The following is a 57,671-nucleotide window of genomic DNA, read 5'->3' as shown; positions in this document are numbered from 1 at the left end:
CCGAAGCCCAGGGTCACGATCGCCAGGTAGTCGCCGCGCAGGCGCAGTACCGGGAAGCCCAGCAGGAAGCCGAACGTGGCCGCCGCCATGCCCGCCAGCGGCAGGCAGATCCAGAAGCTCCAGCCCAGGTAGTGCGAGAGCAGCGCATAGGTGTAGGCACCCACGGCATAGAAACCCACATAACCCAGGTCAAGCAGGCCTGCCAGACCCACCACGATGTTCAGGCCCAGGCCCAGCAACACGTAGATGAGGATCAGGGTGGCGATGTCGACGGCGCCGCGCGAGCCGAAGAACGGCCAGATCAGCGCGGCCACGATCAGGCCGATGATGATGTAGCGCTGGGTACGCGGCAGGGTCAGGAATTGGCTGACCTTGGGCGACACCAACGGCGCGCGGTTGCCCTTGAACAAGGCACCGACCTGCTGGGTGAACAGCACACGCAGGAACATCAGCACCGAGCACAGGGCAATGATGGTCAAGGTCACGGGACCTGTGCCATGCACTTCAAGGTTGATGCCGACAATGCTCAGCTTGAGGCCGAGTACCGGAAAGGCCACGGCCCATACCAGCAAGGCGCTGAAAAACGCCGATTTAAGATATCTGCTCATACTTTCTCAACCTCCGGACGGCCCAGGATGCCGGTCGGACGGAACAACAGCACCAGAACCAAGAGGCCGAACGCCACGACGTCCTTGTACTGGTCGCCGAAGATATCGGCGCCAAAGGCCTCGGCCACACCCAGCACCAGGCCGCCGAGCATCGCGCCCGGAATGCTGCCGATGCCGCCCAATACCGCCGCGGTAAAGGCTTTGAGGCCCACCAGGAAACCGGCGTTGGGGTTGATCACGCCGTACTGCATGCTCAGCAGTACCGCCGCGACGGCTGCCAGCGCGGCACCGATCACGAAGGTCAGCGCAATGATGTTGTTGGTGTTGATGCCCAGCAGGTTGGCCATCTTGATGTCTTCAGCGCACGCCCGGCAGGCGCGGCCCAGACGGGAGCGGGAGATGAACAGGGTCAGGCCCAGCATGGCCACCAGGGTGACGACGAAGACCAGGATTTGCATGTAGGAAATCAGGACTTCTTCCGCGCCACCCGGACCGAAGGAGAAGCTCCCCGGAATCAGGTTGGGGATGGATTTATCCTTGGAGTCCTGGGACAGCAATACGGTGTTCTGCAGGAAAATCGACATGCCGATGGCGGAAATCAGCGGGATCAAACGGTTGCTGCCACGCAGGGGGCGGTAGGCAACGCGCTCGATACTGTAGCCATAGGCACTGGTTACGACGATCGACGCAAGGAACGCGGCGGTCATCAACAGCGGCAGGGAGTGGATACCCATCATGGCCAGCCCGGCAAGGGCGATAAAAGCCACGTAGGAACCAATCATGTAGACCTCGCCATGGGCGAAGTTGATCATTCCAATGATGCCGTAAACCATTGTGTAGCCAATGGCTATCAAGGCATAGGTGCTGCCAATGGTCAGGCCATTAACCAGCTGTTGGAAAAAATGATAGATGTCAGACATTACAAGATCCTCTACCCCAGGCTGTCAGAAAAGAAAAAAGCCATGGAAACCTCATTGAACGTCACGTGGGTTTTGCCACGTTTGATGAGTTTTATTTTTTGTGGATGCCTTGTCAGAGACACTTAAGTAACGCGGTCTCTCAGCACTGGATAGATTAAGCGAGGGGAGGATTGCGAGCGCACGGATAGGGAACTTCATGTTTGACTCCAACTACTATTTATATTCAGACGATGCGCATTGCCGAGCGGCATGTCAGGCGCGGTCTATGATTGTTGTGGGCAGTTGTGGCGTGCCGAGAGAAAATGCAAAAAAGCAATGAATTACGAATTTTTTAATTGAGTGTCGCATGAGATTAGGGTGGGTGGCGAGTCCGGTCCAGTATTAAAAACGCATCAGTGCGCCGAATGTCCTCGCTATACAAAAAATGGCAGTTTTATACCAGTGGACAACTATGAAATTTCATGGGGACAGTGTTCACTGTCTGGGCGCAGAGCGCCATCATCTAGTTTTAGTTGATGAGCTTTCTACGGGTCGCCAGGCGATTGGCCGATGCGATTAATTATAAAAAATTCGAGACCAATTATGAAAAGAAAAGCAGTTTTTCGATGGCTTAAATCTGTTTGCATGAAAGGTATTTTGGCATTGTCGAAGTTGCCGGCCTACGCATAACCAGAATTAAAACCACATGCTGACTTCATCTGTGATGAGGTCAGCTTTTTTACCGTTGTCTTATGTTGCAGTTACCGAACAATACCGTCGCGATACAGCCCGTTTATAGTGTTTTCATCGAGTCCAAGTGTGCAAAGGGTTTCTCGGGTGTGCTCACCAAGGCGAGGCGCCCGGCGCAGGACTTCGCCTGGGGTCAAGCTCATCTTGATGGGGATTCCCGCAATGCGCGCGGGAATGCTGGAGTTGGGCTGCTCAACTTCCACGATCATCTCGCGAATAGCGTAGTGAGGGTCTGCATAAATCTCATCGGCGGTATAGACAGGCCCAAAGGGAACCAGGCCGCCCAGGCACGCCTTGATTTGCTCTTTAGTACGAGCGCGAGTGAAAATTTCAATCGCATCAATGACCTTGTCTACGTTTACCAGGCGAGCGGCATTGGTCGCGAAATTCGAGTCAGTGGCCAACTCACGACGATCAATGGCCGTTGCAAGCTTCACCCAGAACTCATCATGGGCGCAGGCAATGGACACCCAACCATCTTTTGCTCTGAACAGCCCGAAAGGGCACAGCAAAGGGTGACGGTTGCCTTCTGGCGCAGGGCTGCGATTTTCGTATGATTTCTGATAAATGATGCGCTCACATACCGACAGAACGGCATCGGTCATCGCTACATCGACAAACTGTCCCTCGCCCGTGCGGCGTGCATAGTGAAGCGCGTTCAACAAACCGATTGTCAGCATCAGGGCAGGAATCGTGTCGCCTACACCAGGACCGATCTTGGTCGGTGTGTTTTCATCGGGTCCGGTAATTCCCATGATGCCGCCCATTGCCTGGGACACCACGTCATATGAAGGCCAGTCACTATAAGGACTGTTGCCGCTACGTGGATCACCGAAGCCGCGTACAGCGCCGTAGACCAACCTGGGATTGAGCTCGCGCAGTGACTCGTATGAGAGGCCCAGCCGGTCGAGGACGCCCGATCGAAAATTCTCCACCACAATGTCTGCAGTTTTGACCAAATCACGAAAAATCGTTTTGCCTTCTTCTGTTTTGAGGTTGATCGCAATCGAGTGCTTGTTGCGATTGACGCTCTGAAAATAGCCGCCGTATTCGCGAACTTTATCGTCTGCCATGTAAGGGCCCAGCTTGCGCGTGCCGTCGCCTTCGAATGCTTCGACCTTGATAACTTTGGCTCCGTGGTCCGCAAGAATCTGAGTGCCGAAAGGGCCTGCAAGCATTTGGGTCAGGTCAATAACAACAATGTCATCCAGGGATTTGGCAAGCATGGTCATTTCTCATTATTAGGGTGCTTTTCAGGCCGGGAAGTGGCTTCCGTCCCTGATCTTTATGTACGTACATTACTATCTGGGTTTTAAAAATAAAACATATTTATTAGATCTGAAAGTTATTAAAATGGGGGTTTTCTGCGGTTTTAGACGCTTGACGTTGATTTTTCGTCAAGGATACTATGTGCGTACATATTGTGTCTGGCTGAGATATCGGTGAGGGTGTGATGAGCAAGGTGCGGCAGGGCAATTTTTTTGAAGACTTTTCTGTTGGGATGCATATCCAGCACCCGACACCTCGTACGCTCACAGAAGGAGATCGCAGTCTCTACATCGGATTAACCGGCAGCCGCGATGCCATTGGCAGTGCCGAAACGGTGAGTGCAGCCTTGGGTTTCGAAAAACGGCCCATGGAGGATTTCCTTGTTTTCAATATCGCGTTCGGAAAGACCGTTCCTGACATTTCTTTGAATGCGATCGCTAACCTCGGCTATGCAGATGTGCGGTTTGTCAGACCTGTCTATGCGCAAGACACACTTCGCGTTAGCAGCGACGTGATCGGTCTGCGGGAAACGTCGAACGGAAAAGCCGGGATTGTTTACACCCAGTCAGTCGCCACTAATCAGCGAAACGAAGAGGTGTTGACTTGGGTGCGTTGGGTGATGATTCATAAAAGAAACAAAGATGAAGTTTCAGGTGTCAACGTTATCCCACCGTTGCCTCAGGAGGTCGCGGTACAGCATTTCCCAGCATTGCAGGTGAACGCTGCCGCCGAGGTCATGTTTGAGGCGACTCGCTCACGTTTTTTTTGGGAAGACTACAGCGCGGGTGAGCGTATCGATCACATGAGTGCAATGACCATCAATGACAGTGATCATAGTCAGGCGACGCGCTTGTACCAGAACACTGCCAAGGCACACTTTGACGCTTATACAATGGCCGCGAGCGGTATGCAGCAAAGGCTGGTATATGGCGGGCATGTGATATCCCTCTGCAAGGCACTTTCGTATGACGGATTGGAAAATGCTATCTGCGTACTGGCGATGAATGGCGGGAATCATGTGTCGCCCACGTTCTCCGGCGATACTCTGGTATGTGCCACGCAAATAAAGGAACAGATAGAACTTGGTCATCCACATATGGGCGCGCTGCGCCTGCGTCTGATCGCCGCCAAAAATATAGGCGCCGCGAGCAAGATAATCTTTACGGAAAAACATCAAGGAAAAATTGAATACCCTCCCGAGGTCGTACTGGATCTCGACTATGTGATCGCAATCCCGAAAAAACCCAATAATAAGGTGTGACGTCATGAGTAATCAGGTACATCCTCGCGAAGCGTTGTTCGATGGCGAAAAAACGTTCCCGGTATTATCCGTGTGCGAACACTTCGCCGGCAGTGAAAAGCTGATTGTCAAGGCGATGGAATTGCAAGCGCAGCTAGGTCCTGTCTTCGATATTACCTGTGACTGCGAAGATGGGGCGGCCGCAGGTGATGAGGAGGATCACGCGCAAATGGTGGCCAGGCTTGTGAACTCTGAAAAGAATCTTCATGGCAAGTTGGGTGTGCGTATCCATGACTATACCCACCCGTTCTGGAAGCGCGATGTCGACGTCATCGTCGGTCAAACGGCGGCGCGTATTGCGTACGTCACGCTGCCTAAGGCAATTACGGCCGCGCAGGTAGTCGAGATGTCGGATTACATTCAGGCCGTTGCGGCGCGCACGGGCGTCGAGCGTAAAATTCCAATCCACGTTCTGGTTGAAACCCATGGCGCGTTGAGAGAAGTCTTTGAAATCGCAGGCCTGCCGGGTGTTGAAGTGCTGGACTTCGGCCAGATGGATTTTGTGAGTGCTCACCAGGGCGCTATTCCAGCGTCGGCGATGCGCAGCCCCGATCAATTTCAGCATCCGCTGATTGTTCGCGCTAAAACCGAAATGGTCGCCGCCGCCATTGCCAATGGTGTGGTGCCTTCGCACAACGTGTGTTTGAGCCTGAAAGACGCTGACGTTATCGGCGGTGATGCTTCAAGGGCCAAGCGTGAATTCGGCTTCTTGCGTATGTGGAGTATCCACCCCGCGCAGATCAGCGCCATTGTCAGCGCCATGCAGCCTGCCTTCGAAGAGATCGAAGACGCCGCTGAAATTCTGTGTGCGGCCCAGGACAAGGATTGGGGCCCGATTCAGTACCAGGGCGAGTTGCACGACAGAGCGACCTACCGTTACTTTTGGAGCATCCTGGAGCAGGCCAAGGCCACAGGTATGAATATTCCCGAGAAAGCCCTCAAACGCTTTTACTAAAGGCTTGCTAAGCTGAATGCCATGGCACCGATGGTGGCATGGCATTTTTTATTTGGCCGCGTTGGTCACTCGCTTGAGATGAGTCGATACGCTGATGCGTTTGGCTGGGTAGACCGTTTCAGTCAATTCAACGAGCTGACCTTGATCGTCTTTATAGTGCCGCAGAATCCGCAACCCCGCGGAACGGTCTTCAACGTTTAAGCGCCGGGCCATATCGCCCTCAATGAGTACTGCAAATACGGTCTGGCGTACTTCAGATATCGTAATTGCGTAGTGCTTTTCGAGGATGTCGCTGATCATCATTTGTGGTTGCTGCCGGATAGTTTCCAGCGCGCCTGCGTATGCAGTATTGATAAAGATATTGGCCCAGCATCCGGCCTGCGTGCTCTTGGCGTCAATTCTTGGGCCTGACATATGAATCCATTCTGAACCGACAGGGGCTTCCAGTTGCCGGGCCAATACTCTGTCGAGTGCTATCGAATGGGTACTTTCGATGCTACGCACTTCCGACATCGCTACCTGGATCAAGTCTTCGATTGTGCTGACGGACTGTGAGTAGGCCACGCTCGGATTGATGCTCTCGACAAGACTACCGACCGCCTTCTTGCGCGTGATGTACCCCCGTTCCTTCATTATCGTTAACGCAGCACGAACGGTCTGTCGGCTGACGGCGAAATGGGTTGCCAGTTCATGCTCGGTAGGGAGTAGCGTGCCCAGGGTATATCGGCCATTCACTATTTCAGCAATCAGCGAATTGGCGACTTCTACATAGCGTTTGATTTTACTTGTGCCTTTGGCCTTGACTACCACTTACTTATACTCCTGGTGTCTCAATATCAACGTCTCCCAATCGGCAACTTTTGGGTCATTGCATCAGGCTTTGCCGTCATCTGGACAGGCTACATGTTCTTGTGGGCAAAGGTAACCGAATGATTAGTGAGTGCCAGGGCCGTGCCTAATGTGCCACTGTCAACGGGTCGGTGAAGGGGAGGACGTTGAGGCGCCGATAATGAACGCCTCAGCGTGGGTGACGGGAGCGGGCAGGTTAGGATCAGAATTGCTCTGGGTCCAACAGATAAAGTGATGTCGAGCCGTTACGTATGCTCGCTTCCAGGCTTAGGGTACGAGGCAGCAGGCGTTGAAAATAGAACGCGCCAGTTGCCAGTTTCGCTCCGTAGAACACCGGGTCGTCGCTGAGTTTTTGCGCGGCCACGATGGCCATGCGTTCCCACATGTAGGCGTAAGCGACGTAACCCAGCAAGTGCAAGTATTCGACCGAAGCGGCGCCTGTCTGACGGGGGTCGGACTTTGCCGCCTGGAGCACCCAGGAGGTGACCGACTCCAGGCGTTCCACGGCACACACCAGCTCATTGCTGTGGGGACTTTTCCGAGTATCCGCAAACGCGCGTATTTCCTCGCAGAAGCGATAAAGGTTCGCCCCCGCGTTCGCGATCACTTTACGCCCCAGCAGATCAAGCGCCTGGATCCCGTTGGTGCCTTCATAAATCTGAGCAATACGCACATCACGGACCAACTGCTCCTGGCCCCATTCACGAATGTAGCCGTGACCACCGAATACTTGTTGCCCGTGAACGCAGCTGTCCAGGCCGGTATCGGTGAAAAATGCCTTAGCCACAGGTGTGAGCAAGGCCACCATCGCCTCGGCGTCATGGCGCTCATCGGCCAGGTCAGAAAACTTTGCCAGGTCCAATTGCTGACCGACGTAACAGGCAAATGCCCGTCCTCCCTCGGTCATGCCCTTCATGCTGAGTAGCATCCGCCTGACATCCGGATGAACGATGATGGGGTCGGCCATCTTGTCGGAGCCGACCACGGAGGTGGTTGACCGACCCTGCAAGCGTTCGCAGGCATAGGCCCGTGCGTTCTGATAGGACGCTTCGGCACAGCCTATGCCTTGGATGCCGATGGAGAGTCGTTCGTAGTTCATCATGGTGAACATTGCCGCCAGTCCTTTGTTGGCTTCCCCGACCAACCAGCCACGGGCCCCATCGAAATTCATCACGCAGGTGGCAGACGCCTTGATGCCCATCTTGTGTTCGATCGAACCGCAACTCACCGCATTGGCTGCCCCCAGGGAGCCATCCGCATTCACCAATATTTTGGGGACCACGAACAGCGAGATACCCTTGGGCCCGGCGGGGGCGTCCGGTAGCTTGGCCAACACCAGGTGAATGATATTTTCGGTCAGGTCCTGATCGCCACCGGTGATGAATATTTTGCTGCCCGTGATGGCATAACTTGCATCGCATTGAGGCTCGGCACGGGTACGAATGATCCCAAGATCTGTGCCCGCATGCGCTTCAGTCAGGCACATGGAACCTGCCCAGCGGCCTTCGTACATTGGTGGTAAATACAGCTTTTTCAGCGCTTCGTCAGCATGGGCATCCAATGCCAGGCAGGCTCCGGAGCTGAGGGTGGAGTACAGCGCAAAACTGGAGTTGGCACCGTAGAGCATCTCTTCGAACTGTACAGCCAACATCTTGGGCATGCCCATACCGCCGAAGGCGGGATTACCACTGAGCCCGACCCAGCCCCCTTCAATGTAAGTGGCGTAGGCTGCTCTGAAACCTGCGGGTGTGCTGACCTGGCCTTGTTGCCACTGTGCGCCTTCTTCGTCTCCACTTCGATTGAGTGGGGCGATCAAGCCGCTTGTCACCTTTGCCGCTTCTTCGAGAACGGCGTCTGCCGTATCGGCATCAACAAACTCCGACAGCGCCGGTAAGCGAGCCCAGAGACGTGGGGCTTGGAAGACTTCATGGAGCACGAAGCGCATGTCGCGCAGGGGGGCAGAATAAAGCGACATCAGAAATCTCTTCTTTTGTATGATTAAGCCATGAGTAACGTGTGAAGTATCAGGCTTGAAAAAAGAATGCCCGCAACAAGTGCGAGCATTCCTTGGCGCTATCAGTTTGCTAACGTTTTGGTGCCGTCCTTGTGCCACGTGTAGACCACGTAACTGAAGTCTTTCAAGTCACCTTTCTGATCGAAAGAGATTAGGCCGATAGGCGTATCAAACGTTTTTTTCTTAAGCGTTTCTGCAACTTTTTCGGTGTCTTCGCTACCGGCTGCCTTAATGCCTTCGGCAATCACTTCAACTGCGGTGTAGGCGGGCATTACAAAGTTGCCGCTGGGGTCTTGGTTTTGTAGTTTGAACGCTTTGACCAACGCCGTATTTTTTGGATCCTGGTCAAATGCCTTGGGTTGAGTGAACAGTAATCCTTCACTGGCGGCTCCGGCAATGGCACTAATTTCGCTATTGCCCGCACCGTCGGTACTGACGAATGTGGGCTTGAAGCCCTTTTCTGCGGACTGACGAAGAATCATGCCCATTTCAGGATGATACCCACCGTAATAAAGCAGATCGACGTTCGCTCTCTTGAGTTTGGTAATCAGTGATGAGAAATCTTTTTCACCGGCGTTAATGCCGTCAAATATAACGACATTCACGCCCTTGGCGTCCAGACGCTTCTTCACTGCGGTAGCTATGCCTTCTCCAAACTGCTGCTTGTCGTGAATGATCGCGACGACATGTGGTTTGAGTTTATCGGCAATGTAGTCGGCGGCGGCGGGTGCCTGAAGGCCATCAAGGCCAATGGTGCGGAACATCATCTTATAGCCACGGTTGGTAATGCCTTCGTGCGTGGCCGAGGGCGTTACCATAAGAATTCTTTCATCTTCGTAGATGTCCGAAGCTGGAAGTGTGGAGCTGGAGCATACGTGACCCACAACAAATTTAATGCCATCGTTGACCACTTTGTTAGCGACCGCCACCGCTTGCTTCGGATCGCACGCGTCATCATAGGTCACCAACTGCAGTTTTTTACCGTTGACGCCGCCAGCGGCATTAATTTGCTCCGCGGCCATTTTTGTTCCCATAAACACCATATCGCCGAACTGGGCGACAGCGCCAGTTGCGGGGCCGACGACAGCAATTTTGATGACATCATCTGCCAGGCTCAGTGGTGTAATAGTTGAGGCTAGCAGGAACACGCTGAGTTTCGCCAGTGCTGGCCATTTAACGGATCTTTTATTGAACTTCATAACACCTCCAATGCGCCTGTTTTTTGACGGCTCAAAGCAAATTACGCAGACGAGCAATCAGTTATTGTTATGCTGTTGGCAGTGAATCAAACGACTATTTGGTTTTTCTGATAGTGGTTTTATAAGGGTGCTATTGCAGCTTACCGACGTGTTCGCGAGAGCGTCCACAGGGCGTGCGCGGTATTTTGTATCGCGCGTCTGTATCGGATAATAAATGGCTGAATAGTGTTATTTGCAGCGCGTGGCCGTCGCTCGCATGCTTGTTGAGTGTTATGACTATTCAGTTGCCCGCCAGCGTCCTGGTGGTTTCCCGACGATGTCTTTAAACACCCGACTGAAGTGACTTTGGTTGGAAAAGCCACACAGATCTGCGATTTGCGCGATATCCATTTCGTTTTTCAGCAAGAGCTCTTTGGCCCGACTGATTCTTTTGAGTGTCAGCCAACGGTGGGGCGTCAGCCCCAGCTCCTCACTGAACGCTCTGGAAAAGTGGCGACCGCTCAGACCACATGCCTCTGCCATACCGAACACATTAATCTCTTCATGGAGATTTTCGTCTACGTAAGCCTCGACTTTCTTTTGTCGCCATACGGGGAGGGCAATGGATTTTTCATCCGCTTGAGTATCACCTCCCATGATGAACAACCCACTTATAATACTGGTGAGTGTGGCATCGGCCAAGATTCTGTGCGCGGGCCCCTCACTGTTTGTTAAGCCCCAAAGGGTAGTAATGGCTGATGCGAAGAAAGTGCCTTCCCAGGTTTTTTCGCCAAGCCTGGAAAATACCTCCGTTATTGTCCGACTGGTAATGGAGTAGAGCACTTTGCTCAACGTTGCCGTAGGCACAGTAATAAGTAACAGTTCTCGCTCACCGCTGACTTTCCAGTGGCTCTGCTTACACGATGGAATAACCATCACTCTTCCGGGTATCGCGAGCTCATTGCGCCAGCCTTCGCCCATATTCCAAGAGTAAGTGCAGTTCTCGGCGACGGAGAGCGGCATTGCAATAACGACTTCAGGTACTGAAGGGTCCACAAAGTCATGGGTATCTTGTTCAACCCGAATCATTTCGAACTGAAGGTTACCCGGCGCGCTGCGATGTTCCTGCGGAAACCTGGAGTAGGTGGACGATTTATAGAAATCTGAGTAGCTTGGCCAACGAAATGCTTGTGTCATCGCTATCGCTCTCCGGTTGTTGCAGGGGCACTGCGAATGAGCGGTCAGCGGATCGCCCATTCGATATCCGCGTCGGTCAAGGCGTCGGACGCATGACTCCAAGGCTGTCGCGTTTGAGCGGGAATTTCTGGGTCGGCAACGGAGCGCCCGGTGATGCGCGCAGCGTCTGTCCTTGCTTCCAGGTCGAAGGGGCAATGGCGATATAGCGTGCATACCCGCCCGTCCCGCCCAGCGGTTTGGCAAAGCCGATAGAAATCAAGGCGCCTGCTTCAGGGACTTTATCCAGGTTGGCTACACCTTCGGCTTGAGCGAAGTTGTTGTGCATCAACCATGCCTCGCCTTCGGCCGTTGGTGTGGTATCGGTATCCAGTGCTTCATGGCCATGGAACAGGATTTTCCGCTCCAGATGCAGGAACTTGAGTGCGTCAAGACTCACGCCAGGGAATGGGGCAGTTCGGAATCGTTCATGTTCAGCCCAGTGTTTGTACCAGTCCGAGCGAACCATCACGACCGAGCCTGCCGGGATTCGGCCATGTTTGGCTTCCCATGCCAGGATGTCTTTGACCTGCAGGTGATAGCCCGGGTCTTTGGCAGCCTGAGGGGCGATGTTGATCACTACAAGTGGACGTACGCTGAACGTCGCGGGCAAGTCGCTGATCGTTGCGCCAAGGGGGTTCCAGTGCGCGGGTGGGTCTAACTGAGTGCCGTACTGGTCTGTAGGCAAGTCGTAGGCCGTCGCGACGAAACCATGTTTCTCGTAGGTGAACTCATCACCTTTATTCACAAAGTCGGGAATCGTCGCGCCAGCGGTCGCAGCTTTGAACGTTGCACCACCGAAACCCGGCCACACGGCCATGTCAGGCTCGAATGCATGGGTCAGGTCGATGTATTTCGCTTCTTTGAAGGATTGCTCGTAGGTTTTCCATAAAGACATGTCGTCCGCGTAGCTCGCGCCGGCCGCGAAAAGCGCGGTTAGAAACAAAGACGCAGTGCTTACTTTGAAGCCTTTCATAACAGTACTCCGCATTTTATTTTTTATGTTTAATTAAAGGCAGATTTCTATTCAGGGTTAGGGCTTTTTATTATGGGAACAACAACTTCAGGCTTTTCGGTGAGGGGGGAATATGCATTCCCCCGCGGCGTCATGAGTTGGAGCGGGCCTCGGCGATTCGCAGGGCTCGGTTCATTTCGTTGAAGACGATGTTGTAGCCCTCATCAAAGCCCATGCCGGGCTTGGCCAGCATTTGGCTTACAGCGGTTGCGATGCCGATATGGGCGGTGACACGGGCGGACTGATCTGTCTCGGCACATGTGCCACCCAGTACCGGGCCGATACCGTATTTCTGGCAATCGATGATGGCGTCAATGGCGTTATGAATAGAACCCAGGTCGGGGGTTTTGATTTGCACCATGTCTGTTGCGCCGGCAACTGCGAAAAGATGCACATCTTCGACGGTGTTGGCCCACTCGTCAGCGATGATTGAGACTCGGCTGCCGCGGGTTTTCAGCATCTGGCGCAAGGCGGCCATTGTTTCAATCTGGGCATCGCGGCTGCCGGCATCGATCGGGTGTTCGAGGCGAAGTTCATGGGCCCCGGCCGCGCGCTCCAAGCGCTGAATGATGTTTGCGGTGTGTTCAAGCGAGCCTTTCGCTTCGGCACCGATCAAGCCATACACGTCCAGGTGGATGATCGGCTGGTAGGTGTCGCAGACGCGCAATTGACTGATTCGCGCGCGAAGCCAGCCGATGTATTCTTCAATGGCGATGCCATCAACGCCCACGAGTTCAGGAGTGTTGATCAGCCCGTGCGGCAGCACCTCAACACTTTTCATTATCATTTTGTCGACGTTGGTATAGCGGTCATCGCCCGATTGCCCGTAGATCGGCACTGCGGCCAAAGGCGCTGCGATGTTCCATTCATCTTTGATGACTTGAGCCATCAAGTGGTGGCCGGCTGCGTGGGCTGCGGCATTGAGGAGTGCTTGAGACACGCCATATGCCGTGGCCCGCTTGGACTCAAACAGCTCATCAATCAATGCTTCTGCTTCAAGGGCTGCTCTGCGAAAGCCATTCACCTGCATGCCCACCAGGCGCGGCCCCAGCTCCTGCTCGATTTGCGTGGCCAACTGGCGAGCGTGGAAGCGCGGTTCACGTCCGCCTACGCCGGTGTATTGAACGCTTGCGCAATCGCCCTGTGCAATATAGCCATCGCTCAGCACCAATAACACTGAAACGGACTCCGAAGGCTCCCGTACGGATTTGAAACCCGGTGTTACCGCGGTTCCCTTATAAGCGGCGCCGTCGCGGATCGCCCCGGCTTTGATGGCGGTCTGGTCGTCGAAGAAAAACCCACCGATACCTGGGGAAGCAATTACTTTTGCGATGGTGATTGGCGTTGTCATATCAACCTCTGAATAGGACCGCTACGGCGGCTCTGCGCTGAAAACAGGGTGCTTTTGCGGGCGAGACTGACCCGCGGCCGGTGTGTGGCAACAGGCCGTTCCCGCATCCCTGGGTTTATTTATTCGGTAATTGGTGAACGCCTGCCTGTGCGGCTGGAGCGTCATGCCGCAGGTCGTGCATTGCGCCACTCAAATCGCGGATTGGCTGATCAGCCTCAGTTGGGTGTAGGCCAGTACGCCTTCTGTGCCGCCTTCATAGCCATAACCGCTATTGCCCAGGCCGCCGAGCGCGACATCGGGAAGTGACGGTGCGGTCTGGTTGACGCCGATGTTCGATGCGTTCAGACCGCTCACCACTTGATTACGCACCCGCAGTGAGTCCGTGAACAGGTAAGCGGCAAACGCGTAAGGCCCGGCATTGGCATGTTCCAGCGCCTCGTCTACCGAGCTGATTTTCTGAATGGTCGCAATAGGCCCGAACGGTTCTTCAAACAGCACCTCGGCATTCGGCGGTACATTGCTCAGAATTGTAGGTTTGAAGAAGAAGCCCGGGCAGTCCAGCTGATAGCCGCCGGTTTCCAGGGTTGCGCCCTTGGTCACGGCATCATCAATCAAATGCATGAACTCTTTGATACGCCCTTCGTGCGCGACGGGTCCCAGTGTGCTTCCTTCTATCGTGCCGTGGCCCAACTGGTAAGACTCGGCCTTTTCGACGAGCGCACGTACGAGTTGATCATGTACCGCGTGGTGGACCAGAAAGCGTGTAGGTGCCACGCATGATTGGCCGGCAGAGCCGAATTTGGCGGGCGCGGTAACCCGTACTACGTTCTCGATATCGGCATCGCTCCAGACGATGACTGGAGCGTGTCCTCCGAGTTCGAACACACAACGCGTGAGGTTTTTGGCCGCTAGGCTGGCGAGGGTTTTACCCACCTGAGTGGAGCCGGTAAAGGAGATCACCTTTACCGTTTGCGAGCCGAGCAACTGCTCGCTGATAGCGGCCGGGTTGCCGTACACCAGATTGACGACACCCGCCGGCAAGCCTGCGTCCATCAAGGCCTGAACGATAACTCTGGCACTGCACGGCGTAAACTCGGACGCTTTCAGCACGATTGTGCAACCCGCTGCAAGTGCGGCTCCCAACTTACGTGCGACCAGTACTGCTGGGAAATTCCACGCGGTGATCGCGGCAGCTACGCCAAGTGGGGTGGGCACTGAAAAGCGCGTGCTCCCTTCAACCAGGCCGGTGTGAACCTTACCGAAAATTCGCGTGGCCTCTTCGCCATTCCAGGCAAAGGTTTCAATCGTACGCTGGGCTTCGCCATATGCATCGGCTTTAGTCTTGCCACCTTCCAGAACCAGTACGGATGCCAGTTCGTCGACGCGTTCGGCCAGCAAGGCAGAGGTCTTCTTGAGAATGGCGCTGCGGGTCGGTACCGCAGACCGACTCCACATCGGGAAGGCGGCGGCGGCGGCATCAATCGCAGCTTTTACCTGGGAGGCGTCAGCCAGACTGACTATGCCGATGGTCTCTCCGGTGCCAGGATCCACGTTATCGCGCGTACCCGAGTGACCTTCTTGCCACTGACCATTTATGAAGAGATGAGCATCCAAGTTACGAGCGGGCATAGCAGTCTCCGTAATACCGACCAATATTTCATACTTGAACTTTATTCTACACACGGTTATTCGATTGACAATCCGTGAAAGTTTTGGTTTTTCAGATGAAAAAATATACGCATAAATGGTTATGTTTTGATGGGGTCGGCGTAGGGCCTCAAATGCTAATCTCCACCATTATTTTTGCTGAATTCAAGCAATCGGGAGCGGGCAATGATCGAGCAAAAAGCATCATTGGCGAGAGTCAGAGAGGTGGCGGCACCCGTGGGTATGCCTTACAAGTTGGATGAACTTGATGTGGCACTTTTGCGTAGCCTGGTCGCTGACGCCCGCATGTCTCACCGACAGTTGGCGGTGGCGCTAGGAGTTTCCGCACCGACCGTGAGCGATCGAATGAGCCGGCTGGAGCGCGCAGGTGTCATTACCGGTTACTCGGTACAAATCAACTGGGGCCTGGTGGGCTATACGCAAACGGTCTACTTGTCGATCACCGCTGTCGCCGGCCACGATCTGGCGGACACCATGTGCCGTTTATGGGGAATGCCCGAGGTGCAAGAGGTCACTCTGATTACGGGGGATCTGGATTTGCTGGTGCGTCTGAAGGTGCGCGATCACGAACATCTGCGCAGTCTGTTGATGGATCATATCTGGCAGATTGCTGGCCTTCAGGGAACCTCCACGCAAATATCCATGGCCGAAATGCCGGCTAAACAATTTGCCGATGGGCTGCTGGAGCAAATCGAGCAACTGTTTGGCCAGACGGGCAGCTAGGTCGCGGATCGGGACCGCAGACTTCATCAGCGGGAATCGAGCATCATCTCCTATTGATGCGTTGCCCAATGGGTGACGTACCGCACAATCTGGTCGTGCATTTCCCGGGCGGCTGGTGAGAGAGCCTCATAACCGAGTGATGCCAGGGCAATCGCGCGGCTTTCCGGCGGAGCGAAAGGAAACACTTGCGCGGTTGTTTGGTAGTGCTGCAGCGCCAGGCGCGGGATGACGCTCACGCCCAGACCGCTTTCAACCATAGCAATGATTGCCGCGTCATCGACCGCTTTGGCGCAGGCTCGCACCACCACCTTGTGAATGTTCAGCAACTGGTGCAGGTCCTTGCCACAGTCTTCGCGCTGCATCACTACATTGGTTTTCGAAAGCTCCGCGACCGTCATGTAGGCCTTATTCAGCGGTTCGAACGCTTGGGGCGTGATGCACAACAAGGGGTCTGCATAGAGCGGTATCAACTCAAGACCTGGCGCACCTGGTGAAGTTACGAAACCCAGGTCTACCCTGTTTTTCAAAATGCCATCGGTAACGTCGTCATAGCCCCCTTGTTCGATGACTATCTTGATTCGCGGAAATCGCTCCTTGAATGATCGAATGATACTTGGCATCCACATCACGCTGACTGAGCTGATCGTGCCGATAGTCACGGTGCCTGTCTCCAGGCCCTGCAGTTGTGCCACATGTTGGCGCAGTTTTTCGTTGGCCTGAAGCACTTCTCGCACCGTTAACAGCAATTCTTCCCCGCCAGCCGTCAGGCGAACACCCGTCCGGCCGCGAATGAACAGCGAAAAGCCAAGTGATTGCTCGAAAGCGGCAAGTGCATGGCTGACTGCGGAAGGCGACAAATTCAATTGTTGCGCGGCGGCGGCCAGACTGCCGCGCTCTACGATGGCAACAAAGACCTCATATGATCCGAGTGACATGAAGCCTCCGAGTGAAGTGAATTCATTTGAGCAAGGGGAGTGAAACTTTCGTGATGCTAACATGTTTGGATCGCAGCAGCCTTCTAATAAGTCGGTGAGTGCACGCTGATGGGAATTTAATCAGCTCGACCCAATGAAAAAGTGGCGGTGAATTTTTTGCACCTGTGATTCAAAAAAAATCGTTTTTGTTGCGTTGGCAGGCTTGTTAGCATCGACCCCGTTCAAGAATGCGTTGTTTTTATCCATAAAGTTTGATGGGTTGCACTACTTAGGTAGTTGTGATTTTGGGATCGCTCGATTTTTAAATATGAATCCTTAGTAGGGTTTTATTTCTCTCCAGCGTTCATTGTCTTTAATATTTTTGCTTAACCTGCCACAGGTATAAAAAATGAATGCACACTCTCTAAATGCTGAAACTTTTGATTATGTGATTGTGGGAGCTGGGGCCGCGGGCTCGATTTTGGCTGCTCGATTGGCAGAAGACCCGTCAGTATCTGTGTGCATTCTTGAGGCGGGGCCAGGGGATTTGCGGCCTTACGTGCATATTCCCGCCGGTTTTGTAAAAACGCTGACTCAGCAAGCAATTACTTGGCAGTTCAAAACACAACCGTCCCATGGTTCTGGCGGACGACCGATTTCAACTACACAAGGTCGAGTTGTTGGAGGTTCCAGCTCCATCAATGGCATGATTTACGTTCGTGGACAGCCGGCCGACTACGATAACTGGGCGGCTTTGGGCAATCCGGGCTGGAGTTACAACGATGTGCTTCCCTACTTTGCCAAGACGGAACGCAGGGTCGGGGTAGGCGATGATACGGTGCGCGGGCGCACGGGCGGCATCCCGGTGACGGACATGGACTGGTTCCACCCCGTCTCTGAAACTTTTATTGACGCTGCGGTCCAGCACGGCTATCGGCGAAACCCCGATTACAACGCAGGAGATCAAGAAGGGGTCGGCTATTTTCAGCGCACGATTGACCGCGGTTATCGTGTCAGCGCTGCCGAAGGATTTCTTCGCCCCGCCTTGAAAGGGGGGAACGTAAAGCTCCTGACTAACGCACGCGCCAATCGAGTGCTTTTCGAGGGGAAGCGGGCCATCGGCGTCAGTTTTCTGCGTAAACAGGGTGGAGTTGAAACTGTAGTGCTGGCCAAGCGTGAAGTGATCATCAGTGCCGGTACCGCTAACACAGCCCGTTTACTTCAAGTGTCAGGGGTTGGGCCGAGTGAGTTGATCGCCAAGCTGGGCGTTGAATTGGTACATGAACTGCCTGGTGTGGGTGAAAATCTGATCGATCATTACTCTGCGCGCATGGTCATGCGTGCACGTTCCGACGTCGTCACCCTCAATGAACTTGCGCGAGGCCCTCGCCTAGGGATGCAAATCATGCGCTGGGCAATGAAGCAGCCGAGTATCCTGGCATTGGTGCCTTCACAGGTATTTCTGTTTTGCAAGTCAAAGGACGATATCCAGCTGCCTGACCTCCAATGTGTCTTCACCCCTGGAAGTTACAAGGAGGGTAGGCACTACGTATTGGATAACTACCCTGGCGTGACGGGCGGTTGGTGGCAGCACCGACCAATGAGCCGAGGCTACGTGCGCGCAGTGTCCAAGGATGTTTTTGTCGACCCGATCATCCAGCCTAACTATCTCGAACACTCGACGGACCAAGATGTAATGGTGGGGGGGATGAAGATTATCCGAGCATTGCTGCATTCGCCGCTGCTATCCAAATACCTGGTGGAAGAAACAATACCCGGCACGAAGGTGCAAACCGATGAGCAGATGTTGGATTTCTGTCGACTGAACGGCTCAACGGGTTACCACCTGGTCGGCACCGCACGCATGGGGCCGGCTTCCGACAAGATGTCTGTGGTAAGTCATGAACTAAGAGTGCATGGCATGCAGAACCTGAGGGTAATAGATGCCTCTGTTATGCCGATGATGCCTTCTGCAAATACCTACGCCGCGACGATGATGATTGCGGAAAAGGGAGCTGATTTGATACGTGGCTACTGCCGACATTCAGAGCGTGCAGCGGCCTTATAATATCTTCAGATTGGATATTTAAGGTAGGGCCGATACCGTCTGAGTTTTCTAGATGTCGGGGGAATCTCATTCACAATCCACACTCTCAGCACAAACAGGAAGAGAGCGTCAGCGGGGCGGTGAGTGAAGACGAATCCGCTTAGCCAATCGGGGATTGGGCAGTCGAGAATCTGCGTGTAGAGCATACCTGCAGCGGCGCCGTGCAAGTGATAGTCGCGACCCTTGATGTAATGAAAATGGTAGGGCTGCAATCGTGGCACCTGCACCACTTCCCGAACATCCGCCCCGCTTCTCGTTAGTGCATGGCCTGCATCAGCTTGTGCTTGATCCAGTGACGGACGAAACCTCCGGCCAGCGCGCAGGAGCCGCGTGTTTGTGGCGCCTGCGGGGAAGTAGAAATCAGAACTTGAACCGGCCCACTAACCCCTTGAGCTGACCGGAAATATCGGTCAAGCGGCCTAAACCGGTCTGTGCCGAGTGGGCAAAACCTTCGACCATTTGCGCATCGGCATGGATCTGCGCGATGTGCCGGTTGATTTCTTCGGCCATCTGATGCTGTTCTTCGGCGGCGGTGGCGATCTGGGTGTTCTGGTCGCGGATCGAGTCCACCGAGCCACGGATCTTGTCGAAGCTGTCGCGGGCCTGCTGGATGCGTTCCACGCTGGTGTGGGACACCTGCAGGCTGCCCTGCATCTGCTGGGTCACTTCCTGGGTGCGGCGGGCGAGGTTGCCGAGCAGGCTGTCGATTTCACCGGTGGAGTCAGCCGTACGGCGCGCCAGGGCGCGGACTTCGTCGGCGACCACCGCAAAGCCACGGCCCTGGTCACCGGCGCGCGCGGCTTCGATGGCGGCGTTGAGCGCCAGCAGGTTGGTCTGTTAGGCAATCGAGCGGATGGTGTCGAGGATGGTGTTGATGTTCTGGCTGTCCTGCTCCAGCAGTTGCATGGTCTGCGTCGACTTCTGCAGGTCTTCGCTGAGCTTGAGCACGCTGCCGGTGGCTTCGCCGATATGCTGCTCGCCGGTGTGCACGTCGCGGTAGCCTTGGTCGGCGCTCGACGCTGCGGCGCTGCAGGAGCGTGCCACTTCGTTGGCAGTGGCCACCATCTCGTTGAACGCGGTGCTCACCAATTCCACCGCTTCACGCTGGCGACCGGCAGCCTGGTTGAGGTTGTTGGCCACATCGCTGGTGTCGGCGGCGGTCTGCAGGTCGGCCGACGCGTTGCCGATGCGCTGCACCAACTGTGCGATCATGCTCAGGAACTGGTTGAACCAGCCTGCCAGGCTGGCGGTTTCGTCTTTGCCCTGCACCTTGAGCTGGCGTGTGAGGTCGCCTTCACCTTCTGCGATCTCTTGCAGGCCGTCGGCCACGCCGCGAATCGGGCGCACGATCATGCTGGCGAAACTGGCGCCGACAATGGCAAAGACCACGGCCAGTGCCGCAGCGATGGCCGCGATCAGCCAGGTCAGCCGGGTGGCGCCGGCCATCACTTCATCGCGCTTGATCAGCCCGATAAAGCGCCAGCCCAGGTCTTTGGAGCTGACCACGTTGGCCATGTAGGCCACGCCGTCGATGTCGATCTGAGTCACGCCGTCGCCGTGCTTGGCCAGCTCGGCGTAGTTGGGGCCCCGGTCGGCTAAGGACTTGAAGTTGTGCTTGGCATCGCTGGCGTCCACCAGCACGTTGCCGTTGCCCTCCACCAGCATCAGATAGCCACTGTCGCCTAGCTTGAGCTTTTTGACCAGTTCGTTGAGTTGATTGAGCGACACATCAATTCCCATTGCCCCCACAACTTTCCCGTTTGCGTCAATAATGGTGTGCACGGTGTAGATCAGCGTCACGTCATCGGGTGCCCAATAGTAGGCGTCTGTACGCAGGGTGGTCCCCGGTGCGCTCATCGCAGTTTTGTACCATGGCCGCAAGCGTGGATCGTAGTTGACTATGGTCTTGTCGTCAGGCCAACCGGCGAAGCCGCCGTCATCCGTTGCGACGGATAAATACCCGGTGTTCGGATGGCTTTTGGCGAACCTGTCGAAGATTTCCAATAGCTGTCGATTGGTTTCAGTAAGGGGGGGCTGCGTCGCGTCAGCACCACTGTAATTTTTCAGGTCCCTGGCCGCGATGACCGTAAGCGCTCCATAAACCCCACATTCAAAGCACTAAGCTAACGCGGGATGCTGGGCTCCCGATACTCTCAGGAGCCCGTGCGCCATGATGCGACCCGACGCCAAAGTCGAAAAAGTGTACCTCTACCCCAAACCTGTAGACTTTCGAAAATCCATCGACGGACTGGCTGCGCTGGTCGAACTGGATATCAAGGTTGCCGTATTCGACCCGGTACTTTTCGTTTTCCTCAACAAGCCGCGCAACCGAGTGAAAATCTTGTACTGGGAGCGCAACGGCTTCTGCCTTTGGCTCAAACGCCTGGAATCAGAGCGATTCAAAACATCGCCCGATGCCACCGACGAGGCGATTGTCCTCACCGTCCAGGAACTGAACTGGCTGCTCGACGGTTTTGACCTCTGGCGTAACCGTCCCCATCAGGTTTTGACGCCGCGATTCGTGGCCTGATTCGGTATAATCCAGGGCATGAAATCCATGCCCGACAACCTTCCCGACGATCTCCAACTGCTCAAGCAAATGCTTGCGAAGATGCAGTCGCGGGTCGGTTTTCTAGAAGAAGAGAACGCATTGCTGCGCCAGCGCTTGTTCGGACGCAAGTCCGAGCAAACAGCCGATCCGGCCACACCGCAGTTGGCGCTCTTCAACGAAGCCGAAAGCGTCGTCGAAGCTATCGACGAAAACGCTGAAGAAGAGGTTGTCGCCCCCGCCAAGCGCCGTGGCAAGCGCAAGCCGCTGCCTGCCGATCTGCCGCGCATCGAAGTCATCCACGAACTGCCCGAGCACGAACTGACCTGCGCCTGCGGTTGCCGTAAACACAGCATTGGTGAGGAAATCAGCGAGCAGCTTGAGATCGTGCCAATGCAGATCCGCGTGATCAAGCATGTGCGCAAGATCTACGGTTGCCGTGAATGCGAAGCCGCCCCAGTCACTGCGGACAAGCCTGCTCAACTGATTGAAAAAAGCATGGCCAGCCCCAGCGTTTTGGCGATGTTGCTGACTACCAAATACGTTGACGGTTTACCGCTTCATCGATTTGAAAAAGTGTTGGGTCGCTACGGTATTGATATCCCGCGCCAGACTTTGGCTCGCTGGGTGATCCAGTGCGGCGAACACTTTCAGCCGCTGCTGAATTTGATGCGCGACCGGCTACTGGAAAGCCGCGTCATCCACTGCGACGAAACGCGCGTGCAAGTGCTGAAAGAACCAGATCGAGAACCGAGCAGCCAATCCTGGATGTGGGTGCAAACCGGCGGCCCACCGGATAGGCCGGTCATCCTTTTTGACTACTCCACCAGCCGTGCGCAGGAGGTGCCAACGCGCCTGCTCGAAGGTTATCGCGGTTACGTGATGACCGATGACTACGCCGGTTACAATGCCTTGGGCGCGCAGGACGGAGTTGAGCGTCTAGGCTGCTGGGCGCATGCGCGACGCAAGTTTGTTGAAGCACAGAAAGTGCAGCCCAAAGGTAAAACGGGACGTGCGGATATCGCGCTGAATCTGATCAACAAGCTGTATGGGATCGAACGCGACTTGAAGGCCAGTAGCGACGCTGATCGTAAAATCGGCCGTCACGAACATAGCCTGCCGATACTGGCTCAGTTGAAAAGCTGGATCGAAAAGACGCAGCCCCAGGTCACCGCTCAGAATGCCTTGGGCAAAGCCATCAGTTACCTCGCAAGTAACTGGAGCAAGCTGGAGCGATACGTCGAGGAAGGGTATTTGCCGATGGACAACAACGCGGCAGAACGCGCGATCCGCCCCTTCGTGATCGGAAGAAAGAACTGGCTGTTTAGCGACACGCCCAAGGGCGCGACGGCCAGTGCTCAACTTTACAGCTTGGTCGAGACTGCCAAAGCCAACGGCCAAGAGCCTTATGCGTGGCTGCGCCACGCACTGGAACGCCTGCCAACGGCGACTTCGGTTGAGGATTACGAAGCCTTGCTGCCGTGGAACTGCGAACCTCGACTTCACAGCTAAGCGCTTTACCTATCTTTAGCCAAGTGGGGTTTATGGAGCGCTTACGAGGTTTTTCCTCGCAGAAACAGCCTGCCAAATATTCCTATATTTCCTACGCCTTTCAGGCATGGGACAATATTGTGTGCGCCCAATGCGATGGCTACTGTTCGACTGCCGCTGCCAATTCAGCGGCACGGGTTTCGCAGCCCGGTCGTAAACAGGCGCACAGCGCCGCGTAAGCGGCTTTTTGTTGCTCGCGTTATGGCGGGCTGTGCGCAGGAGGCTTCGGCCTGCCGGGTTCCTGTTTACCCTGGTCTGCGAACCTGCGCGCAGTTCGCCACCCTTGTTTCGCAGCGAGGATGGATGAGCTCCTTAACTGTTAAACAGGGGATTCACCATGGCTAAGAAAATTACTCCCGATCCACCAGCATCCCGCGATGTGCTCAGTACGTCCGACAAAGACCGGTATCTGCGCCAGCCCACCAACGACGAATCCACGCCAGTCCCGGCCCAGCTACTCGACACCCTCGCATTCACCACCTGCAAACCCGTCACCCCCGCAGCGCCTGACAAGCCCACGCTATTTACCATCCAACCAGGCATCACCGCCCACGACGCCCTGACCTACGTCTCCCACCTGCTTGAAACCGCTGAACTCAATGGCGACGAAATCGGCCTGCACGACAACCCCGTCGAGCGGGCGCTGTTCTGGAACATGCTGCATTCGGTGGAAGTGGCGCGGGCAGTGGTGGGTGCACTGCTTGACGGCTCGCCCAAGGCTGGTCGGCAATCAGGGGGGAGAACGGATGGGTGAGAAAACCACCGGTAGTCTTGAGAACAAGAGTCATCGACAGGAAGGCTGATGTAAACCTGTCCTATCACAGCAGCTCTTTGAGCAGCCCGGTGACATGCCGTAGCGCCTTGTCTTTCTCCCGGCGCTGATGCCACGCCAGGTGAAGCTGAAACCCGTTCACGGGGATCGGCACGGGTAACACACTCAAATCGCGGGTCGCCGACAACACCCGCGAGGGCAGCATGGCAATCATGTCTGAACCGCGCAGCAATTCAGGAACCATCCCGAAGGAGGGCACCACCAGTCCAATGCGCCGGCTCATGCCGAGCTGGGCCAGTTCGTCATCCAGCGGGCTGTTGGCCTCACCGTTGCCCGATACCAGAATGTGGGGATAGGACAGCCACCGGGCGAGATCGAATCCCTGGATGGCCGGGTGATCATGGCGCAGTGCAATGACGTAGTGTTCGTCGAGCAACCACTCACAGTGAATGTCTGCGTCCGGCCCGGGAAAGACCGAAACGGCGATGTCGGTGGTGCCATCCATCAGGGCTGCGCGAGCGGCCTCGGCCCCTCGCCAGGGTTGAACCACGATCGCAATGCCCGGCGCTGTTTCACTGAGGGCGCGTTGCAACGACGCGATTACCAACAACGCGGGATAGTCGGCCATGGTAATGCGCAGCGTCTGCTGGATATCGGACAGCGGCACTTCAGGCAGATCGACCAGATTGCGCACGTCGACCAGCAACGTTTTCAATGGCAAGCGCAAGGACTGCGCTTTCGGTGTCAGGCGCATGCAGCCCCGGCCGCGTTCCAGTAAGGGGGCGCGAAACAGATGGCGGCAACGTTGCAGCGCGGCTGAAGTGGCCGGTTGCGACAGGAAAAGCCGTTCGGCAGCACGGCTGACATGCGCTTCATCGAGCAGCGCGTCCAGTATCACCAGCAGGTTGAGGTCCAGCGATCGTAAATTCATGCAGTCGATAATAGATTAGACATTTCATCGATTAGATTATTGAGAAGAGGCCGGTGATCATCTCGCCATCCCAACCGATGGAGCCTGTGATGACCCAAACACTTCTGCTGCTTTTTCATCCCGATTCAAGCCGATCGAAAGCCAATGCCGCGTTGGTGCGCGCCGCCGCGCCGCTGCCCGGTGTGGAGGTCGTCGACATGAGCGCCGCCTGCCCGCAAGGCCTTGATCTTTTACGCGACGGTGAGCGTGAGGCCGCCCGATTGCTCGCCGCCGACCGGATCGTACTGCAATTTCCCATGCAGTGGTATTCGAGCCCGCCACTGCTCAAGGCCTGGCAGGACGCGGTGCTGACCCGCATGTTCTACATCGCCTACGAGGCCGAAGGATGGCGCCTGGAAGGCACGCCCATCATGGTTGCAATTACGGCCGGGAACACAGTTGAGGCCTATACCTCAGGGGGACGCAATCTGTACACGATGTCGGACTTGCTCGCTCCGCTGCGAGCGACCGCGCACCGGTGCGGACTGCAATGGAGCGAGCCCTTTGTCCTGTACCAGGCCGACAAACTCGCGCCCGACGAACTCGAAAAGGCCGCGGCGAACTATGCCGAGCATCTCACGCGCTGGATCGAAAGCCCCGCACCATCGAGCCTCTGAATCCAGCGTGGCGGTGGGGCAGAACCCAACGGGTCCACCGTTACGAAACCTTCCAGCCGTGTCCGCAGGATGCCGAGGGTGAGCAGGTGGTAGAGCCCCGGTCCGCCCGCTGAATGATCAACACCGGCAATGAGCCCACCACCCCGTTCGCGCTCTGGATCAAGTCGCCCATGACGTTCTGGACCCCATGGGGTGTGCCCGCACACACGCAGATGTAGCCCACTCCGTTGGCAAAGGCATTGAACGCTGCGGTCCCGGGATGGTCGATCACATCGACATTCTTGAGCACCGGATACGCGGGGGAGGGCCTCTCCAGGGCCTGACACCTCGACGAGAAACGCGTTTGATTGCGATGATCCGAGGGTTGGAGGTCTGGATCGTCAAGTGATTGGGGCAATTATACGCGGGGCTCCATGGCTCCAGGGACTGGAGCTGACACGAATGGCGGTTGTACCTGCTCGACGAGCTGACGACTACTCAGCGCTCGGGACGCTGTACGTCGATGGGCGCTGGAAAGATCAGCGTGCTTTCCAGTCCAATATGAGTCTTCATCACAGAGTTGATACGTCATGGGATATCCGGTTTTTACGTTCAGCACTCAGGCGCTCCCTCCCAGGTCGCGATTCGAGGCCTGGCGTGAAGAAGTCAATGCCATCTTCGACATCAATATCGGCAAAACGGAGTCATCAGGATTCAATTACCGTCTAACGACCAGTTTTGTAGGCGAAATCTTGATGGGCTGTGGTGTTTGGGAGGGAGAGTGCGCACCGGTGCACTACGGTGTGAAACGGCCTCTGCAGATGATTCGACGGGATGGACTCGATCATTACTACATCTGCCTGAGCCTTTCCCATTCAATCCAGGGCTCGGCAGGGCGCACAACGCTCACTGCGGGGCATTCGCAGATCTACGTGCTCGACCTGGCACGGGAACTGGACAGCGTGATTGCCGCCGGCGACACGATTATCCTCACTGTTCCTCGCGATGTCCTCAGCGCCCGCCTGGGCTCCAAGGACCTTCATGGACTGGTGTTGCAAGGGGCGTTGGGCGACTTGCTTGCCGATCACATGCGCGCCTTGCGGCATCGGCTTCCTGATCTCAAGCACGACGACATCCCCTACGTTCAACAGGCGACGCTGGCCATGGTCGCAGCCGCACTGGCACCCAGTGCCGCCAACCTCACGGATGCCGAGGTGCAAATCGATCACACGCTGCTCGATCGCGCGCGTCAACTGATTGAACAGCATCTGCACCGACCCGATCTGTCTCCGGCCTTCGTGGCCGGGCAGTTGGGCCTTTCACGGGCCCGGTTGTACCGACTGTTCGCACAGGAGTCGGGCGTGTCGGCTTACATTCAGCTACGCCGGCTGAACAAGGCTCGGGAGCTGCTTCAAAGCGACCTCGGCAACCAACAGCGTATTTCCAGCCTGGGGTTCCAGTTCGGTTTTAAAAGCGACGCGCATTTCAGTCGTTCGTTCAAGACGGCGTTCGGTTATTCGCCCACGGAAGCCAGGGAGCAGGCAGCAGCCGGACGGCGGCGTCACGAAGAAAAGTCCAACCGTGCTCACACCGGATTTTCCCTGCAAAAGATCCTTGATCAGATGCAGGCCGACTGAGACGCACAGGCAACAGTTTGAGATGCCCAGGCAAGAGAATTTTCTCGGGCGTTCAAGTGTAACTTTATAATCGGTATCAACTTCTTTCAGGGCTGTTCCAGCTCTTGTTGCCGAGCATTGAGGGCGTATTGGCGCGCCTTGGGTCGGTGGAAGTTTCGTGTGCAAGGATCATTCGTAAATGCAGAAATAACGGTCCAGGAATAGGGCTAAGGGGTTAGGAATGAGAAGACTGGTTTTAATGGCGATTTTAAGTTCGGCCATCACTGGCGGCTGCAGCTCAATGCCGTCACTGCCTTCGATGCCTATGGCGATGGGGGATGACAAGTTTTCAGAAAGCTACGTGGCATCGCACATCCTCAAGGGTAAAACCACTCTGGCTGAGGTCGCAAGCTTGTATGGGGAACCGGACTCTAAAAGTAATTACAGCGATGGCAGTTCCAGCGTCATTTACAGGAAACGTACCGCACGAGACAACCTGACATCGCTTTATAATTTGGTGGGTACGATTCCGGGTACTGATTCTGCAAAATCAGCTCTGGCCCAAGCCAGCAATAAAACGTATGACCTGGACAAGGCGAATAACTCGATTAAAGAACTCTCAGGAAATAAAGGTCATGATAGCAACTACCTTAGTGTGACATTCGACAAGAACGGCGTCGTTAAATCATGGTCGCAATAATGGGATTTTGCTGAGGCTCGAATCGGGTATCCCGGGGGTTGAGGGTATTCAACGCCATCTGAACACGCTCAATCCCTGCGCGTAGCGCAATACTCCACAGTCAACTGAGTGACCGCCGCCACAATTGCCGGGTCCGCCTCAGGCGAGGTGAACAGCCGAAATTGTACCTCCGGCAAATCCGGCAACCCGTGTTCGGCCCCCAGCAGCACCGGTCCTTGCCCGACCTGGCTGAGTGGCATGGGGGCAACCGCGAAGCCGCGACCCAGCAGGCCAGGGCGTTGGCAGACCGTCTTGGTCGCTGACGTTTCTGGGGCACGGTGGGTAGATGGCCGCTTTCAATTGAAAAAATCCCACTAGACTCTTTCGTGCGTCTTAACCCGCACATCCCTTTTGCGTCGGACGACTCGTCTTTCGTGACCGGCTGCGCGGGTCGGTGGTGGCGCCTTGATTACGCGTATGTGAACCCGTTGGCGGCATTCCGTTGTTCAAGACGCGATGCCGTCATTTCCATTTCACCCACGAAAAAGGAAGTCACCGATGGACCTGAATCTGAAAGGTAAACTCGCGCTGGTCAGCGGAAGTACGGCCGGTATCGGCCTGGCGATCGCCAGCACGTTGGCGCAGGAGGGCGCCCGTGTCATCGTCAATGGCCGCGCCCAAGAGTCTGTGGACAAGGTGGTGGCGCAACTGAAGGCACAGACCGGCGGCGATGTGCTGGGGTTTGCGGGCGATCTGAGCACGGCGGCTGCGGCCGAGGAGGTCGCACGACGCTATCCGGGTGTGGAAATCCTGGTCAATAACCTGGGCATCTTCGAGCCCAAGCTGTTTGAAGAGATCCCCGACGCGGACTGGCAACGTTTCTTCGACGTCAACGTGCTCAGTGGCGTACGCCTTGCTCGGCTGTTTCTGCCGGCGATGAGGCAGGCTGATTGGGGGCGCATCATTTTCATTTCGAGCGAAAGCGGGGTGCAGATTCCGGTCGAGATGATCCATTACGGGGTGACGAAAACCGCGCAGCTTGCCGTCTCGCGTGGATTGGCCGAAGCCGTTGCCGGCACGGGCATTACCGTCAACAGCGTCCTGCCGGGGCCGACGAAATCGCGCGGAGTGGGCGAATTCGTGGAGACCCTTGCCAAAGCCGAGGGCCAATCGTTCGAAGCGTTCGAAAAGGAATTCTTCGAGAAAGTTCGGCCCACCTCGCTCATCAAGCGATTTGGCTCACCGCAGGAAATTGCCTCCCTGGTGGCTTATCTGGCCAGTCCGCTTTCGTCGGCAACGACGGGCGCTGCGTTGCGAGCCGATGGGGGCGTGATAAAGAGCGCTTTCTAGTCGGATGTTTCTTGAAAGCGATCATGATTTACGACTGTTGGAGCCGCTCGTAGAGGTCTGAAGCCTATTAGTTCACTGCCAGACTAATGAGGCGTCATATCCAGGTTCCCGCCTGGCCAGGGCTGATCGAACGGTTTTCGATCCAACAGACAGTCGATGAACGCACCCAGGGCGGCAGGTCTGTGCTGTTTGTTCGGGTAGTAGAGGAACAGCCCTGGATGCGAGATCGACCAGTCTGCAAGGACTTGGACCAGCCGCCCCTGGGCTAGAAGCTCACCCACGCCGTCTCTCTCAAAATGATAGGCAATGCCGAGTCCGTGTAGCGCTGCAGCAATGCCGATGTCAGGGTGATTGGTGACAACGGGGCCGTCCACTGCTACTTCGAGTGGCTGTCCCCGTTTCTTGAACTCCCACCGATAGTGCCTACCGTCCATCTGGAGTCGCCAGTTGATACAGGCATGGTCCTGCAAATCGGCAGGTGACTTGGGTGTTCCTCGACGCGCGAGATAGTCCGGGGAGGCCACGGCAACCATCTTCAGGTCGGGCGTGAGGCGCACGGCAATCATATCTTTTTCGAGCTCTGCGCCCACGCGGATGCCCGCGTCGAAACGGCCAACAACGATATCAGCCAAAGCATCGTCGACCACGATGTCGAGCACCACATCCGGATGTACTTGATGGAAGCGTGCAAGCCGTGGCGCAATGATGCTTCTCGCTGCGATCCCCAACGTATTGATGCGCAGCGTGCCACTCATCTGTCCTGTCGCCTCACGGGCTTGGGCGACTGCCATGTCCATCTCGCGAAACAATGGAGCTATGCGCCCGTACAGCCGCTCGCCACTGGCCGATGGCGCGACACTTCGAGTCGTACGATTCAGAAGGCGCGCGCCGATGCGGCTTTCGAGCTGTCGAATAGTCTGGCTGAGTGCAGAAGGGGATAGGCCCAGATGCTCTGCCGCCCGGGCAAAGCTTCGACGCTCCACGATGGCGACGAACGCTTTGAGTTCGGCAAATTCGGATCCGCGCATTATGTATTGTTCTCTACATAGCCAATCCTGATTTTAGGCGATTCTTGAAATGACCGCTATGGCGCATTCTGTGCCCCGTCCTTACCACGGAGTCCTTTATGTCAGGTCTAAACCTCTTCGATCCCATTGCCGCGTATTTCGCGGCAGATACGCAAGGCCCCGATGCCGTCGCTCACTGTTTCACGAGGCAGGGAGTCGTCAAAGATAAGGGGCTGACCCATACCGGCCGTGAGGCGATCAAGGCCTGGAAGGTTGAGTCATCGACGTTGTACACGTGCACCACGCAGCTCCGTTCGGTGGAGCAGGTGGACGGTGTCCATGTTGTCTGCGCCAGCGTGACCGGGAACTTTCCGGGTAGCCCGATCGATCTCAATTTCTTGTTCCGACTCGAGCGTGACCTGATCGCACGCCTGGAGATTACTGTATGAGCTTCGACCTTCAACTCAATGGCCTGCGGGCTGTGGTCACCGGGGGCACGATGGGCCTTGGCGCTGCCGTCGTTCAAACCCTCGTGGAGGCTGGCGCACGGGTGGCGACATCTGCCCGCGACGTGTCAGTACAACCTGTGGACGGCGTCACCTACATTCCGGCTGATCTGACCACGGCGCAAGGCGTCGCGCATGTCGCGCAGACCGTCCTCCAGCGTTGGGGCGGCGTCGACATCGTGATCAACGTGGTCGGTGGTTCAGACACGCCCGGTGGTGGTTTTGCTGCCATCAGTGACGAGCAATGGCTCGCGGAGTTGAACTTGAATCTGATGCCCGCAGTACGTCTGGATCGCGCGCTGTTACCCGCCATGCTTGCCCAGGGTTCAGGTGTCATCATCCATGTAAGCTCTATCCAGCGCGTGATGCCTTTGCCTGAGTCCACCACCGCCTACGCTGCCGCCAAAGCGGCGCTCACCACGTATAGCAAGTCCCTCGCAAAAGAAGTCATGCCCAAAGGGGTTCGTGTGCTGAGCGTGGCACCCGGGTGGATAGAAACCGAAGCGTCCGTAAGGCTGGCGCAACGGCTGGCTGACCAGGCTGGAACAGACTACGAAGGAGGCAAACGCATGGTCATGGACGCGATAGGCGGAATTCCGCTTGGCAGGCCGGCCAAACCTCAAGAGGTGGCCGATCTGATCGCCTTCCTGGCGTCCCCGCGAGCGACCTCGATCTCAGGATCCGAGCACCGTATCGACGGCGGCACCGTTTCGACTCTGTAATGGAGGTCATTCATGCAACCGCTGCCTGCGATGGCATCGAAGCTGTACGTGTCCCCTCGTCGATTACAGCTGAAAAGTTTTATGCTGCGTTGGGTTATCAAAAAGTCCGCGACGAGTTTCATGGGGCTGAGCGCACCATCGTCATGGAAAAACAGCTCTAGGATTAGTCCAGACTGTTTACCCACTTAGGCGCCAACAACTCAGCATCTCCTTGAGACAGGTAGACGGATCATGCCCATGACCGCGGCCCATGAACGACAGTGTCTGTGAGCCGCGTCCGCGCTGTTCGCTCAACCATTGTTGTCAATCGGTATGGCCCCGTCATCGAGGTATTTTCTATCTGGCATATGAGCCAAGTGTTTGATGGACGACTAGAGACGTGCTCGCGAAGCGATCTCCTTGATCGCCCCGCGAATTGACTTGCCCTTGAGTCTACGTCACTTCAGCCATACACCGACCTGCTGCTCAGTTCCCTCTATAAACACCAAAGTCTCAACCTGACCTGCTTCGATCAAGTCTTGGCGAACGCCTTTTATCATTTCAAGCTGCGCAGCCCTGTCAACCAGTTCGACACGTGCTACCGAAGCCTTCATGGATTGGCGTGCGTCAGATTTTGCTTTGCGAATCGCAGATAGCACGGCACTCACACTCATCAATAAGCTTTCAATAGACGCGTCAGGAGAAGCATTCCCTTGCGGCCAAGACGCATTGTGCACGGAGCCGCAATTCCAGGATTGCCAGACTTCCTCACACACAAAGGGCAGAAATGGCGCAAACAGTCGCTGTTGTACGCTCAGTGCAAGTGCCAAAGCATTACGGGCCGAATGGCCTTCTGGGCGATAGGCGCGACGCTTGACCAATTCGACGTAGTCATCGCAAAACCACCAGAAGAACCCTTCGATACGCGACAGCGCCCCGCTATAGTCGTACGCCTCCAGCGCGAACGTAGCGTCCTGGACTACGCCGTCCAAGCGTTTAAGCATGGCCTGATCCAGCGGTTGGTCGATATCCCCGTTGTCATCCTCCGCAAAGCCTTGAACCAACCTTGATAGATTGAACAGCTTGACGGCCAAACGGCGGCCGATCTTCATCTGCTGTTCTTCAAAGGCTGTATCACTGCCGAGCCGCGCTGAGGCTGCCCAATAGCGCACACCGTCACTTCCATACTGGTCGAGCAAGGCTTGAGGGGTTACCACGTTACCCTTGGATTTAGACATCTTCTTACGGTCGGGATCAAGGATCCACCCAGAGAGCGCGACGTTACGCCATGGCACGCAACCGTGTTCAAAATGGCTGCGTACCAGTGTCGAGAATAACCAGGTACGGATTATGTCGTGACCTTGGGGCCTGAGATCCATGGGGTATATCTTGGCGAACAACGCGTTGTCCTCGCCCCAGCCTCCGACGATCTGAGGCGTCAGGGAACTGGTGGCCCAGGTATCCATGATGTCCTGTTCGCCAACAAAACCCAAAGGTTGACCACGTTGCTCGGGTCGATACCCAGGCGGAGTATCCAGACTTGGATCAACGGGCAGGCTTTCCTCGCAGGCAATGATCGGCTCGCTGTAGTCCGCTTCGCCTTGTGCATCCAGCCTATACCAGAACGGAATCGGTACGCCGAACGTGCGCTGACGACTGATGAGCCAATCACCGTTCAAACCGCCTACCCAATGCTCGTAACGCCTGAGCATGTGCTGCGGATGCCAGTTCAGCGTCTGGCCAGAGGCAAGTAACAAGTCCCGCAGGCTTGCGTCGCGTCCGCCATTACGCAAGTACCATTGCCGAGTGGCGAGAATTTCCAAAGGCCGGTCGCCTTTCTCGAAAAACTTTACCGCGTGTTGAATCGGTCGGGGTTCATCTTGCATGGCGCCGCAGTCGCGCAACATCGACACGAGCAGTGTGCGAACCTGGGACAAATTACGGCCAGCCAAGTCTGCATAGGCCTGTTGGCTGCGGGGTGTCGTCAACCAGGAGGGCGTCTCAAGCAACAGGCGCCCATCTTTTCCCAGTATTGACCGCGTTGGTAACTGCAACTCCCGCCACCAGATCACATCGGTAAGATCGCCAAAGGTGCAGACCATCACCAAGCCGGTGCCCTTGTCAGGATCACCCAAAGGGTGTGCCAGCAGTGGTACGTCCACGTCAAAGATCGGCGAGCGCACGGATTGTCCGAACCGTGCCTGATAACGAACGTCGTCCGGGTGAGCCACCAGCGCCACGCATGCCATCAGTAGCTCGGGCCGAGTGGTAGCAACCCTCAATGCGGCGCCATCAGCCGTCTCAAAGCTGAGTTCGTGATACGCACCAGCGACCTCGCGCTCTTCAAGCTCTGCTTGAGCCACGGCTGTCTGGAACGTCACATCCCACAGGGATGGGGCTTCCTGGCTATAAAGTTCGCCACGCTGATAGTTACGAAGCAAAGCGCGCTGACTCGCTCGTTGGGAGCGCTCATCAATGGTGGCATAGGAAAGGCTCCAATCAACGGACAAGCCCAGTTGCACGAAGAGTGCACGGAAGGCTTGCTCATCAATGGCTGTCAGTTCATGGCACAACTCGATGAAGTTGCGCCTACTGATGACAGTAAAGTCACCTCGCTTTAATGGAATGGGCTCAGGTGGCCTGAAATCAGGCTGATAAGCTGCCCGCGAGTCGCAACGTACGCCATAGAAATTCTCGACTCTGCGTTCGGTAGGCAAGCCGTTGTCGTCCCACCCCATGGGGTAGAACACAGCCTTGCCTCGCATGCGCTGGAATCGAGCGATGATATCTGTGTGGGTATAGCTGAAGACATGACCGACATGCAACGAGCCTGAGGCCGTCGGCGGGGGGGTGTCGATGGAGAACACTGCGTCGCGTTGGGCGGTGTGGTCAAAGGCGTACGTGCCTTCGAGCTGCCAACGTTGAGACCAGCGTGTTTCAAGGTTTTCGAGCGAGGGGGTGACAGTTTGATCGTTTAGAACTTCATCACGTTTAACGGTGACATAGCATCCTCCTGTTAATATCAAAGGGCACAACAGTGAGTGTGCGCCGGAGTGAAATTTATATTGAATCGCCTTTGAAAAGTAAACCCCCTAATCAGTTTGCCTTTCCCGTCTTGCGTCCAGGAGCCCATGCTCGAAGCCGCTTCTCGCACCCGTTGTCATACGGAGGATCTTGCTGATCCCTATTCCCGTTTCTGTTCAGAAAGAGCCTTGATCGCGATGTACAATTGCTCGACGTTGGCTGCCAGATCCTTCAGGCACTTGTCTTGTTCGGGGACCTCAAGTTTCAGGCACCGAGAGGCTTGCTGCGCTGCACCTTGTTGCCAGGCGCCGAGTCTGTAGGCAAAGAGGACTGCGCAAACGGTGATAAAAAAATACAGCCAATACAGTTTTCTCATGACTGCTCCTTTTTACTGAGCCTCTATTGACGGCCCCAAAGCCTATTCATCAGACGAATTTTAAGCCACCCGTGCTGATGAGAAATCAGCATCGAAACTGAAAAGAGTCCGCTTCATGATGAAATCACATTGAGCAGGAGACGACGATGAAAGCCATGCTGCAAAGACTCAGCTTTCTATTGGCCTTGGTGTTGGGCACTGCGTGGGGCGCGAATGACCAGTTGGTACCCATCAATAATGGCATGAACACGCTGAAAATCTTTGGCACGAATTTTAAAGTGTTCCGGGCCTGGCGGGAGAACTACAACGCCCATGGCTTTGATGTGGTGACCTTCTATTCCAGCAACAACGACACGTGGGGGGTGGTGCCGATATTTGACGAATCCAGGACCCACGAGAAGCTGGAGCTTACCGCCGGCGGCGGAGCGGATTGTCGGCTGCACGACTTCCGGATGCTGGTTTCACCCGATGGCAGCCACGCTCAATTGCTTGTTGCCAGTCGTGATCCGGGTAACAGCTATGTCGACCTCAAGACCGTGCATTTTGTAGTGGTCAACAATTCCCGGACTCAGAATTGAATTCTTCTTTCGCAACAGCAGGACACGAACACATGCCAAACCCCTCTTACGGTGAATCCTCATGCACCGCCGCGGCCAGTGGGCAGGTGGAAGTGCGCGGCGCGCGGGAACACAATCTCAAGGATGTGGATGTCGCCATCCCACGCAATGCGTTGGTGGTGTTTTCCGGTGTCTCCGGTTCGGGCAAATCCTCGTTGGCCTTCGGCACGATCTACGCTGAGGCGCAGCGGCGCTATTTCGAGTCGGTTGCGCCGTATGCGCGGCGGCTGATCGACCAGGCGGGTGTCCCGGACGTCGATGCAATCGACGGCCTGCCGCCGGCGGTGGCGCTGCAGCAACAACGTGGCGCGAGCAATGCGCGTTCTTCGGTGGGCAGCGTGACCACACTGTCCAGCCTCGTACGCATGATGTATTCGCGCGCCGGCACCTATCCGACCAATCAGCCGATGCTCTATGCCGAGGACTTTTCGCCGAACACCCCACAGGGCGCCTGTACGGCCTGCCATGGTTTGGGCCATGTGTACGAGGTGACGGAGGCAACCATGGTGCCCGATCCCTCGCTGAGCATTCGTGAGCGGGCCATTGCCGCCTGGCCGCCGGCCTGGCATGGCCAGAATCTGCGCGACATCCTGGTCACCCTGGGTTACGACGTTGACCGTCCCTGGCAGGATTTGCCAAAGAAGGACCGCGATTGGATTCTCTTCACCGAAGAGACGCCCACGGCGCCGGTGTATGCCGGCCTCACCCCGGCCGAGACCCGTGAGGCGCTCAAGCGCAAACTCGAACCCAGTTACATGGGGACCTTCACGGGCGCCCGGCGCTATGTGCTGCACACCTTTGCCAGCACGCAAAGCGCACTGATGAGAAAGCGCGTATCGCGCTACATGGAGGGCAGACTGTGTCCGACCTGCCACGGCAAGCGACTCAAGAGCGAGGCGCTGTCGGTGACTTTTGCCGGGCTGGATATCGGCGAGTTCCTGCAAATGCCTTTGGATCGGTTGGCAGCTTTGCTCGAACCTGTTGCCCAGGGCGACTTCCACGCTCACAGGGCGGATGAGGGGAATGAGGGCACCCACCGCGCCAATACTCGAGCGGTCGCGGCGATCTCAGCTGACGTGCCTGGCACCAGCGAACTCTCGGAGGAAAAGCGTCTTGCCGCGCAGCGCCTGGCCGGCGGCGTGATGGCGCGTCTGCGTCAGCTCCGTGGATTGGGTTTGGGTTACCTCTCCCTCGACAGGGCAACGCCGACACTGTCGGCTGGCGAGCTGCAGCGTTTGCGCTTGGCCACCCAACTGAGTTCCATGCTGTTCGGCGTGGTGTACGTGCTGGACGAGCCTTCGGCGGGCCTGCACCCCTCTGACAGTCAGTCACTGTACGACTCTCTGGACACGCTGCGCGATGCCGGCAATTCGGTATTTGTCGTGGAGCACGACCTGGATCTGATGCGCCGTGCGCAATGGCTGGTGGATGTAGGACCGGATGCCGGAGAGCGTGGCGGCCGCGTGCTGTACAGCGGAGCACCGCAAGGGCTGCGGGACATTGCCGAGTCGCGGACCGCGCGTTATCTGTTCGATGAGATCCCCGCGCCGGTTAGCCGTGAGCGCGAAGCCGTTGGATGGCTGGAGCTACGCGGCATTCGGCGGCACAACCTGCATGGCGTGGATGCACGCATTCCGTTAGGGGTGTTGACGGCAGTGACGGGTATCTCCGGGTCGGGCAAGTCCAGCCTTGTCGCGCAGGCTCTGCCAGAGTTGCTGCTGCTGCACCTGGGACACGAACCGCAGGACGATGCGGCTGAAAATCCCAATGGCGAAGGTCCCTCCGTGATCGAGGTCACCGGCGGTCGTCTGGCCGGAGATCTGGATGTTGTCCAGCGCCTGGTTCAGGTCGACCAGAAGCCGATTGGCCGCACGCCACGTTCCAACCTGGCCACCTATACCGGGTTGTTCGATCATGTGCGCAAGCTGTTCGCCGCCACGCCGGATGCGCGCCGTCACCGCTATGACGCGGGGCGCTTCTCCTTCAATGTGTCGAAGGGACGTTGCGAAACGTGCGAAGGCGAGGGGTTCGTCAGCGTTGAGCTGCTGTTCATGCCCAGTGTCTACGCGCCGTGTTCGACCTGTCATGGCGCTCGCTATAACGAGGCCACGCTCGCCGTGCGTTGGAATGGGCGCAACATCGCCGACGTGCTGTACATGACAGTGGAAGAAGCCCATGACTTCTTCGCAGGCGAAGACGCCATCGCACGGCCGCTGCAGTTGTTGCGCGAGATCGGGCTGGGCTACCTGCGGCTGGGGCAGCCCGCCACTGAATTGTCGGGGGGTGAAGCGCAGCGCATCAAACTCGCGACGGAGCTGCAGCGAAGCCAGCGCGGCCGCAGCCTGTACGTGCTCGACGAGCCGACTACCGGCTTGCACGCCTCGGATGCCGACCGTTTGCTGGTGCAGTTGCAGCGGCTGGTCGAGGCCGGCAACACGGTGGTGATGATCGAACACGACATGCGCGTAGTGACCCAGGCCGACTGGGTGATTGATGTGGGGCCGGGGGCAGGGGAAACGGGTGGTCGTATCGTGGCGGCCGGCACGCCTCGGCAGGTGGCGATGGCGTCGGGAAGTCGGACGGCGCCCTTTCTTGCCCAGGCGCTCATGCGCGCGCAATAGGAGGGTGATGCGGTGGGGGTGTCCTGCGGGTGAGCAGCGGGCCCCTGATTTGCCTGTGACCACCGGCAAATACTGTCCATCAAGCAGCCTACATCGGACTTGCGGCCACACTGGCGCGTTCGACAGCGCTGAGCTTTACTCTCCGACGGCTCGTCGACGATTGCGGCAGTACGCCGTCACCTGACGGGTGTTCGGCCGGGGAAAGATCCCTGTGCGGGCCCGGTGCTAGGTCCGACCGTCTGCGAGTGCCCGTAATGACCGACTGTACCCTCGACCAGGGACAGGGATTGTTCGATTACCCATCAAGGAAGTTACAAATGAAGAAAGTACTGTTGGCTGTGTTCCTGCTCTGTGGCGTCTCTCTTGCCGCCCAAGCCGCGTGCCCGGTGTTCGGCCCGTCCAAAGACCCGTGCAGCGGGCCGGTGTTCGGTCCATCGACCTGCCAATGCCCTTGACGTAGGTCGCACGGCGGACCTGGTGTTCCGGGTCCGCCATGGATTCTCTGACCCAGTCACATAGTCCATCCGGACGCTTGGGCTGCAGGATCGTTTCGTGTTGGAACCGTATATGAGAGTCGTACTAGCCAGGGGGGCTGAGGATATGTCTGCACAATCCCTTACTCATGTATTCGTTGATCCCGATGTCGATTTCGACGATTACATGGCCATGGACAACTGATACCCGACGACGCCAACGGTGTGCCGGTTGACGTCGCCCTGGACTCTGGCCGCGAGTTTGTCCTGGCGCTGTATCTGAACACCCTGGCAGGCCGAACGGCCGAGGCAACGGTCGAAAGCACGCGCTGACCGTCGGGTTGTGTGCGACCCCCTCTCTCTTTTGCGAACCATGGAAACGCCGTTACTTCAGGGCATCCCCCCGTAACGGCTCATTCAAAGGAGTGAACCTATGAAATTCAAAGCGGCATTTGGCCGGTCAATCGTGTGCCTGGTCGGTTTGTTGACGGTCTTTTCGGTCAATGCGGAAAGTTTCATTGTGGCGACACCCCAACAGAGTGTCGGTATTGCCGTCGATGTGTTTGATAAACCCGAGGACTCAAGTGGCACGCCGTCCTTTTCGAGCACGGTCAGATTTACACCTCCGGGCTACTTTGTGCCGTCGGTCAATTCGTTCAAGGGCAAGGTGTATATGTTCTGGTCGAACGGCAGTGACCAGAAACATGTGTACTTCTCCAGTTCGCCCGATGGGCGCAACTGGACCGGGGCGCAACCCATCGACGTGGGCAGTGTGCAGGGCAATGTCTCCGTCAGTGCCTTCAACCAGAAGCTGGTCCTGACCTTCACCGACGCCCAGCAGCGCCTGAAGACCATCAACTCCGTGGATGGGGCCGTCTGGTCCACCCCCCAGCCGATCAGCACGAGCCACATCGCCCTCAACAACAAGCCTGTCGTGTATAACGGCAGGTTGTTCGTGTTGTACAGCGAGAACTCGGGCAAGGCCGTGTACTCGGTCAGCTCCCGCGACGGGATTGCCTGGAGCCGCGAAAGCCTGGCCTTCCAGGAAACCGCCGACTCGATACTGACGATGGTCCCGGTGGTCTACAACGGCCAGTTGTGGGCCTACTACGCCTTTGGAAATGGCGCCACGTTCGCACGAACCTACGACCGCTCCGGCCAGTGGGGCGCCAGGCGTGACCTGAAGGGAATTGCCGGTCAGGGCGGGCTCCAGGGCTTTTTGAACAGCGCCGCGATGATTGGCGATCGGGTATTCATCAGCAGCAGCGCCACCACGTTCCATTCCAACGATGGGTTGAACTGGAGTCCGTACTTCTCTAAAAACTTCCTCGGCAAGTACCCCTCGGGGCTGGGCGTGTCCTACGCGATCAGCGCAAGCGACCTGACCCGCAGCAACCCGCAATTGCCTTCGGACCTGGCGACCGGCATCAGCCATACCGACTATGCGACCTTTGCCTGGCGCAGCTTCATCGCGTTGAACAACACGGCCAACACACCGCTGCCGGCCAACCGTGGCGTGGGTAACCCGAACGGCAGCTTCGCCGACTCGGGCAAGGCCTCCCAGACGGCCAACCCCTTGCTGTGGCAAACCTTCGCCCACCGCACCGAGCTGTTTCCGGCGACAGGCAAGAGCGCTGTCGGCGGCCCGACCCGTCCGTTCGGCTCCAGCCCGCAGTACAGCTACGTCCAGTTCCCCAATGGCGCGCCGTTGGCGCCAGGGGCCAGCTATGCCCATTACAACAACCTCGATGAGGCGACCCAGATCGGCCAGAACGCGATATTTTTCCCGGTCAATCCGCCGAGGGCGGCGATGAAAGGAAACGACTATGCGCCCTCCAATGACAGCCAGATCCTGTTCGAGGCCAAGGCCAACCCGGTGGTCTACGAGTACGCGAAGAACTTGAAGAACTACCCGGATCACATCGTTCTGCCCGACGGTGCCGTCGAGGTGAAGGCTGCCTGGCGCAAGCTGGCGGACATTGCGCCGGCGCAGCGTGCGCGCTACCACACGGCAACCGTGGTGACCTACCACGGCGACGACAGCAAACCGGTGGCCTATAACGAGGAGTACGCTCTGGTTGCCCTGCACATCATCCACAAGACGCCCAACTACCCGACCTTCATCTTCGCCACCTTCGAGCATGAGGATGCGTTGAACCTGCCCGACAATTCGCCGACGGGGCTCTACTACATCGCCAACTACGACAAGATCGCCTACGCCTCGCCGCCGGATGACACCGCGCCGCCGGTGGCAACCTTCTCGGATGGCAAGGGCATCCACAGGGTGACCTTGCCCAAGGGCGACGTGGCCGATGGGAAACACAATCCGCCGATCTACTCCGGCAGCAATGGGATTCCCAAGGGGCAGGCCGGCCCGATTTCGGTCGTGCAACCACAGACCACCCATGCCGAAGTCGTCGCGGTCAATGACCAGGTCAGACAACTGATGGACGCCAGCGGCCAGTTCAGCAACTCGGTCTGGAAGCACTACCGGCTCAAGGGCGTGCAGGCGATTCCCTCAAGCAATGAGACCGACCCGGATTACTACCTGGCCAATATCCTGGTCGAGAGCAGTCAGCCGGGGATCCAGCTGTTTCGCGGCACCAATATTTTCCCGGTTCAGAAAAACAACACCCTGACCAACATGCGCAACGTGGCCAACATCAAGGTGCCGGACTATGACCACAGCACCCAGAGCCTGACCATGGGCGGCTGCATGGGCTGTCACGGTGTTGCCCAGTCGTCGCTCAAGCAGGGTTTCAGCTTCCTGTTCGATGCGATCAACATTCACAACATTCCCCCAGGCACTCCCACCGGTTTTGCCAACCCGGAGACTGTTGGCCTGCCGGAGACTCGCGTCCAGCAGCAACGGGCGTTTAAATATTCCCTGGGCGTTCAGGGCAGCGGCGCGGCCCAGTAGCCGCAGCAGGTGCTAGCGGCCTGACGGACCTTCGGCGCAAGTGGGCGGGAGGTGCGTCAGTCCGAGATTTGTCACCGGAGCCTCTAAAGAAAAGGCCGGCCTAACGAGAGTGAAGTCACACCTTTTCCTGCCCTGGCTGAAAAAAAACGGGGAAGCGTACCTTCGTACGCTTCCCCGTTTGCCTCTTGCATCACTTTATCTTACGACAAGAAATACTCCCGCAAGGTGGGCCGCCAAGCTGCTCACCCGTCTCCAGGCTGAAGACCGAAAAGTGCAACGGGCAGGTGATGGTTCGACGATTCTGATTGACCATGCCGTGCTCCAGCCAGCCTTCACGGTGCGGGCAAAGACTCGGCACCTCATACTCATCCTCGCCGATCCGAACCAGAAACGTCGCAGGTCTGAGCACGACTTCAGGCTCGTCAAGCATGAGCAGCCCCCTCGGTTACCTTGCTTGCTTGTGCCTTGTAGACCGCCTGGTCGAAAGCGTTGTTGGTGATCAAACGCCCCATACAAATGCCCTGCCAGGCTTTTTTGTAATCAAGCTTGCGATCGTTGTCCATCGCCTTTAACAGACGCTGCCCTTCGAGAGCATGGAAGACGTCGATATGAACATGCTCGCTGTAGTAGGTATGCGCCTTGATCCCGAGCCGTTCACACAGGGTCGTATAACAGCCGAAAAAGAACGGTACGACGGTCTCGAAGTAGGTGATGACCCCGGCAAAATACGAGGGATCATCCGCGCGCATGGTCAGCCAGCAAAACATGTTCGGGAATGAACAACCGGCCTCGGCGTTAGCCTGGATGTTGCTCTCCAGGTCAGTGGGCATATCCAGTTCCTCCAGCAACACCTTGTAGAGCGAGGTGTGAGAGCGCTTGAGGTTCCCCGAGCCAAACTCGTCAATCATCATGCGAAGCATGGGCAGCTGGGCTTCCAGGCTCAAGCGTGGCATCAGGTGGTAGAACACCTGCGCCTCGGTCAGCCCATCAAGAGCAAACTCCTGCACGAGGATCTTGAACTCATCCAGGCTCATCTCCTCGGCGACGTAGCGTGACGTCGGCGGTTCTTCAGCCTTGTCCTCTTCAACGAGCGCTTCCAGCATCCGGCGTAGTTCGTTCAGGCTGGAAGGCTGCTGCTCTGTCATGCTTTCGCTGATCGAGCGATCGATCCATTGTTGTTCGAAACCCAGCAGTGCCTTGGGGATTGGCTCAAGGTTTTCGATCAGCGCACGATTGGCGCGGAACAATGATTTTTGTGAAATAGTCATCGTGCCCACTCCTGAGCAGTAGCCGCTGAACCCAACACGCCCCGCGCGACAAGTTCACGTTTGACGTGTGCATACCAGTCCTCTTCACCCAGCGCGAACTTCTCGTTGAGTTCGCTCACCAAGCCTGCAATCTCGGGCTGGCGTGAGCGACAGGCAACGCGGCACAAGGCCGGCTCCAGGTTGGCGAGCGACACAACGTTGCCATCACTGACAAGATCGCTGGCCAGTTGATTTTCCCAGCCAATGAAGTAGTCGACGCCCTCACTGCGGATCCGGTCGATTTGAGCCTGCGTACGCGCCTGGCTCGGTGAGTCCTTGAGCCCCGTCACTCGCTCCAGGCGAGCGATGTCCAGCAGCGTTTCAAAGCTTTTTTCATTACCCGACAACGACGCTTCGTTGTAGACCAGAAGATCCAGGGTGGTGTTGTCGTGGATCGATTTGTAATGCTGCAGGATGTGTTGCTGCGTGATGCCATCGCCGAAGGGGGAGGTCACCATGATTTCTGTAGCCCCCAGGGCGCAGGCCAGCTCAGCCCTCTCAATCACGGCCTGAGTCGTTGCCAGCTCAATCCCTACCACCACGCGATGCGTCTTGTCGGCGAACTCAAGCGTGTATTGCAACATGTCAGTCCATTGATCGAGTGACAGCTTCCACCCTTCTCCTGACGTGAGGCATGGAATGAAGCCGTCTACCAGCGGCTTGCAAGCCTGCATGAGCTGCTTCACGCTTTGCCGGCAGACATTCCCGCACGAGTCGAGAGGCGTCACGATCGGGACCAGCACTTGGTGTTTAGACATGCTTGAAGTCCTCGTCTGTGATCTTCAACGCCAGCGACAGGACGTACAGCTTCTGTAGCTCGGCAGGAAAATGCTTGTCGAGCGCCACGCCGTCGGCCGGCGCAGCATCGCTGAAGGTCGCCAGGTACGGTTTCAGGATCGGACAGCTCTGATACTGAGTGTCATGGGTGTAGAACAAGCCATCGCCCATGAGCACCTGGGCTGCCTGCAGACGCTTCTCCACAGGCAATACAGCCAATTCTGAACTGTCCGCCGCAAACCTTAGTGCATCCTCGGTATACCCCGAGCGCAGGATGTTCATGTCCGAATGCAGGACGTCCATGAATGGGTAGTACACATCTTGCAGATCACGCGCTTTCTTCCAGATGATCGCGTCGCACAGACCCACCTGGCTGAAAGTCATCCGAACCTGGCTGTCGTATCGATGGGTGAAGAACGCAAGTGATCGATCCCTGATCACATCATCTGCATGGTGCATGCCCATGAAGACAGTGGCGTCAATAATCGGTGCTCCCTTAAGCATCGTAAGCCTCCAGCGCTTGGCGGATGACCTGCATCGCGGCTTCAAAAGAACCCGGATCCCTCGCCAGGGCGAGGCGAACATAGGATCGTCCGAGCTGCGGATTGCTCCAGAAGAAATAGCGGCCGGGAAGCACGTAGGCTTGATACTCCAGCAGGTACGCCTGAAGGTCATCGCCGGACAGGTCGTCTCGTTGAATCTCAAACCAGGCCACACTGGTTTCGATGGCCGGTTCGATGTAACGCAGCATCGTGCCGTCCAGGTACTCACGCGCGGCTTTTCGATTGGTTTGCAACACGTCCCGAACTGACGCGAAACCATCGGCCTCGCTATCGTTGATGTACTCGGTGACGAGCTGGAGGATGAAGGGGGAGACGTTCAGCAGCACGCTGGTCACGATGCTGTAGATCTCGGGATTCAGTCGCTGACTGCTCATCAGCGTGGCGCACTTGGTGTCCTGCAACGGCCATGTCTTGCCGGTGTCTTCCATCACCAGGTAGTCAGTGCCAACCTCGTCAAGGATCGCATAAGCGTCAACGCGTTTGCGGCCACTCACTTTCAGGAACGAGGCAAAGCAGAAGTCCAGGATCAGGATTTTCTTGTGATCACGGCAGTACCTGGCGACTTCTACAAACGTCTCCGGCCCGTCGGAGAACATCGACGTTCCGGTTGGATTATTCGGGTCGACCAGGAAAATGGCGTCGAGGTTTGACGCGTGCTTTTCAAGAAGTCGGTAGACCTGGGTAGGGTCGGCCAGAATCGCCTCCGGGAGAGGCGTCATCGGGACTTCCATGTGTTTGAGCAAGTCGTGGAGATTGTCGAAGCAGGGCTCGATCAAACCAACGCTCATGTTGTGCTTGCGCAGGAAAGTCGCGGTGATGTGCATGGCGACGGAGGCCGCATAAACAAGATAGATCTCATCGCTGCGCTGCAGAGCATGGTGTTGTCCATGGAACTGATAAAACGCTTTGATGAACGCTTGCTCACTCTCATATTGCGTCAGGCTTTGGGCGCGGTCCCACAACTGCGGGAGCTTTTTGACAATCGCAGCCTGGGTGTTGCTTTGATTCTGGTGCGTGTGGGCATCAGCTAGGTTATGGCGGGTTTTCAGCGCTGAAATCTCGTGCTGTGTAATGTCTTCCAAAACACGGGTGTCACGGTTCGTAGCTGGCAGGACTGACAAGGTCATAAGGAAATCCTTTTTCTTGTGGTGGGTGACCGATGCTGCCCCTCCAATACTTAGGGTTTCTTCTGATTCTTGTAACTGTCCTTAGGTACAGGATCGGGGCTGCATTGGCAGCCCCGAGGGTGGGAGAGGAGGGGTGGGAGAGGGCTGAGGCTCAGGCGAGTCCCAGTCGAGAGGCCTCAAAAACTGCCTGCTTGGCCGTATGCACATCCAGCTTGCGAACGACGTTGGCCATGTGGAATTTCACGGTCCGAACACGGATGTCGCAGATGCTGGCGATCTCGCTATAGGACTTGCCCAGAGCGACCCAGCCCAGGATTGTATGCTCTCTGACAGTGAGGGGCTGATCCGTCGATTCGAGCACCGGCGAGCCTGAGTTCATGTCACTGTGAAAGGCGACCAGCGCCAGTTGCAGATCCCCCTTGATGAGGTCGATCTGATAGTGGAAGTCAGGACTCTGTTCCCGATTGGACAGGCTCAACAGGCCCATGCGTTGCTGAGGGTCATGGACCACAAAGGTATATCCATCCCATAGGGAAAACTGACGAGTCAGCTCATCAAAAGCGCTTTGGCCTTGTACGGGCTTGCGCTTGAAGGCTTCAGCCCACGGAAACGGGGCAACGCTTTCGACACCATGTGAAACCACCGGGTCGAAGCGATAAAGCGCCTTGCTGCAGTACTGCTGTTGCCAGGCTATGGGGAAACTTGAAAGAAAACTCGACAGCCCAAGTGTTCGCTTGTCTATCGTGGCGTACGTGAATGGGCAGTCAATCTCGGAAGGTAGATGCTCAATCAGGGTGGCCAGGTTAGGATCCTGGCCGGGCCTGATGAGAAGGGGAGCGTTGATATGCATGATCAACATCTTCTTTTTGGATATCAGGCTAATTGGTCTTCAAACTTCTGGACGGGATTTCGCAAGCCCCCGCTGGACAGCAGGCCGTTTGGCGATCTTCTCCAGCCACGCTTGCACAGCAGGGAAGGGGCTCATGTCCAAGTCCAGTTCTTCGTGGGTGCGCAGCCACGTGAACAGAGCAATGTCGGCAATGGTGTAGCGCTCTCCAGCGATGTAGCCACGTTTCACCAGCTCGCTCTCCACAACCCCGTAAAGCCGCAACGACTCACGGCGATACCGCTCCAGGGCTTGTTCATTTCTGGTCGTGGTGCCATGGCGAAACCACCAGAGCTGTCCGAGCATCGGCCCGACGCTGGCAATCTGGAAGCACAACCATTGTTGAATCAGGAGGTTTTCTGCTGCGCTCTGGCCTCCTAACTCACCATACCGGTTGGTCAGGTAGGTGAGGATAACGGCTGATTCAAAGAGCGTGACCTGTTCTTGCTCATCGACGAAGACGGGAATTTTTCCGTTTGGGTTGAGAGCAAGAAAGTCCGGCGCTTTCTGTTCACCCTTGTTCAAATCGACGTTGGTCTGACGGTAATCCAACCCAAGCTCTTCGAGGGCGATAGAGATTTTTTGACCGTTCGGTGTATCGGCTGTGTAGAGGTGTAGCGAGGCAGTTTTCATGAAAGGGTCCATCCTTATGGTTGCATTTGCAACCAGTCTGCATTATCCCTATAGCCCTCGCAAGACTGTCAGAGGAGTTTCATGGATGGATAATCTTCGTTTATACCGTACCGCGAGCACAGGCTCAGCGGCTCTAGCCTGTATCAAACGCATTGAGCGCAGCTACGCCGAGGGTGTAGGAACCCAATGTTCCCCCTTGTTCACGATTGTTGATTTGATCCGGCGACTCGAAAAAGACAGTGCTACCAACAACCAGTTCTGGATGATCAATGAACGCCCCAACGACACGTTGGGAGGGACCGCGATCAGCGCCTGGCCGCTGTGGTTCAGCGAGCAGGCTCGTAACGATGAGCGTCCGCTTTTTTACATGACCCAATCCACGACGTCTGCGCATATCTCCATGCTCACCTCGCAAACAGCGCAACGCGGAATTATCCTCAACGACATCGAATCGTCACCTTCGCGATGGGCCAAGGGCGCTCATCCCTGGTTACCTCTGTGGCTGGCATCGAACCGGCAATGCACCCCTTTCGACCCCGCGTGCGGCGATGAGGCCAGGGCAATCCTGGTGGGCGCGCTTCATGAAAAGTATGTCGAAGGTGCCTCTGGCTTCTGTTACATGACACTGCACGACGAACCGGGTGATGGCCTGGTCTGTGATCGCACTCAGGCCCACCTCGGGATGTATCGACTGAGCACGCCAGCCTCTGGGACACAGCAAGTTCGGCTGCTGGGAGCCGGGCTCATTCTGCGAGAGGTTCGTGCCGCTGCGGATCTGCTGCGTCATGACTGGGGAATCGATGCCGAAGTCTGGAGTTGCCCCAGCTATACAAAACTTGCCCGAGACGCAGAAAGCCACTCACGCTTGAAGTGGCTCCGCCGGGGTGAGTCCAGGGAACACTGTCATCTGCACAATTGCCTCAACACCTCCGATACACCTGTCGTGGCGGTCACAGGTTATGCCGAGTTCGTGGCCGCGCAGTTGGCCTCGCATGTTACGGCTTCGTTCACCGCGTTAGGTGCCGACAGCCTCGAACCGACTCAGCGCCTGGGCCAACACTGGATCGTCGTGACCGCTCTGCGTGCCCTCGCAGCAGATAAACACATCAAGGCTTCCCTGGTAGGAGAAGCACTCAAACGCTACGACTTGGGCTGAGCTGCTTTTCGGGGATTTCGAGTGTTGCGGCTGGCATTTTCGAGTGCAGCCGCGAATATCCGCCTTCGCTCCTCGTCGAACTCGACGAGGAACAGCTCTTCCACGGCCTCCTTGTAGACCTTCCACATGCGTTTGCGAAGCGCTCGTCCTGTGTCCGTGATTCGTGCAATGGCGCCACGGCCGTCCTCGCATGATTTCTCGCGGACAACGAAACCCTCCTTTTCCAGACGATCGACAAGGCGTGTGAGGTTATAGCGCTCAATGGCCAATACATCCGCGAGCTCGTGCATTCTGCGGGCTCCCTCTTTGCCACTTTCAATCCCCCAGAGAGCGTCATACCAAGCGTACGGTGGCAGCTTCTCTTCGGCCAGGCGATGTTCGATTTCCCTGATCAGGCAGCGGTGAGCACGAATGAAGTTGTACCAGAGGTCTGACGAAAGGGTGGTCATGAAATCTCCAAAACCGAAGTTTAATTGCAGTTGCAATCATAGTGTGAATGGCGCTAGATTCAATTGCAAATGCAACAAAGAGTTGGTTGAACAACGACCAGCTGATGACACATCAAGGAGATGTACCGATGGCTCAGAGCTACCACATTCGCGATGAGGATCCACAAGAAACCCGCGAATGGCTTGACTCGATTGCATCGGTCGTTGAGGCTGAAGGCCGCCCTAGGGCCCACTTCCTGATCGACCAACTGCTCGATTTCGATGTTTCCATCCATGGAGACTTTCACGGTCGAGTCACCACCCCCTACGTGAACAGCATTCCCCCTGATCGGGAGTTGCCTTACCCCGGCAACCTCGATATCGAAAAGCGTCTCAACGCATACATCCGCTGGAACGCTCTGACGATGGTGCTTCGCGCAGGCAAGCATTCTGGAGTCGGTGGGCACATCGCAACCTACGCATCAGCTGCTGTCCTCTACGATGTGGGCTTCGATCATTTTTTCCGTGGGCGCACCGATAGCTTTGCGGGCGACCTGGTTTATATCCAGGGGCACTCGGCACCTGGCATTTACGGTCGGGCATTCACTGAAGGGCGCCTGAGCGAGGAGCAGTTGGATAACTTCCGCCGCGAAACGGATCGCGATGGTGTGTCGTCCTACCCTCATCCTCGCCTGATGCCGGATTTTTGGCAATTCCCTACCGTGTCCATGGGCCTGGGGCCCATCACGGCAGCCTACCAGGCGCGGTTCATGCGTTACCTTGAGAACCGTGGGCTCAAGGAGCATCAAGGCCGCAAGGTATGGGCATTCCTGGGTGATGGTGAAATGGATCAGCCGGAATCCCTTGCCGCCATTTCTCTTGCGGGTCGAGAGAAGCTCGACAACATTATTTTTGTGGTCAACTGCAATCTCCAGCGCCTCGACGGTCCGGTGCGGGGCAACAGCAAGGTGATCCAGGAGTTCGAAAGCCTGTATCGCGCCGCAGGATGGAACGTGATCAAGGTCATTTGGGGAGGGGGCTGGGACGAGCTGCTCGCCAAGGACAAGTCGGGCCTGCTGCGCCAACGCATGATGGAGTGCGTGGATGGCGAGTACCAGACCTACAAGTCCCAGAACGGCGCCTACGTTCGCGAACACTTTTTCGGCAAATACCCCGAACTGCTCGAACTGGTCAGCGACATGTCCGATGACCAGATCTGGAAACTCTCTCGCGGTGGCCACGACCCGGTTAAGGTCTATAACGCTTACGCCGCTGCTGCCCGGCACACCGGGCGTCCCACCGTTATCCTGGCCAAGACCGTCAAAGGGTTTGGCATGGGTGAAGCCGGTGAAGGCCAGAATATCAATCACCAGCTCAAGAAGATGGGCGCCGATGCCGTCAAGGCATTCCGCGACAGGTTTGGCCTGGAACTGACCGACGACCAGATAGGCGAAATGCCTTACCTGCGACCCGATGAAGACAGTGTCGAGGCCCGCTACCTGCGAGCTCGCCGCGCCAGTCTGGGAGGCCACATTCCAGCTCGGCATGCGCAAGTAGAGCCGTTGCAGATTCCTCCGCTGTCCTTGCTTGAGGCGCAGTTGAAGGGCACGGGTGAACGTTCGATTTCAACCACCATGGCGTTCGTCCGTATCCTGGGCACGTTGCTCAAGGACCCCAACATCGGCCGCCTTGTGGTGCCCATCGTGCCCGACGAGTCGCGCACCTTCGGCATGGAGAGCCTCTTCCGGCAAATCGGTATCCATTCACACGTGGGCCAGCTCTACACCCCCCAGGACGCCGGAACCCTGTCTTACTACAAGGAGAGCGTTGACGGGCAGATCATGCAAGAAGGTCTCAACGAATCGGGGGCGACATCGTCCTGGATCGCGGCGAGTACTTCGTATGCCAACCACGGTGTGATGACGCTGCCGTTCTACATCTTCTACTCGATGTTTGGCTTTCAGCGCGTCGGCGACCTGCTCTGGGCGGCAGGGGATGCGCGCGCCAGAGGCTTCCTGTTGGGCGCCACCTCCGGCCGTACGACGCTGATGGGGGAAGGGCTGCAACATGACGATGGCCACAGCCACGTGATGGCCGCCACCGTGCCGTGCTGCGTTGCGTACGACCCCACCTATGCCTATGAACTGGCGGTGATCGTGCACGATGGTATGCGTCGCATGTATGTTGAACAGGAAGATGTGTATTACTACATCACGGTGCTCAACGAAAATTACCCACACCCAGACCTGCCTGAAGGCGCCGAGCAAGGCATCCTCAAGGGCCTGTACCGGCTTCCTATCGAGCCGCAGGTCAAAAAGGATCTGCACGTTCAACTCATGGGCAGCGGTTCGATCCTCCCCGAGGTCATTGCCGCAGGGGAAATCCTGGCTCGCGATTATGGCGTCAGTAGCGAAGTGTGGAGTGCAACCAGCCTCACTGAAGTCCGAAGGGAGGCTCAGCAAATCGAACGGTGGAACCTTCTCCATCCGCTTGAGGAGCCGAAGGTTCCCTACGTCACCCAATTGCTGGAAGACCACGCAGGCCCGGTTGTGATTGCAACCGACTACATGAAGATCCACGCCGATCAGATCCGTCCATGGATTGGAAATCGTAAGTTCGTTGCCTTGGGGACTGATGGTTTCGGCCAGTCCGATACCCGCGAGGCATTACGTCGGCACTTCGAGGTTGACCGCCAATTTGTCGTGCTGGCGGCCCTGAAAGCCCTGGCAGACGAAGGTGTGCTCGATCGTAAGGTTGTCGCCAAGGCATTGGTCGACATGCAAATCGATGTCCAGAAGGTAGACCCGATCACCGTTTAAAATCGGCACATGCTGATGAGGAGGCAAGCTGACGCTTTGCCTCCTTTTTTTATGGGAGAAATCACCCAGTACCTGCGTGAAATGGGCATTGAACGGCATGCCGTGGTGGCGGGCCTTGTTCTGGCGGGGTTGCACTCAGTGCAGGGGCATGGCACCGGAAGGATCCCCGATGGGAGTTGCGCCGGTATCACCGGCGCACGGTGCGTCAGGCGGTACGCCCACCGAGGGTTTCGGCCACCCAGTCGGCGATGTAGTGGCCGGCATTGATGCTGTTGTCGAAGCTGGAGTGCTGCACGCCACCTTCGCGTTCGGTGAAGATTTTCAGCTCGCGTTTCGGGCTGTTCACCAGTTGCTCATAGGTGCGATGCGCCCATTTGAGGGGGATCTGCGAGTCCTTCTCGCCGTGGGTGACCAGGAACGGCACGCGGATGCGGTCCAGCACGCCATCGAGGTGCACGTTCTCGGCGATGCGCATGAACTCGTCCATGTCGTTCGCGCCCCAGACCCAGCGCACGTGCGCCCAGTAGTGCGGGACCGGGAAGTTGCCTTCCTTCTCCAGACGACGTTTTTGCACGTCGCGCCAGTCGTGGTTGGCGCCCCATACCACACCACAGGCGAAGCGGGGTTCGAAGGCCACCGCGCGCGGGCAGTAGTAGCCGCCCAGGGATACGCCTTCCAGGCCGATGCGCTTGGGGTCGACGTCGGCGCGGGTTTCCAGCCAGTCCACCACGCGGCTGGCCCAGTGCTCGCTGTCATGACGTGCGGTCAGACCGTGCAGGCGCAGCGCTTCGCCGGTGCCGGGCTGGTCGATGATCAGCGAGGACACGCCGCGCCTGGCCAGCCAGGCGGGCAGGCCGACGCGGTATTTCATCTCTTTGGTCGAGTCCAGGCCGTTGACCTGCACCAGCAGCGGCGCCGGGCCGGTAACGCCCTCGGCGCGCACGAGCAGGCCCGAGAGGTGCTTGCCTTCATAGGGGATTTCCACTCGCTCGCAGTTCTCCCTGGACAGGTCGAGGCCACGGGCGAAGGTCGCCAGGAAGCGTTGGTACAGCGCCACGCGACCCGGCGCTCCATGGGCCTGCAGGCGTTCACAGGTGAGGTAGTAGGTGGCGGCGCGGTTGTATTTCTCACCGGCGGAAAGGCGTCGACCGGCGGCCTCGTCCTCCTCGGCCAGGCCGCAGAGCTTGTCCGCCATCTTGGACCAGGTCTGGCGAAAAGCCTCAGTGCCGGCTGCATCAGGCTGCCGGGCAGCGTCCTGCAAGGGGGCACACATTTCTTCGATTTCGCCCAGGCGGGCGCCCATCTCGATGGCCAGGTCCACCGAGAGATTCCAGACGTAATTGGTGGGGAAGTAACGGAACATTCTTGTTGTCCTTCTGCGGTCGTTGAGTCCGGCGCCGTTGAGTTGCGGCAGGCACGCAGGGCGCGGTTCGAGAATCAAGGTACGCAGGCAGGGCAGGAGGGGGCCAATCGCGAGTCGGGATGCGAGGTATCACCAAACGCGATGCTCCGGCGCCGTTGCGGCGGCCGGGGCGATGAGGGGCGTTCAGGCCGTGACACGACCGGCGACGGGCTGCTGGTCGGCGTGCTGGATGAAGTCGCGGATACGCTCACGTAGCCAGCGGTGCATGGGATCGCCGTCCATGCTGCGGTGCCAGAGCATGAATTCGCGCATCACCGGGATCTTTACCGGGGGCGGCAGGATACGCAGGGGCAGGTAGCCGGCGTAGAGTTCGGCCAGCCGACGGTGCATTGTGGCGATGCGTTGGGTGCCCACCAGCAATTGCGGCAGGGTATTGAAGTCATTGGTGATCACCTCCAGGCGACGGTTGAAGCCGTACTGGCTCATGAACCAGTCCTCGATGCTCATGTGCCGGTTGCGGCCAAAACCCACCGAGATGTGTCCCATCTCCATGTACTGCTCCAGGGTCAGTTGTTCGCCGACTTCGGAATTGTCGCGCCAGACCACGCAGACATGGTCTTCCTCGAACAGCAGTTGCGCCGGATGGCCGTCGATGAGGTAACGCTCGGGCACGATCATCATGTCGACCTCGCCACGCATCAGCAGCTCGGCGCTATTGTCGCCGGGGCTGACCATCTCGAAGGTGATGTGCGGGGCTTCCTGGTGGATCTTCTGGATAACCTGGGCGAACAGCACACTGATCAGGTAGTCCGAGGTCACCAGGCGAAAATGCCGCTTGCTGCTCGCGGGCTCGAACACCGGCTTGGCGGTGATCGAGGAACGGATGGTCAGCAGCACCTCGCGCACCGGCTTGGTCAACTCCAGGGCATAGGGCGTGGGCTGCATCTTGCGACCGACCTGGACCAGCAACTCGTCCTCGAAAAAGGTGCGCAAGCGGCCCAGTACGCCGCTGGTGGCCGATTGGGTCATATGCAGGCGTTCGGCAGCACGGGTGATGTTCTGCTCTTCGAGCAGGACATCCAGTGCCACCAGCAGATTCAGATCCAGATGGTGAAAGCGCATGGCGATAGCTCACGGTTTTTGTAGTTATTTTTGCGATACCTTCCGACCACCATACCGATCCGTCAAGCCCCGACCGTTGCCCCGATGAGCCAACGCCAGGCGCCATGGGCTGGCGCACAGGTATCGCGATTGCCGATGCCTTGCATCCTGACACGCGATTGGTCACGCCACCCCCACAGCCAGCAACCTGCGCTCCAGTCGAGCGGCCTTGCAGTCGCCAGACCTCTTACCGGGCGACCTGCCTGGCGCCCAATAATAATTTCAACGGAGTGGTAGCCATGAACATTCTTGGACTCGACGCGCTGGTATTCGGCGTCGACGATATCCAGGCCTGTGCCAATTGCCTGCGTGACTACGGCCTCACGGCCACCCAACTGGATACGGACGGCGGCCGCTTCGAGGCGCTGGATGGCACCGCGATCATCATTCGCCGTGGTGACGACCCCAGTTTGCCGCCAGCGCTGGGCCCGACTCCCTCGCTGCGCGAGACAGTCTATGGCGTTGCCTCGTCGCTGGACCTGGACGCCATCGCCGACGAGTTGGGGCGCGACCGCGAGTTGCGTCGTGATCATCACGGCGCGCTGCACACCGTCGATGACCTGGGCTTTGCCATTGCTTTCCAGGTGTCCTGCCGCCGCGTCTTCGAGGCACCGGCCGATCTGACCAACGCCCCCGGCAGCGCGCCGCAGCGTCCACTCAACCAGTTGGGCATTACCCCGGACATGCCGGCGCGGCCACGCACCTTGTCCCACGTGGTGTACTTCGTGCCCGACGCCGCCAAGGGCGAAGCCTTCTATCGCGACCGCCTGGGGTTCGTCACCACCGACAGTTTCGTGGGCGTTGGTCCCTTCATGCGCACCGCCGGCATGGATGATCACCACTGCCTGTTCATGATCCAGACGCCGCCGAACATGCAGGGTTGCGAGCACTTCACCTTCCACATGGGCAGCGGCACGGAAGTGCTGCTGGCCGGTACCCGCTTTCAGCAGAACGGCTGGACCAGCTTCTGGGGGCCGGGGCGCCACCTGCTGGGCTCCAACTGGTTCTGGTACTTCAACAGTCCGCTGGGCTGCCACATCGAGTACGACGCCGACATGGACAAGCACGACGACGACTGGGCTGCCCGCCAGGCGCCGATGTCGGCGGACAACTCGCAACTGTTCTTGTTTACCTCGCGGGAGAAATGGGCACCCGGTGGTCCACCGCCGAAGCAGGGTTGAGTCGTGGGCTGCGTGGCGCTGTGTCGGCTCGATGAGCTGGGCGAGGGGCAGGTACGTGGCTTCGATCCGCAGGGCAGGGGAGCGGACAGCCTGTTCGCCCTCCGGCACCAGGGGCGGGTGCGTGTCTACCGCAACCTTTGCCCGCACCTGCTGGTGCCCCTGGAGTACCGCAAGGACCGTTTCCTCAGTGCCGATGGCCAGTGGGTGATCTGTTACGCCCATGGCGCGCGGTTTCGGCCCGAGGACGGTACCTGCGTCCATGGGCCGTGCCTGGGCGAGGTGTTACCGGCGTTGCCACACCGTGAGGTGGACGGCTGGCTGCTAGTGCCGCTGGAACCGTTGGGCAACTGAGCTATCACGCCGCGCGATAGGTCGCATCCCAGGACTCGATTGGTCAAAGCCCGGCGCTGCCGGGAAGCTGTGCCCAGGCACAGGAAACGACCGCCCCGCATGACGGGGCGGACAACAAGAACAAGACGTGAGAAATGCCATGAATACTGTGAACAACGTGCTGATCGTCGGCGGCGGGATTGGTGGGCTGTGCGCCGCCATCGCCCTGCGCCGCCAGGGTATTGCGGTCGACCTGGTGGAATTGAAGACCGAGTGGACCGTCTACGGCGTTGGCATCATTCAGCAGAGCAACGTGGTGCGCGAGATGCACCGCCTGGGCCTGCTCGACGCCTACCTCGACGCGGCCTATGCCTTCGAGGACGTGGCCATCTACACCACCCATGGTCAACAGTTGGCGCGCATTCCCGGGCAGCGCCTGGCTGGCCCGAACTACCCCGCCAACGTCGGTATCTCCCGCCGTGCCCTGCACAAGGTGTTGAGCGAAACCGCCATCGAACTCGGCACCCAGGTGCGCCTGGGCACTTCCGTGGAGAGCTTCGAGCAGGATACCGATGGCGTCGACGTGCTGTTCAGCGACGGCCGCCAAGGTCGCTATGCGCTGATGGTCGGTGCCGATGGGCTGTTCTCGAAGGTTCGCGGGCTGCTGTTCGGTGACAGCTACCAACCGCACTTCACCGGGCAGTCGGTATGGCGATACAACTTCCCGCGAGCTGCCGGCATCGATCACCTGGCCAACTACCAGGGACCGTCGGGTAACGCCGGCCTGGTGCCCCTGGCCGATGACCTGATGTACCTCTTCACCACCTCCCATGAGCCCGGTAACCCCTGGATGGAACCGGCCACCCTTGCCGAAGGCTTACGTGAGCGCCTGGCCGGATTCGGCGGGCTGATCGGTGAGCTGCGCGAGCAGATCCAGGACAGCGCCGAGGTCGTCTACAAGCCGCTGGAAGCCGTGTTTGTCAACGAGCCCTGGTATCGCGGCCGGGTCCTGCTGATTGGCGATGCCGCCCATGCCACCACGCCGCATCTGGGGCAGGGCGCCGGCATGGCCATCGAAGACGCCGTGGTGCTGGCCGAGGAGCTCATGGCCGGTGGCAGCCTCGAGGAGCAGTTGCAGCGTTTCATGGGGCGTCGCTTCGAGCGCTGCAAGTTCATCAGCGACATGTCCCTGCTGGCGGGCGAGAAGGAGGTTCAGCGTGACCCGTCCTTCGACCGCATCGGCCTGGTCAAACAGATGCTGGAGGTCACCGCACGGCCGATCTGATTCACCGTACCCGACGCACCCTGCCTTGCGGGTGCGCCGGACTTTACGCCAACACCGACGTACAAGAACAAGAAAGAGGAAACCACGATGTTGACTCGCAAAGGTGCAACCGTGCGGCCGCTGCCGCCGCTCAAACCCCTCACCCTGGCGCTGTTTGCGCTGGCTGCCAGCCAAGCCCAGGCCTTCGAAATCGACACCGGCAACCCGGATCTGCGGATACGCTGGGACAACACCCTCAAGTACAGCGCTGCCTGGCGGACCGAGGGCGCCAGCAGCAAGCTCACCCAAGGACAGACCGCCCTGAACCTGGACGACGGTGATCGCAACTTCAATAAGGGCTTGATCTCCAATCGCCTGGACCTGCTGTCCGAGATGGACATCACCTACGGCAATGTCGGTGCGCGGGTCAGCGGTGCAGCCTGGTATGACGACGTCTACAACCAGGGCACCGATAACAACGATTCCAGCCGTGGCAACAGCTACACGGTGGGTTCCGACAAATTCACCGATGACACCCGCACCTTGCACGGACGCAAGGGCGAGCTGCTCGATGCCTTCATCTTCGGCAAGACCGAGATCGGTGAAATGCCGGTGTCCGGGCGGCTGGGCCAATACGCCATGCAGTGGGGCGAGAGCCTGTTCTATGGCATGAACGGCATCGCCGGCGGCATGGCGCCGGTGGACGTGGTCAAGGGGCTGTCGGTACCCAACACCCAGTTCAAGGAGTTGATCCGGCCAGTGAAACAGATGTCCGGTCAACTGCAACTGACGCCGGATGTGTCCCTGGGTGCCTATTACCAGTTCGAATGGGAGGCCAACCGCCTGCCGGCGGCCGGCAGCTATTTCTCCAACGACGACTTCTTCGGTGACGGCAGCGAGCGCCTGTTTGTCGGTACGCCCGTCATGCCCGGCGGCCAGCCGCTGGCCTTCTACCATGGCAAGGACAAGGACGCCAAGGACTCGGGGCAGGGCGGCGTACAACTGCGCTGGCGCACCGAGACCGTGGACTGGGGCCTCTATGCCATTCGTTTCCACGACAAGTCACCGCAGCTCAACGTTCGTACCGACTTTGCCAACCTTAATCCGGTCACCGGCAAGGCCGGCGAGTACTACTGGGTCTACCCGCAAGGCATCGAGGCTCTGGGCGCCAGCTTCTCTACCACCGTGAGCAACTTCAACATCGCGGGTGAGCTGTCCACTCGCTGGAACCAACCGCTGGCTTCTACCAACCAGCGCACATTGCTCGTGGGGGAGGCGATCAACAACAGCGACGATCCGTTGTACGCCACTGGCCGCACGCTGCACGTCAACTTCTCCTGGCTGGCAAGCCTGGAGCCGAACTTCATCTCGCCTGAGTCGAGCTTCATGGGTGAGATTGCCTGGAACCGGGTGATGAGCATCAGCCGGAACGCTGATGCCGTTGACCCCAACGCCGACCGCGACGCCACCAGCCTGCGCCTGGTCTTCGAGCCGATGTACCGGCAGATCCTGCCTG

General features: G+C 57.5%; 49 protein-coding genes and 3 pseudogenes (2 of these 52 cut by a window edge). 24 read left to right on the top strand and 28 right to left on the bottom strand.

The features are described from left to right. The 3 genes from BLU37_RS25620 to BLU37_RS25610 form a co-directional block, all read right to left on the bottom strand. On the bottom strand, positions 1 to 608 hold the 5' end (the start) of the coding sequence (locus tag BLU37_RS25620; RefSeq protein ID WP_003172374.1) for a high-affinity branched-chain amino acid ABC transporter permease LivM. 646 nt of this gene lie to the left of the window's left edge; 608 of the gene's 1,254 nt are visible here — the first part of the coding sequence; the start codon lies at positions 606 to 608; its stop codon lies beyond the left edge, outside the window. Then, on the bottom strand, positions 605 to 1,528 hold the full coding sequence (livH, locus tag BLU37_RS25615; protein WP_090210115.1) for a high-affinity branched-chain amino acid ABC transporter permease LivH: 924 nt from the start codon (positions 1,526 to 1,528) through the stop codon (positions 605 to 607). Before livH ends, BLU37_RS25620 begins: the two co-directional genes overlap by 4 nt. A 740-nt stretch (positions 1,529 to 2,268) precedes the next feature. Continuing rightward, on the bottom strand, positions 2,269 to 3,483 hold the full coding sequence (locus BLU37_RS25610; protein ID WP_017526866.1) for a CaiB/BaiF CoA transferase family protein: 1,215 nt from the start codon (positions 3,481 to 3,483) through the stop codon (positions 2,269 to 2,271). A 227-nt stretch (positions 3,484 to 3,710) separates the two neighbouring features. On the opposite strand from BLU37_RS25610, the gene BLU37_RS25605 reads away from it, so the two are divergent. Continuing rightward, a complete protein-coding gene (locus BLU37_RS25605; RefSeq protein ID WP_017526867.1) occupies positions 3,711 to 4,787 on the top strand; it encodes a MaoC family dehydratase in 1,077 nt (358 codons plus the stop codon). 4 nt (positions 4,788 to 4,791) lie between these two features. Continuing rightward, entirely contained in the window at positions 4,792 to 5,781 is a 990-nt protein-coding gene (locus BLU37_RS25600; protein WP_017526868.1) for an HpcH/HpaI aldolase/citrate lyase family protein, read from the top strand. A gap of 48 nt (positions 5,782 to 5,829) precedes the next feature. Here the strand turns inward: BLU37_RS25600 and BLU37_RS25595 are convergent, their stop codons facing one another. From BLU37_RS25595 to BLU37_RS25565, 7 genes are all read right to left on the bottom strand, one after another. Continuing rightward, a complete protein-coding gene (locus BLU37_RS25595; RefSeq protein ID WP_017526869.1) occupies positions 5,830 to 6,591 on the bottom strand; it encodes a GntR family transcriptional regulator in 762 nt (253 codons plus the stop codon). A 241-nt stretch (positions 6,592 to 6,832) separates the two neighbouring features. After that, positions 6,833 to 8,605, bottom strand: coding sequence for an acyl-CoA dehydrogenase C-terminal domain-containing protein (locus BLU37_RS25590; protein ID WP_078823993.1), 1,773 nt, complete (start codon positions 8,603 to 8,605; stop codon positions 6,833 to 6,835). Between the two features lie 101 nt (positions 8,606 to 8,706). Further along, entirely contained in the window at positions 8,707 to 9,843 is a 1,137-nt protein-coding gene (locus BLU37_RS25585; protein ID WP_017526871.1) for a high-affinity branched-chain amino acid ABC transporter substrate-binding protein, read from the bottom strand. Between the two features lie 276 nt (positions 9,844 to 10,119). Further along, positions 10,120 to 11,079 (bottom strand): helix-turn-helix domain-containing protein, encoded by a 960-nt coding sequence (locus BLU37_RS25580; RefSeq protein ID WP_090210113.1) that lies wholly within the window; start codon positions 11,077 to 11,079, stop codon positions 10,120 to 10,122. Between the two features lie 16 nt (positions 11,080 to 11,095). Beyond that, positions 11,096 to 12,031 carry a cyclase family protein gene (locus BLU37_RS25575; protein ID WP_090210111.1) on the bottom strand — a complete coding sequence of 312 codons (936 nt, stop codon included), beginning with the start codon at positions 12,029 to 12,031 and terminating at the stop codon, positions 11,096 to 11,098. 130 nt (positions 12,032 to 12,161) lie between these two features. Continuing rightward, positions 12,162 to 13,421, bottom strand: coding sequence for a methylaspartate ammonia-lyase (locus BLU37_RS25570; protein WP_090210109.1), 1,260 nt, complete (start codon positions 13,419 to 13,421; stop codon positions 12,162 to 12,164). Between the two features lie 189 nt (positions 13,422 to 13,610). Then, a complete protein-coding gene (locus BLU37_RS25565) occupies positions 13,611 to 15,050 on the bottom strand; it encodes an aldehyde dehydrogenase family protein (protein WP_090210106.1) in 1,440 nt (479 codons plus the stop codon). A gap of 204 nt (positions 15,051 to 15,254) precedes the next feature. Here BLU37_RS25565 and BLU37_RS25560 point away from each other — a divergent pair, with 204 nt between their 5' ends. After that, the gene (locus tag BLU37_RS25560; RefSeq protein WP_090210103.1) at positions 15,255 to 15,812 is read left to right on the top strand and encodes an Lrp/AsnC family transcriptional regulator; all 558 of its coding nucleotides are present in this window, start codon (positions 15,255 to 15,257) and stop codon (positions 15,810 to 15,812) included. A 50-nt stretch (positions 15,813 to 15,862) separates the two neighbouring features. Here the strand turns inward: BLU37_RS25560 and BLU37_RS25555 are convergent, their stop codons facing one another. Next, entirely contained in the window at positions 15,863 to 16,747 is an 885-nt protein-coding gene (locus BLU37_RS25555; RefSeq protein WP_090210101.1) for a LysR family transcriptional regulator, read from the bottom strand. 388 nt (positions 16,748 to 17,135) lie between these two features. Here BLU37_RS25555 and BLU37_RS25550 point away from each other — a divergent pair, with 388 nt between their 5' ends. Next, positions 17,136 to 18,794, top strand: a complete 1,659-nt coding sequence (locus tag BLU37_RS25550) for a GMC family oxidoreductase (RefSeq protein ID WP_090210099.1) — start codon at positions 17,136 to 17,138, stop codon at positions 18,792 to 18,794. Positions 18,795 to 19,193: 399 nt separating this feature from the next. Here BLU37_RS25550 and BLU37_RS25540 read toward each other — a convergent pair. Then, positions 19,194 to 20,900, bottom strand: a pseudogene (locus BLU37_RS25540) (methyl-accepting chemotaxis protein); the annotation flags it as partial. A gap of 103 nt (positions 20,901 to 21,003) precedes the next feature. On the opposite strand from BLU37_RS25540, the gene tnpB reads away from it, so the two are divergent. The 3 genes from tnpB to BLU37_RS25525 all read left to right on the top strand — a co-directional run bounded on the left by tnpB (position 21,004) and on the right by BLU37_RS25525 (position 23,686). After that, positions 21,004 to 21,363, top strand: coding sequence for an IS66 family insertion sequence element accessory protein TnpB (gene tnpB / locus BLU37_RS25535; protein ID WP_004883347.1), 360 nt, complete (start codon positions 21,004 to 21,006; stop codon positions 21,361 to 21,363). 18 nt (positions 21,364 to 21,381) lie between these two features. Then, on the top strand, positions 21,382 to 22,893 hold the full coding sequence (gene tnpC, locus BLU37_RS25530; protein WP_090202057.1) for an IS66 family transposase: 1,512 nt from the start codon (positions 21,382 to 21,384) through the stop codon (positions 22,891 to 22,893). A 376-nt stretch (positions 22,894 to 23,269) separates the two neighbouring features. Beyond that, positions 23,270 to 23,686, top strand: coding sequence for a hypothetical protein (locus BLU37_RS25525; RefSeq protein ID WP_090210095.1), 417 nt, complete (start codon positions 23,270 to 23,272; stop codon positions 23,684 to 23,686). Between the two features lie 64 nt (positions 23,687 to 23,750). Here BLU37_RS25525 and BLU37_RS25520 read toward each other — a convergent pair whose 3' ends face one another. Beyond that, positions 23,751 to 24,635 (bottom strand): LysR family transcriptional regulator, encoded by an 885-nt coding sequence (locus BLU37_RS25520; RefSeq protein WP_090210093.1) that lies wholly within the window; start codon positions 24,633 to 24,635, stop codon positions 23,751 to 23,753. Positions 24,636 to 24,724: 89 nt separating this feature from the next. Between BLU37_RS25520 and BLU37_RS25515 the strand changes: the two genes are divergently transcribed. Next, a complete protein-coding gene (locus BLU37_RS25515) occupies positions 24,725 to 25,291 on the top strand; it encodes an NAD(P)H-dependent oxidoreductase (RefSeq protein WP_090210091.1) in 567 nt (188 codons plus the stop codon). A 40-nt stretch (positions 25,292 to 25,331) separates the two neighbouring features. Here the strand turns inward: BLU37_RS25515 and BLU37_RS30075 are convergent, their stop codons facing one another. After that, positions 25,332 to 25,580, bottom strand: a complete 249-nt coding sequence (locus BLU37_RS30075) for a hypothetical protein (protein ID WP_408003629.1) — start codon at positions 25,578 to 25,580, stop codon at positions 25,332 to 25,334. Positions 25,581 to 25,860: 280 nt separating this feature from the next. On the opposite strand from BLU37_RS30075, the gene BLU37_RS25510 reads away from it, so the two are divergent. Together BLU37_RS25510 and BLU37_RS25505 are read left to right on the top strand one after the other, a co-directional pair. Further along, on the top strand, positions 25,861 to 26,907 hold the full coding sequence (locus BLU37_RS25510; RefSeq protein ID WP_232000407.1) for a helix-turn-helix domain-containing protein: 1,047 nt from the start codon (positions 25,861 to 25,863) through the stop codon (positions 26,905 to 26,907). 220 nt (positions 26,908 to 27,127) lie between these two features. Beyond that, positions 27,128 to 27,586: a hypothetical protein gene (locus BLU37_RS25505; protein ID WP_232000405.1), complete on the top strand. Its 459-nt coding sequence runs from the start codon at positions 27,128 to 27,130 to the stop codon at positions 27,584 to 27,586. Positions 27,587 to 27,654: 68 nt separating this feature from the next. Here BLU37_RS25505 and BLU37_RS29610 read toward each other — a convergent pair. Further along, positions 27,655 to 27,843: pseudogene (locus BLU37_RS29610) on the bottom strand (LysR family transcriptional regulator); the annotation flags it as partial. 280 nt (positions 27,844 to 28,123) lie between these two features. Here BLU37_RS29610 and BLU37_RS25495 point away from each other — a divergent pair. Continuing rightward, on the top strand, positions 28,124 to 28,915 hold the full coding sequence (locus BLU37_RS25495) for an SDR family NAD(P)-dependent oxidoreductase (RefSeq protein ID WP_010446675.1): 792 nt from the start codon (positions 28,124 to 28,126) through the stop codon (positions 28,913 to 28,915). 83 nt (positions 28,916 to 28,998) lie between these two features. Here BLU37_RS25495 and BLU37_RS25490 read toward each other — a convergent pair whose 3' ends face one another. Further along, on the bottom strand, positions 28,999 to 29,943 hold the full coding sequence (locus tag BLU37_RS25490; protein ID WP_090210084.1) for a LysR family transcriptional regulator: 945 nt from the start codon (positions 29,941 to 29,943) through the stop codon (positions 28,999 to 29,001). Between the two features lie 98 nt (positions 29,944 to 30,041). Between BLU37_RS25490 and BLU37_RS25485 the strand changes: the two genes are divergently transcribed. The 3 genes and pseudogenes from BLU37_RS25485 to BLU37_RS25475 all read left to right on the top strand — a co-directional run. After that, entirely contained in the window at positions 30,042 to 30,371 is a 330-nt protein-coding gene (locus BLU37_RS25485; RefSeq protein ID WP_090210082.1) for a nuclear transport factor 2 family protein, read from the top strand. Continuing rightward, positions 30,368 to 31,150: an SDR family oxidoreductase gene (locus BLU37_RS25480; RefSeq protein WP_090210080.1), complete on the top strand. Its 783-nt coding sequence runs from the start codon at positions 30,368 to 30,370 to the stop codon at positions 31,148 to 31,150. The genes BLU37_RS25485 and BLU37_RS25480 overlap by 4 nt, the downstream gene beginning before the upstream one ends. A 41-nt stretch (positions 31,151 to 31,191) precedes the next feature. Next, positions 31,192 to 31,311, top strand: a pseudogene (locus tag BLU37_RS25475) (GNAT family N-acetyltransferase); the annotation flags it as partial. A 276-nt stretch (positions 31,312 to 31,587) separates the two neighbouring features. Here the strand turns inward: BLU37_RS25475 and valS are convergent. Next, on the bottom strand, positions 31,588 to 34,155 hold the full coding sequence (valS, locus tag BLU37_RS25470) for a valine--tRNA ligase (protein WP_090210078.1): 2,568 nt from the start codon (positions 34,153 to 34,155) through the stop codon (positions 31,588 to 31,590). 158 nt (positions 34,156 to 34,313) lie between these two features. Then, positions 34,314 to 34,529, bottom strand: a complete 216-nt coding sequence (locus BLU37_RS25465; RefSeq protein WP_090210076.1) for a hypothetical protein — start codon at positions 34,527 to 34,529, stop codon at positions 34,314 to 34,316. Positions 34,530 to 34,675: 146 nt separating this feature from the next. Here BLU37_RS25465 and BLU37_RS25460 point away from each other — a divergent pair, with 146 nt between their 5' ends. The 4 genes from BLU37_RS25460 (at position 34,676) to BLU37_RS25445 (ending at position 41,160) form a co-directional block, all read left to right on the top strand. Then, positions 34,676 to 35,107, top strand: coding sequence for a hypothetical protein (locus BLU37_RS25460; RefSeq protein ID WP_090210074.1), 432 nt, complete (start codon positions 34,676 to 34,678; stop codon positions 35,105 to 35,107). A gap of 32 nt (positions 35,108 to 35,139) precedes the next feature. Continuing rightward, the gene (locus tag BLU37_RS25455; protein ID WP_090210071.1) at positions 35,140 to 37,767 is read left to right on the top strand and encodes an excinuclease ABC subunit UvrA; all 2,628 of its coding nucleotides are present in this window, start codon (positions 35,140 to 35,142) and stop codon (positions 37,765 to 37,767) included. A gap of 317 nt (positions 37,768 to 38,084) precedes the next feature. Next, positions 38,085 to 38,222, top strand: a complete 138-nt coding sequence (locus BLU37_RS29285) for a PA0050 family protein (protein WP_085983109.1) — start codon at positions 38,085 to 38,087, stop codon at positions 38,220 to 38,222. A gap of 451 nt (positions 38,223 to 38,673) precedes the next feature. Beyond that, a complete protein-coding gene (locus BLU37_RS25445) occupies positions 38,674 to 41,160 on the top strand; it encodes a PQQ-binding-like beta-propeller repeat protein (RefSeq protein ID WP_090210069.1) in 2,487 nt (828 codons plus the stop codon). 190 nt (positions 41,161 to 41,350) lie between these two features. Here the strand turns inward: BLU37_RS25445 and BLU37_RS25440 are convergent, their stop codons facing one another. The 7 genes from BLU37_RS25440 to BLU37_RS25410 all read right to left on the bottom strand — a co-directional run bounded on the left by BLU37_RS25440 (position 41,351) and on the right by BLU37_RS25410 (position 46,453). Next, entirely contained in the window at positions 41,351 to 41,590 is a 240-nt protein-coding gene (locus tag BLU37_RS25440) for a Rieske (2Fe-2S) protein (RefSeq protein ID WP_090210067.1), read from the bottom strand. Next, on the bottom strand, positions 41,583 to 42,428 hold the full coding sequence (locus BLU37_RS25435; protein WP_090210065.1) for an iron-containing redox enzyme family protein: 846 nt from the start codon (positions 42,426 to 42,428) through the stop codon (positions 41,583 to 41,585). The genes BLU37_RS25440 and BLU37_RS25435 overlap by 8 nt, the downstream gene beginning before the upstream one ends. Continuing rightward, positions 42,425 to 43,225: a dihydrodipicolinate synthase family protein gene (locus tag BLU37_RS25430; protein WP_090210063.1), complete on the bottom strand. Its 801-nt coding sequence runs from the start codon at positions 43,223 to 43,225 to the stop codon at positions 42,425 to 42,427. The genes BLU37_RS25435 and BLU37_RS25430 overlap by 4 nt, the downstream gene beginning before the upstream one ends. After that, the gene (locus BLU37_RS25425) at positions 43,218 to 43,748 is read right to left on the bottom strand and encodes a DUF6190 family protein (protein WP_090210061.1); all 531 of its coding nucleotides are present in this window, start codon (positions 43,746 to 43,748) and stop codon (positions 43,218 to 43,220) included. The genes BLU37_RS25430 and BLU37_RS25425 overlap by 8 nt, the downstream gene beginning before the upstream one ends. After that, positions 43,741 to 44,934: an aminotransferase class I/II-fold pyridoxal phosphate-dependent enzyme gene (locus tag BLU37_RS25420; RefSeq protein ID WP_010446658.1), complete on the bottom strand. Its 1,194-nt coding sequence runs from the start codon at positions 44,932 to 44,934 to the stop codon at positions 43,741 to 43,743. Before BLU37_RS25420 ends, BLU37_RS25425 begins: the two co-directional genes overlap by 8 nt. Positions 44,935 to 45,085: 151 nt before the next feature. Next, positions 45,086 to 45,784, bottom strand: a complete 699-nt coding sequence (locus tag BLU37_RS25415) for a LuxR family transcriptional regulator (protein WP_010446656.1) — start codon at positions 45,782 to 45,784, stop codon at positions 45,086 to 45,088. Between the two features lie 39 nt (positions 45,785 to 45,823). Beyond that, a complete protein-coding gene (locus BLU37_RS25410) occupies positions 45,824 to 46,453 on the bottom strand; it encodes a glutathione S-transferase family protein (protein ID WP_090210058.1) in 630 nt (209 codons plus the stop codon). Between the two features lie 85 nt (positions 46,454 to 46,538). On the opposite strand from BLU37_RS25410, the gene BLU37_RS25405 reads away from it, so the two are divergent. Then, on the top strand, positions 46,539 to 47,609 hold the full coding sequence (locus BLU37_RS25405; RefSeq protein WP_090210056.1) for a transketolase-like TK C-terminal-containing protein: 1,071 nt from the start codon (positions 46,539 to 46,541) through the stop codon (positions 47,607 to 47,609). Here BLU37_RS25405 and BLU37_RS25400 read toward each other — a convergent pair. After that, a complete protein-coding gene (locus BLU37_RS25400; RefSeq protein ID WP_010446651.1) occupies positions 47,594 to 48,058 on the bottom strand; it encodes a MarR family winged helix-turn-helix transcriptional regulator in 465 nt (154 codons plus the stop codon). The genes BLU37_RS25405 and BLU37_RS25400 overlap by 16 nt on opposite strands. 128 nt (positions 48,059 to 48,186) lie before the next feature. Here BLU37_RS25400 and aceE point away from each other — a divergent pair, with 128 nt between their 5' ends. Further along, positions 48,187 to 50,856: a pyruvate dehydrogenase (acetyl-transferring), homodimeric type gene (gene aceE, locus BLU37_RS25395; RefSeq protein ID WP_090210054.1), complete on the top strand. Its 2,670-nt coding sequence runs from the start codon at positions 48,187 to 48,189 to the stop codon at positions 50,854 to 50,856. A 205-nt stretch (positions 50,857 to 51,061) separates the two neighbouring features. On the opposite strand, the gene BLU37_RS25390 is transcribed toward aceE, so the two are convergent. Together BLU37_RS25390 and BLU37_RS25385 are read right to left on the bottom strand one after the other, a co-directional pair. Then, a complete protein-coding gene (locus BLU37_RS25390; RefSeq protein WP_090210052.1) occupies positions 51,062 to 52,219 on the bottom strand; it encodes an alpha/beta hydrolase family protein in 1,158 nt (385 codons plus the stop codon). A 183-nt stretch (positions 52,220 to 52,402) separates the two neighbouring features. Then, the gene (locus BLU37_RS25385; protein ID WP_090210050.1) at positions 52,403 to 53,341 is read right to left on the bottom strand and encodes a LysR family transcriptional regulator; all 939 of its coding nucleotides are present in this window, start codon (positions 53,339 to 53,341) and stop codon (positions 52,403 to 52,405) included. Between the two features lie 278 nt (positions 53,342 to 53,619). Between BLU37_RS25385 and BLU37_RS25380 the strand changes: the two genes are divergently transcribed. The 4 genes from BLU37_RS25380 to BLU37_RS25365 form a co-directional block, all read left to right on the top strand. Next, positions 53,620 to 54,561 carry a VOC family protein gene (locus BLU37_RS25380; protein WP_090210048.1) on the top strand — a complete coding sequence of 314 codons (942 nt, stop codon included), beginning with the start codon at positions 53,620 to 53,622 and terminating at the stop codon, positions 54,559 to 54,561. A gap of 3 nt (positions 54,562 to 54,564) precedes the next feature. Next, positions 54,565 to 54,912 carry a Rieske (2Fe-2S) protein gene (locus BLU37_RS25375; protein WP_090210046.1) on the top strand — a complete coding sequence of 116 codons (348 nt, stop codon included), beginning with the start codon at positions 54,565 to 54,567 and terminating at the stop codon, positions 54,910 to 54,912. A 139-nt stretch (positions 54,913 to 55,051) separates the two neighbouring features. After that, positions 55,052 to 56,176, top strand: a complete 1,125-nt coding sequence (locus BLU37_RS25370; RefSeq protein ID WP_090210044.1) for an FAD-dependent oxidoreductase — start codon at positions 55,052 to 55,054, stop codon at positions 56,174 to 56,176. An 87-nt stretch (positions 56,177 to 56,263) separates the two neighbouring features. After that, positions 56,264 to 57,671 carry the 5' portion of a DUF1302 domain-containing protein gene (locus BLU37_RS25365; RefSeq protein ID WP_090210042.1) on the top strand. It continues 263 nt past the right edge of the window, so only the first 1,408 of its 1,671 coding nucleotides appear in the window; its start codon is at positions 56,264 to 56,266; the stop codon falls past the right edge of the window.

It is taken from the genome of Pseudomonas asplenii (assembly GCF_900105475.1).
Classification (GTDB): domain Bacteria; phylum Pseudomonadota; class Gammaproteobacteria; order Pseudomonadales; family Pseudomonadaceae; genus Aquipseudomonas; species Aquipseudomonas asplenii.
The sequence above is the reverse complement of the archived record's forward strand: the minus strand, read 5'-3'. Positions and strand labels throughout refer to the sequence as shown.

Bases quoted from the DNA above. Each gene is read 5' to 3' on its own strand.
- livH (WP_090210115.1), bottom strand. From the start codon at position 1,528: ATGTCTGACATCTATCATTTTTTCCAACAGCTGGTTAATGGCCTGACC.
- BLU37_RS25610 (WP_017526866.1), bottom strand. From the start codon at position 3,483: ATGCTTGCCAAATCCCTGGATGACATTGTTGTTATTGACCTGACCCAA.
- BLU37_RS25605 (WP_017526867.1), top strand. From the start codon at position 3,711: ATGAGCAAGGTGCGGCAGGGCAATTTTTTTGAAGACTTTTCTGTTGGG.
- BLU37_RS25600 (WP_017526868.1), top strand. From the start codon at position 4,792: ATGAGTAATCAGGTACATCCTCGCGAAGCGTTGTTCGATGGCGAAAAA.
- BLU37_RS25590 (WP_078823993.1), bottom strand. From the start codon at position 8,605: ATGTCGCTTTATTCTGCCCCCCTGCGCGACATGCGCTTCGTGCTCCAT.
- BLU37_RS25585 (WP_017526871.1), bottom strand. From the start codon at position 9,843: ATGAAGTTCAATAAAAGATCCGTTAAATGGCCAGCACTGGCGAAACTC.
- BLU37_RS25580 (WP_090210113.1), bottom strand. From the start codon at position 11,079: ATGGGCGATCCGCTGACCGCTCATTCGCAGTGCCCCTGCAACAACCGG.
- BLU37_RS25575 (WP_090210111.1), bottom strand. From the start codon at position 12,031: ATGAAAGGCTTCAAAGTAAGCACTGCGTCTTTGTTTCTAACCGCGCTT.
- BLU37_RS25570 (WP_090210109.1), bottom strand. From the start codon at position 13,421: ATGACAACGCCAATCACCATCGCAAAAGTAATTGCTTCCCCAGGTATC.
- BLU37_RS25565 (WP_090210106.1), bottom strand. From the start codon at position 15,050: ATGCCCGCTCGTAACTTGGATGCTCATCTCTTCATAAATGGTCAGTGG.
- BLU37_RS25560 (WP_090210103.1), top strand. From the start codon at position 15,255: ATGATCGAGCAAAAAGCATCATTGGCGAGAGTCAGAGAGGTGGCGGCA.
- BLU37_RS25555 (WP_090210101.1), bottom strand. From the start codon at position 16,747: ATGTCACTCGGATCATATGAGGTCTTTGTTGCCATCGTAGAGCGCGGC.
- BLU37_RS25550 (WP_090210099.1), top strand. From the start codon at position 17,136: ATGAATGCACACTCTCTAAATGCTGAAACTTTTGATTATGTGATTGTG.
- tnpB (WP_004883347.1), top strand. From the start codon at position 21,004: ATGATGCGACCCGACGCCAAAGTCGAAAAAGTGTACCTCTACCCCAAA.
- tnpC (WP_090202057.1), top strand. From the start codon at position 21,382: ATGAAATCCATGCCCGACAACCTTCCCGACGATCTCCAACTGCTCAAG.
- BLU37_RS25525 (WP_090210095.1), top strand. From the start codon at position 23,270: ATGGCTAAGAAAATTACTCCCGATCCACCAGCATCCCGCGATGTGCTC.
- BLU37_RS25520 (WP_090210093.1), bottom strand. From the start codon at position 24,635: ATGAATTTACGATCGCTGGACCTCAACCTGCTGGTGATACTGGACGCG.
- BLU37_RS25515 (WP_090210091.1), top strand. From the start codon at position 24,725: ATGACCCAAACACTTCTGCTGCTTTTTCATCCCGATTCAAGCCGATCG.
- BLU37_RS25510 (WP_232000407.1), top strand. From the start codon at position 25,861: ATGGGATATCCGGTTTTTACGTTCAGCACTCAGGCGCTCCCTCCCAGG.
- BLU37_RS25505 (WP_232000405.1), top strand. From the start codon at position 27,128: ATGAGAAGACTGGTTTTAATGGCGATTTTAAGTTCGGCCATCACTGGC.
- BLU37_RS25495 (WP_010446675.1), top strand. From the start codon at position 28,124: ATGGACCTGAATCTGAAAGGTAAACTCGCGCTGGTCAGCGGAAGTACG.
- BLU37_RS25490 (WP_090210084.1), bottom strand. From the start codon at position 29,943: ATGCGCGGATCCGAATTTGCCGAACTCAAAGCGTTCGTCGCCATCGTG.
- BLU37_RS25485 (WP_090210082.1), top strand. From the start codon at position 30,042: ATGTCAGGTCTAAACCTCTTCGATCCCATTGCCGCGTATTTCGCGGCA.
- BLU37_RS25480 (WP_090210080.1), top strand. From the start codon at position 30,368: ATGAGCTTCGACCTTCAACTCAATGGCCTGCGGGCTGTGGTCACCGGG.
- BLU37_RS25465 (WP_090210076.1), bottom strand. From the start codon at position 34,529: ATGAGAAAACTGTATTGGCTGTATTTTTTTATCACCGTTTGCGCAGTC.
- BLU37_RS25460 (WP_090210074.1), top strand. From the start codon at position 34,676: ATGAAAGCCATGCTGCAAAGACTCAGCTTTCTATTGGCCTTGGTGTTG.
- BLU37_RS25455 (WP_090210071.1), top strand. From the start codon at position 35,140: ATGCCAAACCCCTCTTACGGTGAATCCTCATGCACCGCCGCGGCCAGT.
- BLU37_RS29285 (WP_085983109.1), top strand. From the start codon at position 38,085: ATGAAGAAAGTACTGTTGGCTGTGTTCCTGCTCTGTGGCGTCTCTCTT.
- BLU37_RS25445 (WP_090210069.1), top strand. From the start codon at position 38,674: ATGAAATTCAAAGCGGCATTTGGCCGGTCAATCGTGTGCCTGGTCGGT.
- BLU37_RS25440 (WP_090210067.1), bottom strand. From the start codon at position 41,590: ATGCTTGACGAGCCTGAAGTCGTGCTCAGACCTGCGACGTTTCTGGTT.
- BLU37_RS25435 (WP_090210065.1), bottom strand. From the start codon at position 42,428: ATGACTATTTCACAAAAATCATTGTTCCGCGCCAATCGTGCGCTGATC.
- BLU37_RS25430 (WP_090210063.1), bottom strand. From the start codon at position 43,225: ATGTCTAAACACCAAGTGCTGGTCCCGATCGTGACGCCTCTCGACTCG.
- BLU37_RS25425 (WP_090210061.1), bottom strand. From the start codon at position 43,748: ATGCTTAAGGGAGCACCGATTATTGACGCCACTGTCTTCATGGGCATG.
- BLU37_RS25420 (WP_010446658.1), bottom strand. From the start codon at position 44,934: ATGACCTTGTCAGTCCTGCCAGCTACGAACCGTGACACCCGTGTTTTG.
- BLU37_RS25415 (WP_010446656.1), bottom strand. From the start codon at position 45,784: ATGCATATCAACGCTCCCCTTCTCATCAGGCCCGGCCAGGATCCTAAC.
- BLU37_RS25410 (WP_090210058.1), bottom strand. From the start codon at position 46,453: ATGAAAACTGCCTCGCTACACCTCTACACAGCCGATACACCGAACGGT.
- BLU37_RS25405 (WP_090210056.1), top strand. From the start codon at position 46,539: ATGGATAATCTTCGTTTATACCGTACCGCGAGCACAGGCTCAGCGGCT.
- BLU37_RS25400 (WP_010446651.1), bottom strand. From the start codon at position 48,058: ATGACCACCCTTTCGTCAGACCTCTGGTACAACTTCATTCGTGCTCAC.
- aceE (WP_090210054.1), top strand. From the start codon at position 48,187: ATGGCTCAGAGCTACCACATTCGCGATGAGGATCCACAAGAAACCCGC.
- BLU37_RS25390 (WP_090210052.1), bottom strand. From the start codon at position 52,219: ATGTTCCGTTACTTCCCCACCAATTACGTCTGGAATCTCTCGGTGGAC.
- BLU37_RS25385 (WP_090210050.1), bottom strand. From the start codon at position 53,341: ATGCGCTTTCACCATCTGGATCTGAATCTGCTGGTGGCACTGGATGTC.
- BLU37_RS25380 (WP_090210048.1), top strand. From the start codon at position 53,620: ATGAACATTCTTGGACTCGACGCGCTGGTATTCGGCGTCGACGATATC.
- BLU37_RS25370 (WP_090210044.1), top strand. From the start codon at position 55,052: ATGAATACTGTGAACAACGTGCTGATCGTCGGCGGCGGGATTGGTGGG.